Here is a 57,671-nt window from a genome sequence, read left to right on the forward strand (position 1 = left end):
CTACAGCGATAGAAAGGCAAAACCAATGTCGCAAGCAGAACTCAACAGTATTCAAGACACCATCAACACTTTTGTCAGTTCACCTATCCCAAACGCAACGTTGTACTTTACTGACATCGAAACGATCACGGCAACCTTGCAAACGTTTGGTACAACGATGTATATGCAAACGCCGAAACGGTGGACGCCTGAAGCCTTTGAAACATTGTTGGCTGATATCCAGTCCACGTTGCCTGCATTAGGATTTCAACGCTATAAACAGGTTATGAAACTGGCAGTGACCACGCTAGCTGATGAAGAAAAGTTGTCGCGAAAACAAGCGATGGCCTTACTGCAAGTGCTATAACTCCTGCCCAAACGAACCTATTAAAAAGATCGGGTCCACGACATCATGCCGATTTCAGCACAGTGCCGGTTAATGGCAATTCTGTCCCTTTTTTGTCCTGAAATGCTCCAAAATCGATTTTTGTGCAGACGAAACGTACAATAAGCACTGGAGGTGAAAGCGTGACCAACAAAAATAAAACCGTTCGTGTCTTTGCCGAAGTGAACCCAGAAATCAAAGAACCGGCGCAACAAGTGCTATCCGACATGGGATTGGATATGAGCACGGCTGCTTTATTTGGTTTGCAAATGATCGTCTATCATACAGGTCTTAGAGAAAGTATTCATTTTCTCTAAGGCCTTTTCAGTTCGTCAAAGTTTCCTCCGTGCACTTCATAGCGTAGAATAACCTTGTTGGAGTTTTTGCATGCTGCATAACGCGCGTCCCGACTTCTATTTTCGTCGTCGCGCGCTCAGAATGGAGAATTAGAAATGAAAAAAACGACCCTCACCATCATTGGCGGCGTCATCGCTGCCGTGGTCATTATTGGCGGCGGTTTTGGCTTTTATCACTGGTATCAAGCCAAGTCTGAAGCTGATGCGGTTCAGGCCACCGCGCAAGCCTATACACAGGCGTTCGCCAAGCGCCAATATACCAAGGCGGTCAAGCAGGTAGACACTGAACACCTTACTGGCCCAGGCTGGAAGTATACGCCTAAAACGTTGGTCGCCCGCAATCAGGCCGTTTTCGATCGGGTTGGAGCTAGCAACATCAAAATCAGCAAGTTAACCACTAAGAAACAGGACGCCAAGACCTACGAAATGACGTTTGATGCGACCATGAACACCAAAATCGGCAAACTCAACACGCAACATTACGGGGCACCCATCGTTAAAAGTGGCAACAAATGGTTGATACGCTGGACGCCAAGCCTGCTGTTTCCTTCGATGGATGGTAAGGATACGGTTCAACTTGATGTCACCGCCGCAACCCGTGGCCAGATTCTCGATCGTAACAACCAACCGCTTGCTAAAAACGGTGATGTGACGCAGGCAGGACTGGTACCGGGCAAGCTTGGTACCGGCGATGAACGCACCGCTAATCTTGAAAAAATCGCGGCAGCATGGAACGTGAAGGTTGCCAGCCTCGAAACGTTACTTAAGCAGTCCTGGGTCACCGACGACACCTTTGTTCCCGTCAAAATCGTCACCGACTCTCCGACACTGACCGGCGCCGCTTACCAAACCATCGGCTCACGCACCTATCCGCTCGGCGAAGCAGCCGCCCAACTCATCGGCTACGTTGGCACCGCAACGGCCGACGACATTCGCAAAGATCCAACTCTAACCGCCAACAGCAAAATCGGCAAAGCGGGACTGGAACAGGTTTATGACAAGCAACTGCGCGGAACCGATGGGGGGACCATTTCAATTCAAAATGGCAGCAACGTCCACCCACTTTTAAGCAAAAAAGCTGTCAACGGCAAAAACTTAAAACTGACGATTGATGCCAACCAGCAAAAAACGGCTTACGCGCAACTTGGCGACAAGGCCGGCAGTGTTGTAACGATGAACCCGAAAAATGGTGAACTGCTGACGCTGGCAAGTGCACCTAGTTACGACCCGAACGCATTCGTCAACGGCATCAGTCAAACAGATTATGACAAGTATGCCAACAACAAATCCCTGCCGTTCCTCAGTCGCTTCGCCCAGCGTTACGCGCCAGGCTCAACTTTCAAGATGCTGACGGCAGCCATCGCCTTGCAAAACAAAACAATCACCCTAGACACAACCAAATCCATCTCCGGCCTCAAATGGCAGAAAAATTCGTCTTGGGGCGACTACAAGATCACGCGGACAGTCGATGCTTCGCCGGAAAATATGACGCAAGCCTTGGTCAACTCCGACAACATCTGGTTTGCCCAAGTCGCCTTGAAAATGGGAGCTTCGGCTTATCTCAAAGGGCTGGACCCATTTTTCAAGACGCAGGCCGATTTGCCATTGACCATGAAAAAACCTCAGATTTCCAACTCTGGCAAGCTCGCGTCTGACACCCTTTTGGCCGACACCGCGTATGGCCAAGGGCAGTTACTTTTGTCACCCATCGAGCAGGCGGCCATGTACAGCGCCATCGCAAACGGCGGTACCATGCAACAGCCTACGCTGATCCAAGACACCAAAGGCAAACGAACCAGCGTCTTGCAAACCAACAGTGCAAATACCGTTAAAACCGCGTTAACCCACGTCGTTTCCGATCCGACTGGTACCGCACACGGACTCGCCATCGACGGCCACACCATCGCCGCCAAAACCGGCACCGCCGAACTCAAGCAGAAGCAAGATACTGATGGCAAAGAGAACGGCTTCCTGGTTGCCATGGATGCTGATAAGAACAGTTATCTGACTGTGGCTTTGATCGAAGGCACTGGCAGCGGCGAAGTTGTGACTGCCATGAAACCTTATGTTGCTAGTCTGTATTAAATGAACGTTTGTTTCACCCACTTAAAAATCGCGCCGATTTCTCACCAGTAATGAGAGATCGGCGCGATTTTTCGAATAGACTATCTTGAAAGCCTGCGTCATGTTATGTTTTTACAAAGAAAGGGTGATCAACTTGGATACAATTAGCGCCAAGAACTTCCAGCAGAACTTTGACGTTTACATGCGACAGGTCGCTGAAAAAACGAAGCCATTAGTGGTCACTGCCCAAAATCCAGATCATTCTGTTGTGCTGATGAGCAAACGTGATTTTGATGCTAACGAAGAAACGATGTATTTGCTCAGCAATTCTGAGCTCATGGCAAGAATCAAGCATGGGGATGCACAGGTAGCTGCCGGAAAAACAAAACGTCATCAGCTGCGAAATTTAGGCATTGATGCGGATATGTGATCGCGACAACAACAAATAAAGTGTCATGTTTTGCTCTTATCCAACGCGGCCCTAACATCATCCCCATTCGGAATCGACGGGAACGCTTCCAACTTCTAAACCATAAACGAGCCGCCCGAGTTCATAGATTCCTTTGTTCAGCACCAGGTATCGTAATAAAGCAAATCCCAACGCAGCTAGCCCGCCGGCTAAATACAATGCCATTTTTTTGGTCATGACGTTAGCGATTTTTGGTGGGATTGTTGGCAAGCACCGTAACCACGCCGGCGGGAGATACAAACCGTTTTATGAATTCGTGATTTTAAAATTTTCCAGGAAGTTTTAAAATTCTTAATATTAACGCATTGCGGCCGCATAAATTCGAGTCCTTCTTTAAAGCTAAGGTTGGAATGTTGGTTGGTGAAGAAACCTATACTTCTAGACGATTTTCAAAATTTGTTTTGAGCAATTATCGGAAGCAGCTTCGATCAGCTTGAATTGATGTGCAGAATGACTTAGCCGGTGGTTTTTAAATGTTTTAAAAATTTCCAGGCACCAACATATTGAATGCAAAACTTCTTTTGAATTTGATCTTTTTGCAAAATTCAACACATGTTTGACAGACAAAACGACAACACGGAGGTAATCTTATCATGCAAGCCATTCCAATCTCAGAGGCAATCAAACGATTTAGAAAAACTCGACGTGTTACTCAAGAACAATTTGCTGAGGCAATCAATGTCACTCGGCAAACAGTTTCTAACTGGGAGACAGGAAAGAGCATTCCCGATGTCGAGATGATCTTATCGATATGCAGGCATTACAAAATTGACTTTTCTACTTTTGTCTCAGTCGACACAAAAGACGAACCCGAATCTATGGACAATCAGGTTACAAAGAAAATTAATGAAATCAACTTAGATGTTGCAATCTTGATAATCTCGATTGTTGCCATGCTACTACTTCTTTCCCTCACGCGATCAGCTGGAATGATTTCTCTTATTTTCGCAATGTTGCTACTGATTCCAATTACGTTTGCCAGTGTGCGACTTGAGGATTTTAAGCGTAGAGAAAAGCTAAGGGCGTATGAGGAAATACGGAGTTACTTGAAGAAAAAAAGTTGAAGGTAGGTAATGGATATGATTTATAAGGAGAATTTGGGACTTGCACTGACTATCAAGGAAAGATCTCAGTTCTTCCTTGTAAAAGATGGTCTACTATACCGTTCCCTTCATTCATATACAAACCATAAGTGAGATTCAAAGGATCCGTATGCTGCCAGCTGAGAAATTTTGGCCTTTTAAGAAAGAAGGAGATTTTTATGAAAAAAAAGGACATTGCTGCTTTTTTAATTATATCAGGATATATTTTGTTTTTCGGAAGTATTATTATGTTTAAATCGTACGGTGCTGGAACTTTGGTAGTTGCAGCAGTTGGGGTAAGTCTCATAGCGGTATCAAGTAAATTTATAGAAAAAAGTGAAACGCGCAAAGTTCTCAATTTCGTCCATTCGGTCAAGCCTGCGCAGATAGAGAGAAAGGCAATGTACCTCCGCTCGATAATCATGATTGCGGGGGGGGACTATTTTCTTAATTGGTTTAACAAATGTAAAAGAGCATGGCGGGGCGGCTCTGGGGGTATCAAGTCTGGGTGCCACAATTTTATTATTAGGTTCATTATTGCTCGACGTACAAAAAAGCAACCTAAAGCTTAATCGTTGGTGTGACATCTATAAGTTTTTGAAAGGTTCCAAACAGTAGCCTGATGATGGAGTCTCAAGTAATAGATGTATTAGTCGGCCCTGATCGTCCTATTTGGTGGAGGACACTTAAATACCAGACATATTGCTATGAGGTTTACGCTTCCATTACCGTACTATAATAAATGTATGCCAATTCCAGCATTTCCAGGTTTTCCTTTGAAGTTATGGTTGCTCTAATGGGAGGAAATCATAGTTTGTCGTTTACAGAAGCCACTTCAGCTATCAATTGAGTCATTTGGTCCTGGCTTAGGAACGCATCTCAGACCAGATAACGACTGGGTTCGTTCGGCCAGCCAACTAATTGGCCTGACTTAGAAAAGGTATATCAGTACGTCTTTCCATCTAACTCGCGCTGAGCCCCCCTTCCCTTGGCGAGCGGTTCCGACCACTACGATCTGTCATAGAATTTCACCCCTAGTTAACGTCCATTTCGGGAACACCAAGAATGCCCACTGGCAAGCGTTGTTGGTGGGCATCACTAGTACTTTGTCTTTATCCTGCATATTGTTGATCCAAAAGCTGTTTTCGAAGATCACCGCTAATGATTCATTTCCTGCTTTTACTCAGTGCCGCCCGAACCTCATCCCCAATCGGAATCGACGGGAACGCCCCCAACTTTTGAACCGTAAACGAACTGGCCATGCTGGCATAGGTGGCGGCTTCGACGATATTTTTGAGATCAGTCTGCAACACGCTGGCCAAGGCACCGATAAATGTGTCGCCTGCCGCCGTGGTATCAACGGCCTTCACCTTAAAGGCTGGCACAATGGTTGCTTGACCATCAAGCGAAATGAACGCACCTTTCGAGCCCAACGTGATGATCACGCCGCGAATACCAAGCTCGTGATAATATGCTACTGATGCTCGCATGCCACTCTCGTCTGTGACCGGAATACCCGTGATCAACTCGCTTTCGGTTTCATTTGGCGTGATGAGGTCGACATTTTTTAGCAACGACAAAGGTAAGTCTTTTTGCGCCGGTGCCGGATTTAAAATTGTCACCTTGCTGGCCGCTTTGGCGATCTTGAAGGCTTCTGTCGTTGCGGCTAACGGCGTTTCTAACTCTGCCACTACAAAATCAGCGCTTTGAATCAGGTTAGCCGCCTGTTGCACATCGTCTGCCTTCAGCGCAAAATTAGCGCCATGCTGAATGATAATGGAATTCTGCCCGGATGCCTGTAGCAAAATATAAGCTTGCCCCGTTTGCGTGCCGATTGTCGTGGTCACATATTCCGTGTCAATCTGATTTTTGGCCAGCTCACCGCGCATGAACGCGGCATTGGCATCATCACCGACCCGACCGATAAAACTGGTTTTGGCACCGGATCGCGCCGCCGCCACGGCTTGGTTCGCGCCTTTTCCACCAGCCGCCTGTGAAAAGGCGTCCATCTCCATCGTTTCGCCAGGCTTCGGCAGCCGCTGAATGTGCAAAATAGCATCGACATTGATACTGCCGATAACAACAACATGATTAGGCATCATTATTCCTCCAATATCCAATAAGTAAAAAGGACCTTGCACTGGCCCTTTTTTTAGTGTGTGCGTGAACTGGCGCGGTTAGAAGCCGGAGTGTAAGTGGCCTTGGATGTAATGGCGCCTCTTGACCATTGCGACCAAGGCCCTTACACGCAGGCTTCTGCGCCAGTGAACGCGTTATTGTGACTGCTTACGTTAGTGATTAACGCCAAGCATAGCACGACGCTTACTTATTCGCATCCTCTGTTGTGACAAGGGACAGTGGTGATTCGATGTTCTTCTTGACCGTCTTGCCATTGAAGTGGTCATAAGCTGCCTGCAGTGCCAGTCGACCCATTTCTTCTGGCTTCTGGGCAACGGTTGCGGCCATGTCACCGGCTTTAACTGCCTTGATGCCATCTGCTTCGCCGTCAAACCCGACAATAGTGATCTTCTTGCCAGCTGCTTTAACTGCCTGCACCGCACCTAAAGCCATTTCATCGTTTTGCGAGAAAATGCCGACAATATCGCCATTACCTTGCAGAATATTTTCCGTTACGGTCAATCCTTTAGCACGATCAAAGCCGGCTGTTTGCTTGGAAACAATATCAAGCTGTCCCTTTGCCGCAGCATCAAACCCTTTACCACGTTCACGGGTTGCTGAGGCGCCCGGAATACCTTGCAATTCAGCAATCTTTGCATTCTTGCCTAACTTGTCAATCAAATACTTCGCGGCCATCTGACCACCTTTGATGGAGTTAGAAGCCACCAGCGTCAAGACCTTCCCGCCATCACTGGAGCGATCAACGGTGATGACCGGAATGCCGGCATCGTTGGCGTCTTTAACAGCCGGTGTAATCGCACTCGAGTCTACTGGGTTGATAATCAGAACATCAACCTTCTTTTGAATCATATCTTCAACGTTATTATTCTGCTTAGCCGTATCGTTTTGGGCATCGGAAATCTGGACATTGGTTTTATTCTTTTTAGCTAGATCTTGAATCCCATTTTGAACTGAAACAAAGAACGGATTGGACAAGGTTGAAAGTGACACACCGACCTTCAGATCCTTTGGCGCTTTTTTGGTTACTTTACTGCCACTGTCGGAACTGGATCCCAGACCGGTGTTGCCACATGCCGTTAACGTGAAAATAGCGGCGGCAGCAATAACTGCGACCATCAAAAAGCGTTTGAACGATTGTTTCATGTCTTTCTCCTCCTAAAGTTAATATATGAGCGTTTTTGCTTTTCACGGGGATTTTCACCCACAACTTGTTACCCATTGTTAGAAGAACGCCGATCCAACAGCACCGCGATTAGGATCACAATTCCTTTGACAATCTGCTGATAAAAACTGGAAATACCCAGCAAGTTCATCCCGTTGTTCAGTGTGCCGATAATCAACGCACCGATCAGCGTTCCAAAAATACGGCCTTTACCGCCAGCCAGTGAAGTTCCGCCTAGCACGACCGCCGCGATAGCATCCATTTCATAAGTTGTGCCTGCATCCGGTTGCGCCGAACTGAGTCGCGATGTGAGAATGATTCCGGCGATAGCGGCCATTAACCCGGAAATCGTGTAGATAAGCATGGTCACTACTTTCGTCCGCACACCGGCAATCCGCGCCGCCGTTTCGTTACCGCCCAAGGCATAAGTCTTCCGACCAAAAGCAGTTTTGTGCAACAATACGAACAAAATGCCATAGACTACAATCATGATAATGATCGGGAACGGAATGCCGAACAAGTACCCGCGACCCATGAACTGAAACAGAAAACTATTGTTCATTTTGGCGCCGGTGATCGGGTTCCCATTGGTGAAGACATACGTGGCGCCGCGGAAAATCGTCATGGTCGCCAAAGTAGCAATAAACGGCGCCGCTTTTCCGTAAGCGATGAGGATGCCATTGAATAAACCGAAAATCGCCCCTAAAATCAGTCCGACCGCCAAAGCTAACGGTGCGGCAAATCCGCTTGTCAACATAGAGGCAGTTACCGCGCCTGACAGTGCCAAAATCGAGCCAACAGATAAGTCAATGCCACCAGTCAGAATTACGAAGGTCATCCCAAAAGCAATGACCGCGTTAATCGATACCTGCCGCAGTAAATTCAAAAGGTTCGCCGGTGACACAAATGTCGGGCTCATGATGGTAACGAGAATCACTAACACGACCAATGCCAACAACGGTCCCAAGCGACTGAAAATCTTCCTGACATCCAGTTTGTTGGCGGCTTTGGTTTTAGATTGCGCCTGCATGTTCTTCCACTCCTCCTGTAGCAAGCGTCATGATCGACTCTTGCGTTGCCGTTTTACCATCCAAAATACCGGTGATGCGTCCTTCATAGACCACTGCAATCCGATCGCTCATTCCTAAAATCTCCGGTAAGTCGCTGGAAATCATCACGATCGCAACGTTTCGATCGGTCAACTCATTCATCAAGTCATAAATTTCTCGTTTGGCGCCGACATCCACACCGCGCGTCGGTTCATCAAGAATCAAGACTTTAGACCCGGAACCGATCCATTTGGCCAAAACCACTTTTTGCTGATTCCCGCCACTGAGGCTGCCAGCAGTGACTTCAGGACCCATTGCTTTGACTGTAAGCCTTTTCATTAGCATCCGTACAAAGTCGTCGGTGGCTTTTTCATCCACCAAACCATGTTTAACGAAGCCGTCAATTGAAGGCAACACGATATTGTCGTGTAATGAATCGTCCAGAATGAGTCCTTCATCCTTGCGATTCTCCGTCAAGAAGCCGAGATTATGGCGAATGGCATCTTGCGGGTCGCGAATTTTAACCGGTTGGCCGTCTAACAGGATCTCACCGGATTGATACTTGTCGATCCCAAAAATCGCCCGCATAATTTCCGTTCGCCCTGCCCCCATCAGGCCGGAGAATCCCAGAATCTCACCTTGCCGCACGCTGAAGCTCACATCGCTGAACACGCCTTTTTCGGTCAAGTGTTTGACTTCCATTGCCACTGGACCAAAGTTTGGCGTACGGTCCGGATAAAAGTCGTCAATCTCACGGCCTACCATGTCTTTTACCAGCTGTTTCATGGTCACTTGTTTGGTTGCGTATTCAGTGATGGACAACCCATCCCGCATGACCGTCACCTTGTCGGCAATCTCAAAAATTTCTTCCATGCGGTGGGAAATGTAAATGAATCCCACCCCGTCAGCTTTGAGTCGCCGCACGACACTGAAAAGTTGGGCGATTTCTGCTTCGGTCAGTGCGGCAGTCGGTTCGTCCATGATGATGATCTTGGCATCGGTCATCAGCGATTTTGCGATTTCCACCATTTGCTGACGACCAACGCTTAAGTTGCCAATCGGCTGATCGACATCAAATTTGGCACCAAGCTGGCTTAGATAATGAACCGCCTGATCGTGCATCGTTTTGCTATCCATCAAGCCGAATTTGTTACGCAATTCCTTATTCAAAAACATATTGTCTACCACAGGCATCTCCAGAAAATTATTCATTTCCTGATGAATAAAACTAATGCCATGCTGTTCGGCTTCCATTGGTCCGGCGTAAGTGGTGGGCTGTCCATCCACGAGAATTTCGCCGCTGTTCGCAGGATACAACCCAGTCAAAATATTCATTAACGTTGACTTACCGGCGCCATTTTCGCCCATCAGCGCATGCACCTCGCCGGATTCGACAGTAAAATTTACCCCTTTCAAAACTTGATTGGCACCAAAGCTCTTGGTGATCTTCTTCATTTCGATCTTCATTGTGTTTTCCCCCAAGTACTGAATGTTTGGTGATGTAAAAAGGATGATTTCAAATTTTCGAAACGCGTTCACTGGCGCATGAGCCTGCGTGTAATGACCTCGGTCGCAATAGCCAAAACCCTGGCCATCACGCCCAAGGCCGCTTACACTCCGCCTCCTGACCGCGCCAGTTCACGCTCTTTAAAATGTGACGCCACTTTCCAACAAAATATTCGAGTAAGGCGTCATTTCCCCTGTGCGAATGAATGCTTTCGTTTTACTGAGATCTTTTTTCATCTGATCATGAGGGATGAAGACAATGGGCGCATTGATACGTTGCTGAATTTGTGCCAGTTGTGTCGGATTTTGGCTTTTGATTTCCCCTGCCAGATACACTTTTTGGATCTGCAGTTCGGTCAAAATATTTTCTAAAACATCGATGAAACTTGGCAGATTTTTGCTGACGGCTAGATCGATTTTCCAGACATCATCCGGCACCGGCATGCCAGCGTCGCCAATGCCAAGTAAGTCAAAATGCCCCATGTCCGCGATCACTTGTGCCAGTTGCGTATTGATGACAGATCCTTTTTTCAATGTGAATGACCTCCTCCATTTTTTGGACTAAATCGGTCGCGTAGACCCGCGCTTAACCAACTTCACCGGCAGCTCGATCGTGTTGCGTGTGTTAGGTTCACCACTCATTTGCGCCACCAGTAATTCCACCGCTTGCTGGCCAAGTTGGTCGATCGGTTGCGCCAATGTTGTCAAACCCGGGGTCATGAAACGGGCTTGCGTGACATCATCGAAACCGACCACGGCATAATCTTCCGGAATCCGTTTGTGTTGTTCGTACAAGCCGCGGTAAACGCCGCTGGCAACATCATCATTGATGGCGATAATGGCCGTAGCGTCGGTTTTCACAATCCGCGCGACGGCTTGCCGCCCGCCTTCCGGATCAAAACTGCTAGGAAAAACCATCCCGGGATCAAACGTGACGCCATGTTTGGCAAAAGCTTCTTGATAACCGGCGAAGCGATCTTGCAGGTTAATCGTCAAGCGTTTTGGCAACACCAGCGCAATCCGCCGATGCCCCAATTGCAGCAAATGATCCGCCACCAGAAAACCTGCATGCCGCTCGTCAATCCGAATGCTATCGCCGGTCATCAGTGTGGTCGCCTGGTCGGTAAACACCATCGGCAAGTTGAGTTGGCGGCTGACTTTTTGCACAATTTCCTGTGAAGCTTCCGGAGCGGCCAAAATTAACCCACGTTGGGTACCGCCCAGAAACTGCCGAATAAAATAATCAACATTTTCATGAAACCCATTAATCGAAAAAATCTGCGGGAACAAACCGCGCGGAATCGCCACCTTTTCAACGCTAACCACAAAGCTGGCGAAGAATGGATTCATCATATCCGGAATCACCACGCCAATTGAGTTCCCACGCTTGCCGACTAACCCTCGGGCAAACAAATCCGGCTCATATCCCAGTGACTCTTTAGCGGCCAACACTCGTTTTCGCGAAGCTTCGCTAAACCGCGCACCCTTGCCATTTAAAATTTGCGAAACGGTGGTAACCGAAAGTCCGGTTTCTTTAGCCACATCAGTAATGGACACCTTTTTCTTCATCACAACCACGACCCTGCCTGCATCTTTAGGTAAAACGTTTTACTTAACTTTATAAATTAAGTCTAACGCGATCCTGTAAGCGCTGTCAATTAAAAGCATTCAGATTTTATGAAACAAAAAGGGGGAATTTGAGCATGGTTAACTCGATTGACAGCATTACCTGCTTCAACCGAATGTTAAAAGTGTTTCTGTCTGATACCCTGTCAAAGTAGCAAGTCCGATCATTAATGTTAACCAAGTGTCTCGTCTATTTCTGAAAACTGTTGCATAACAGATGACGCGTCAAGATCGTGATTTTTAAGCAAAGTGTGTGAAACTTTTTTCTGAATCTCGGACAAATTTTTCTGCACGACAAAAACGCTGATCCGATATCCTTAGTTTCATGGATAGCGAACCAACGTTGTCAATCTCAAACTACCTAGTCTGGCTCACCTGCACCTCATCGCTTAACTTCGCCCAATGATTGGTTGGTCCATGACCATGGCCAACAAAAATGCCTTGGCTGATCGCACCTTGCAGAAAAGCTTTCGCCGTGACAATGGCACTTTTCAGCGGCTGCCCTTTTGCCAACTCGGCGGCGATGCACGCAGAAAACGTGTCGCCGGTGCCATGCGTATTGCCGGTTGCAATCCGCGGCGCGCTGAGCCAAAAGCTGCTGCCGTCTGCCATCAGAATAAAATCTGCTGCTTGCTCGTCTTCGCTGCGATGACCGCCCTTGATAATGACGTTTTTAACACCGAGTTGCTGAATGGTCTGCGCAGCGGCCATCATGTCGGCGTCTGTTTTGATCGGCTTCCCGACGATGATTTCGGCTTCCGGTAAATTAGGTGTGACCACATCAGCAAGCGGCAGTAGCTTACTTTTAATCGTCGCCACGGCCTCTGGTTCAAGCAAAGTCGCGCCACCCTTGGCTACCATGACAGGGTCGACGATTAACGGACCAAAGTCGACTTGCTGCAGATTACGGACAACTGCTTCCACGTGTTCGCGATCAGCCAACATCCCGGTTTTGGCGGCTTTAATTGCGAAATCATCAGCGAGCGACTGAAACTGCGCGTCGATAAAGTAAGTCGGAATTGGCAAACTGGCCTGAACGCCATAGGTATTCTGCGCCGTGAGTGCCACGACAATGTTCATCCCAAAAACATGGCGCGCCTGAAAGGTCTTCAAGTCAGCCTGCATTCCGGCACCACCGCCAGAATCCGATCCGGCAATGGTAACCACTTGCGGTGTGCGATTGACCGCCATGTTACAACACCTCTTTTAGCTTTGCGTTAATGGCGCGAACTTTTTGAGCCGTGTCCGGCGCCTGCATGATGTCACTGACCATCGCCACGCCGGCAATGCCTGTGTTTTTGAAAATGTCGAGGTTGCTTTCCTTGACCCCGCCAATTGCCACAACAGGAATCGGCACCGATTCGGCAATGTTTTTGAGTGCCTCAAGACTGAGTACCGGCGAATCCGGCTTGGTTGGCGTTGGGAAAATGGCGCCGACACCGAGATAATCTGCTCCGGCTGCCGCGGCCGCTGTTGCCGCAGCAAGCGTTTTGGTCGAAACCCCCAATAGTTTGTCCGGCCCAATCAGTTGACGCGTGACCGCTACCGGCAACTCATCATCACCAATATGCACACCGGCAGCATCAACTGCGAGACAGATATCCACGCGGTCATCAATCATCAGCGGAATCTGATATTGATCAGTGATGTATTTGACCTTCTGTGCCAACGTGTAATAATCGCGGGTTTTCAAATGTTTTTCCCGCAACTGCACCATCGTGACCCCGTTCTCACACGCCGCGGTGATTTTGGCCAAAAAGTCAAGCTCCGAATCGTCATAACGGTGCGTGACCAAATAAAGTTTCAAATCTTCAGTTCTCATACCGCTTCTCCTTTCACCATTTCAACCCAGTCCGTCTTGTCTGCCAGCAATGAAAGCTGATTCAATGTTTTTGTCCGGAATGACGCGATGCCGCCTTCTGGATTTTGAGCTGCGGCTACTTCAGCGCAGCAGTTGAAATAGCTCACCGCAACGACAACCGCTTCATCGTTCGTCAAGCCGAGCCCCAGCAGCGCAGCGATCAAGGCGCCGACAATATCGCCGGTTCCGGTGAAACGATCCAGCTGCGGCACGCCATTTTTCAACTGCCACTGACCCTTCGCACTGACAACTAAATCCGTCTCACCGGTTGCCAAAAAGGTGGTGTTCGGGTATTGCTGAGTTAATGATTGTAAAGCAGCTGTTAATTCTGACAATGCATCCGCACTTTGGTCTAACTGACTGCCATCAACGCCGCGGCCGGTACTTTTCAATCCGGCAAACCGGCGTACTTCGGAAATATTCCCCTTGATCACATTCGGATGATTTTGCAACAGCTGCTGGCTGATGTCATACCGCAATTGGGTCGCCGAAACGCCGACAAGGTCAACGACACTGGGCTTATGGGTTTCCGCCGCATAACTACCGGCGGCCAGCAAACTATCCTTGCGCTCGGCAGAAATGTGACCCAAATTTAGCAACAGCGCGTCAATTTGGGTGAAAAGTTCCGGAAATTCTTCTGGAACATCCGCCATGATCGGCTTGGCATTGATATAAAGCAGGGCATTAGCCATCGATTCGATCGTGACGGCATTGGTGATGCAGTCCACCAATGGCGACGATTTCAAAGGAAAAGTCGTTTTAAATGCTTGGGCGAATACTTCAGTAATTTTTTGACTCATAAAAACTCCTCCTGAATTAAATATTAAATTGAAGTTATAGGCAGTTGTTTTAGCTCACCATAACGCGTTCGCTGGCGCAGGAGCCTGCGTATAAGGACCTTGGTCGCAATGGCAAAACCCGCCATCACGCCCAAGGCCACTTATACTCCGGCTCCTAAACGCGCCCGCTCACGCTCAAAAAATTTTTTGCAGCCGTTTCATAAAACCGTTGTGCTCCAGCTCATATAGGACGAACAGTGCAATCAATGAACCGACAATGGATGCGCCGAGAAACCGTGGCGTATAGACAAACCAGTACAATGACTGGCTACTGCCGGTGAACCATACCATTACCGGATACGACAGCAGTGAGCCGATCAATCCGGTGCCGATGATTTCACCAACTGCGGCCCACCAATTTTGGCGAACCAAGCGATAGCCAATGCCTGCCAACAGTGCGCCAAAAACTGCGCCAGTCAAAGCAAGTGGCGGAATGCCAAGCAGTGTCATACGTAAAATTGCGCAGGCAACCGCCATGACCGTCGCATACAGCGGTCCCATCACAACAGCCACGATCACGTTGATCACGCTCGACATCGGCGCCATCCCTTCTACCCGAAATAACGGTGACAATACGACATCCAATGCAATCATCATGGCTAACATGGCCAGCCGTTTAACGTGGTTTTGCCCCATCGGCGATCCTCCCTTTCGGCCACACTTCCAAGCGATAGGCCATTTCCCAAAAGCTATATTCCATTTGTGTACTAATCCGAAAAGCGGCGATCATCTGCTGCTGTTCAGTTGGTGTGCTTTCCTCGTACAGCCGATTTACCAGCGCCACCGCTGCCTGCTGGTCGTCGGCATTTTCATCGCCGCTATAGGTTTCAATCCAGCGTTGGTAAATCGGTACCGGTGACTGGCGCTGCGCCAAATATTGCCCGACTTCCTGATAAAGCCACGGACACGGCAGCATTCCCGCAATCGCCACATGCGGCGTGCCTTCAACCAATTGCCGATACATGTGGGATACGTAATGGTACGCGGTCGGCGCAATGGCCGTCGCCGCCACTTCATCATCCGTGATCGCCAGGGTTTCAAAAAAATCTTCACGTACCGCCAACTCCCCAGCCGCTAAACCTGCTGCCGACTGCTCGGCATAAGCTTTTAGCTCAGGTTCTTGCGCCTGTTTGGCAATTAACGTGTACAAATGGCTAAAGTGTTTCAAATAATACGCATCCTGAATCAGGTAAAACCGGAAAATTGTCGGATCAAGCGTCCCATCCTGTAATTCAGTCAGAAAAGGATGCGACAGGCTCCCTTCCCAATAAGGCACGACTTGTTGCCGAGCTATTTTTGAAAATTTCATTTCTCGTCCTCTCATTGACGTCAGTATCTCGTTTTGGGTTGATGAACCCTTTTACTGGCAAACTACCGAACCAACACATTCAAAAGCAGAAACAGTGCCGCGGCCGCCATCAAGCCGCACCGAGAGCTGACAATGGCGCGCGGAACTGATCGTGCGGCGCCCTCGGTATACCCATGAGCGTACATAGCTTTGACGTACTGGTCCTGCCACGACATGGCGACGAAAATTACTTTGACGTAAATCATCGGCGACCAGGGATGCAGTTTTTGTCCGCGCAACAGACTGGCTTCGCGGATCGCCGCAACTTCGTGTATGATTTGCGGCAAGGCGTGGATGACCACTAACAACCCGTAGACAAAATTGGGGGACAGCTTGTGTTGTTCCAGCCACAGTAGCAACGCTTCCAGATCCACGCCGACCAGAAATACCAAGCCCAGTGCGGTGAAGGCATACGTCCGCACAAACAGCAGCAACGCATATGTCGTATCCGTGCCATGTAACGTGATCGCCCAGTAAGTGCTCGCTGCCGGAATCAACGGCAGCAGCGCTAAGACGACAAGACTTTTAAACGCCCGCCGCCACAACAGAAAAGCAGCGGCCAGTCCGATAAGTGCCAAGTCGAGTTTCACCGAATGACTAAACGATATTTCCAGGGTCAACACCAGAATCAACAAGCTCAAATTCAAGGCATTGGTCTTTTTTGACACCATCATCTCATCCTCCAACCACCTGCAAGTGTTGATCCGCCAACTGAACATGCTGCTGACTCACACCGGCCAACGGAGCAAGGCGATGGGTCACAATCAAAAAAGATTCTTCGACGGCTTTTTCCTGAATCCATTTAGTGAAAAAAGCACATGCCCGCTCGTCCAACCCGCTGAAAGGCTCGTCTAACAGTAAAAATGATCGGTCCAGACTCAGCATTGCGATGAGTTGAATCATTTTCTTTTGGCCATCGCTCAGGTGATACAGGCTACCATTTTGCTTGTCTGCCAACCCCAGATACTCAAGCGCGTTTTGTTGGCGTTCACGTACTTCTGCCGTAAGTGGTGATCCAAATTTCAACTCGTCAGCCGGCGTCAAGGTCACAAATTGTTTGGTGGCGTCCTGCACTGCCAACGTCATCGTTTGAAACAGTCGCTGCCTGCGTCGTAAGCGGCGATCGCCAAGAAGCATGCGGCCTTGGTAGGGATGCAGCTGTACCATAGCACGCAACAATGTCGACTTGCCGCTACCATTGGCGCCGGTTAGTGTCGTTATCCCGGTATTAAAATGCCAATCAGCCGCTCGGATCAGGACTTGACGATTCTGGCCACAAATCACGTGATCAAGGTGAAACAAAGGTTTCGTGCCCGCGTTAGTTTGCGTTAATTGAAAATGCGTCGGAATCGTCGTTAGTGTCGATAAAGGCAATCTAGTCAGCCGGCCATTTTTCAACGAGACGAGCTCATCGGCAACGTCAGCGTAATCACTCAAGTCATGTTCCGCGATGACAATGGTTTTCCCGACATCGCGCAAGTGGCCTAACTTGGTGATGAGCTGCTGGCGGCTGGCCGGATCAATGCTTGCAAAAGGCTCGTCAAGCAACAACACCGGCGCATCCATCGCCAGTAAAACTGTCAACGCCGCGCGCTGCTTTTCGCCACCGGACAAGGTTTGTAAGTCGCGATCCAAGAATGCCGTGGTTTCACCCAATGCCACAGCCTGTCTGATTTGCTTCACCATCGCTTCCGCTGGCAAGTTGAGATTTTCTAAGGCAAAGTTGAGTTCGCCGCGCAGTGTTCGCATGGTAAACTGCTGATCGGGATTTTGAAACAGCATGCCAACCTGCCGCGCTTTCGATTGCATAGCGTCATCGCGATTGTCGTGACCATTCACCAAGATTTTGCCTTCATACATCATCGGCGCGAATCCGGCAATCAAGTTGAGTAAGGTGGACTTGCCGCTGCCACTATCGCCGGTCAACACGGTCATCGCACCAGTCGCAAATGCGAAGTCGAGGCCGTCAAAAAGTGGGCCATCCCGCTGAAATCGCAACTTCTTGAGTTCAATCCCCATGGCTCATGACCTGCCCGTCAGTCGTTTGACCCCAGCGGCTTGTTCATAAAGTTTCATCACGAGTTGAACCAACACCACGCCGAAGAAAATAACCGACAACAGCCGCACCGTCACCAATGCCAGAATCATGCCGAGACTATAGGCCCCATAACCTAGTTTGAAATATTCGTAGGCAAAGCTGAAAACGGTGGTACCAACTGCTGCTAACAACAGGCTCACGGTGTCATAGCGGCGATAACGCGTCACAATGAAGCCCGCCTCACTGCCCAATCCTTGAACAAAACCGGAAAGCAACACGGCCGGCCCAAAATAAGATCCATAAAGCATTTCCGCCAGCGCCGCCAAACACTCACCTAAAATCGAACTGCCTTTCTTTTGCAGTAACATGGCGGTCATCGGCGCTGCCATCACCCACATGCCAAACAAAATTTCATTAGCAAACGGCGCATAACCGATTGGCGTCAATGCCGCTGCTAGCAAAGCATAAATGGCATCGGCACCCATAAAGACGCCACCAAATAGAAAGGCCAAAAATGCCAGCAAAACCACATCACGCAACGACCATTTATCCATTAAAATAACCCCCATTTCTTCAAATAAAGACAGACGGGGGCTAAATAGTATCAATCCTTGATTGCGGTGTTTATCCATGCCATTCATGTCCGCCCACTCGTTAATTTGGCAAACGCGGCGGCTCTCCATAACGCGCTCCCTGGCGCAGAAGCCTGCGTGTAAGGATCTCAGACCGCAATGGCTCAGACCGGCGTCCGCGCTCTATAACGCGTTCGCAGTCGCAGAAATCTGCGTGTAAGGACCTCAAGCCTAAATGGCCAAATCCCAGCCATTTAGCTTGAGGCCACTTACACTCCGATTTCTAAGCGCTCCTGCTCACGCTTACAAAAAAAGGGCCCATCACCAAATCATCGGCGGGGTCCATGAACGCACAAATAAGCATCATCAAAAGAATTGATTTTTAACGACATTTCCCTGCGGCAGTCCTAACTGCATCAGGTTCCATGGGTATCATCTCAGCTTCTACAGCACCCCAAATGTTTCTATTCGATTGTAACGGCAGTATATCACTTTTTATTTGGAAGCGCTACAGGAAAGACGCACGTGTATGTGTATGTGTCTTAGTATCGGAGAACGTCAACAGACGGATTCAGTCTTGGCCCCTTACGTGCAAGGTTTAAACTCATGAATGTGTTTTGATACGTTAGCGTAGCAGATTCAAAATCTACATGATATAATAGAAACGAACAAAGAGCCTAGTGAGTGAACACCAAGCTCTTTGGAATGCTATTTAACAGCAGCTCGTTTTGACTACAAAATAGCCGTCAATTCGCTACCGAGGCGTGACGGCTATTTTGTGTTATTCCTGTCAATTAGCACAATGACTAACGCCAGTAGGGCAAGAATGAAACTGCCGAACTGAAACATCAGGTCAAGTGCGTCTTTGACTGGCACAAGGCTACTCCTTTCTTCAGGATTGTGAGGTACTACAGTTCTAAAACCATAGCGATCACCCTCTTTCAGATAGTGTAGCTGCCGTCGCGTAGCATTCTGAATTTATTGTAGCATGGGTTTACTAGAAGGGAAATAGTTTGTTTAAATACCTTTTGTTATTATTAAGCGTTCTCAATAATGTATCATCACTATTGAGGTTTTTCAAACCACCTGCTATTATATCCACATAAAGAGCCTGGTGCAGGAACACCAAGCCCTTTGGAATGCTATTTAACAGCAGCTCATTTAAGGCTACAAAATAGCCGTCAATTCGCTGGCTGTGCGAGACGGCTATTTTGTGTTATTCCGGTCAACTAGCACAATGATTAATGTTAGTATGGAGAGATAGACCTCGCCACACAGAACATCAAATCAAGTACGTCTTTGACTGACACAAGGCTACTCCTTTCTTCAGGATTATGACGTACGACAGTTCTAAAGCCAAAGTTATCACCTTCTTTCGAGGAATGTAGCTGCCGGTTTCATAGCATGCCGGATTATTGGCATAAGACGAGATCCGCTACCATCTACGTCAATGACCACCAATAATCCATCGAACACCAACAGCCCACCATGTGGCACAGTTTCTATGTGCACAGCATGATGGGCTGTTTTTTCAGTTCATTTTCACTTCAGATAAGCCGTCTTGAAATCATATGGTGTTCCATTAGGATTGAACGACAAACCTTTTACATTCGACCGCAACAATTGCAGGTTATCAGCTTGGTAAAGTGGCAAGGTGCCTTGATCCTTCATCAGAATCTTTTCGGCATCTTGCAACATGGTCCAGCGTTTTTGCGGGTCGTTGCCATATTTGGTTTCGGTTTCGCTTAGCAACTGATCCAGCTTGGCGTCTTTGTAGCCTGATGAATTGTAGCTCGAGTCGCTGATCCATACGTCCAGGAAGTTGTACGCGTCAGCAAAGATCGATTGCCATCCGGTGACCACCATGTCGTAATTGCCGGAATTCATCGCTTGCAGGCGTTGTGCTTTCGGAATGCTCTTAATCGTGACTTTAACATGTGGCAAGTCTTCAAACGCACCTTGCAGATATTCGGCGACCTGTTTGGAAACATCCGTATCATCGGCTAGTAATGTTAAGTTCAGTTGACTTTGGCCAGATTCTTTCATGCCTTCTGCAAATAGCTTCTTCGCTTTAGTTTTGTCATAGGCAACCGCACTTTTCACCTGGGTTGTCTTGGCAAAATCCGCACCGGTTTTCTGATTGGTATACAAACCGATCGGAATGAAGCCCAGCGCCGGCTTGGAGCCATCTTTCAAAACGTTCTTGGTCAGGGCCGTTCGATTAACCATCATGGAAAAGGCTTGGCGTACCTTAAGATTCTTGAACGCCGGAACCTGTTTTTGATTCAGGTCAACGCGTGTCATGTTGGAAGACAGCCGTTTAACCGCATCTTTGTCCTTGAGATGGGCGGCGGCTTGTTCACCGGTCAGCACGATCGAGTCCAACTTCTTGGTTTGATAAAGGTTCATGCCGGTTTGAACATCCTTGATCACGGTTTCGTTAACCTTAGCAAGTTTAACGTGTTTTTTATCCCAGTACTGCGGGTTCTTGGCCAGCGTCCAACTGTCTCCGGTTCCATTCCATTTCGTCAACTTAAATGGCCCACTGTAAACCTGCGTCGTTGCGGAAGTGCCATACTTTTTACCATATTTTTCAACCACTTTTTGATTCTGCGGATAATACAGCGGGAACGCCAGCAACTTCTTGAAGTAAGCGGTCGGATTTTCCAGCGTGATCGTTAAGTGATGGCTGTCGGTGGCCTTAATGCCTAGATCAGACGCCGGCTTAGTTCCTTTGATAATCGCGCTGGCATTTTTCACCGGCGCAAAGTAGAACGCATCAGTGGCTTTCGTCTTTGGATCCACGGTGCGCTGCCAACTATACACAAAATCCTGTGCCGTAATCGGATCGCCATTGCTCCATTTTGCATTGCGTAACGTGACATGATACGTCATGCCATCTTTACTGGTCGTGACCTTCTTAGCCAATGCGAGTTGCGGCTTTTGGCCCTTATCAGTTAACCGGTAAATCCCTTCCTGCGTATTATTCATCACTTGAAAAGAAACGGTATCCGTCGATTGTGAAGGATCATTGGTCACAATTGAAGATGATTCCGACCAATTCAGAGTTTGATTGGTACTTGATTGCCCACTGCTGCTTGATGAGCAACCAGCGGCCAAAAGTACGAGCGCCGCGGATGGCAACGCTAAAAGCCATTTTTTCGACCTGAACATATGTATTCCCCCGTCATTCTAAAATTGCGCTATTGACAAAATACTAAGCCAGATTCAAACTGATTGCAATGTAATGTTAATATTTTTCTCATCGAAAAGGCAGGGATTCTCATTGACGATCAACATCGATCTAGCGCAACTACAAGCAGATTTTATCCGGTATGCCAAAATCAACACCCGCTCTTATCCCGGACGTGACACCACGCCATCAACGCCGGGGCAAACGGAATTGGCGAAATTACTGGTGCAGCAATTGCAGGATTTAGGCCTGCAGGATGTCAGTCTGAACGAAAAAAATGGCTTCGTCACCGCAACGTTATCCGCTAACACGGACAAGCCAGCCAAAAGTTTCGGCATTATTGCCCATCTTGACACGGCCGATTACAATGCTAAAAACGTGCAACCGCAAGTTCACCCGCATTATGACGGCAGCCCAATTGAATTTAAAAATGGATTGCGCTTAACCGTCGAGCAGTTCCCAGCGCTGAAGCAGTATTTTGGCCAAACGCTCATTACCGGCGATGGCACGACTTTGCTGGGCGTTGACGATAAGGCCGGGATTGCTGGTGCGGTTGCGACTGCCCGCTACCTGCTCGCCCATCCGGAAATCAAACATGGCCTCATTAAGTTCGGTTTTGGGTCGGATGAAGAAATCGGTGTCGGCGCAGATAAGTTTGATGCAAAAGGTTTCGCGACTGATTTTGCCTACACGCTGGACAATGGTGATCCGGGGCAAATCGAGTATGAAACTTTCAACGCTGCGCAGGCCACGGTAACGATTGAAGGGACGTCGGTGCATCCCGGAGAAGCTAAGGGATTGATGGTCAACGCCAATACGCTCGGCCGTCAACTCGATGCCTCCTTACCTGCTTTTGACCGCCCGGAATTTAGCGCCGGCCACGAAGGTTATTACTTACTCTTGAAGTTTCACGGCGAAATCAGCGAAGCCCAGCTGGTTTACATCATTCGCGACTTTGATCATCAACAGTTTGAAGCTCGTAAAGCCTACTTCCTGAAAGTCGTGGACGAACTCAACGCGCAGTTTGATCACCCCCGCTTGAAAGTGTCCATGTACGACCAGTATTACAACATGGCCGATATCATCAACAAGGATCCTTACCCAATTCGCTTAGCCGAAGCCGGGATCAAAGCGGCTGGCCTCACGCCTAAAACCGTGCCATTCCGTGGCGGGACAGACGGTTCAAAAATTACTTATCAAGGCATCCCGACACCCAACCTATTCAACGGCGGCATCAATTTCCACGGCCCTTACGAAGTGGTCTCCACCGAAGCGATGGGCAAGATTGCTGAAACTTTGATCCATATGGCGCAGTTAAACGTTGAGGGTACGGTGGCTTAGAAATTTTTTAGGGTGAACACTCGAATTTTATGCACCGGTCAGAGCTAAAAAAATAAGCCGACTAGACTTTCACCGATCGCATGCACGTGCAATTCTGTGAGAGTCTGGTCGGTTTTATTTTACAATTGCTAACTACGATTAATCAGAATCTGTTTTGGTAAATCTATCTGTTGCCTGTGGTATACCAGCTTTGTTTGCGAGTGCACGTTGCGTCAACCTGGCAGCCTCTCTTGCTTGGCTAATAACGACAGCAGCTTCAAGTTTGCTCGACTCACAATCGTACGCTTGTTTCACTTTAGGATTGCGGAGCTGTTCTCGCAAGTAATCGTCAAAATCAACGTCTCTTCTCATGAATCTTTTCCCTTTCTTAGCAATTCCTGTCATCGGAAAAGCAATTGCATTTTTTATCACTGTATACAAGAACATCTGCTGCTTTGTTGATCTTATTGGCAATCTTTTGAGGGGATAAGTTGGCGTAATGATCCATCAGTTGAGAACCTCCAACAACTTAAAAATATCACTCTTTGGATAAAGCTGTTCCTTGAGTTTCTTAAGCTTACGATACGACTCAACACTGTTGCCATATTCATACATATAGTTATTAATAGCCTCCTTCCGAGTATAGGGTGCTACATCGGCGCGCTCCCAAAGTTCGAGAATCGTTCTTTCTATCGAATAAACCGGCACAATCCCCATGTTCGGAGTTTCAGCAGTCGTAATGCCCGGAAAATACCGGTCAGAAACATAGTAAATCGGCACAACTCCTTGTTCGGCGAGACGAGGATTTCGGTATCCATGCGGAAAAGCCATGATAAATCGATCAGGGAGTTGATCAGTGAGCCCATGCAAAAATAAGGCCGTATCTAGTGCAAAGATTCCCTTTGTATATCGCTGTGCAAGAACTGCAAAATCATCCCAGGTATAGCCGTCTTCAACGTAAACACCGCGTTCTTCACGTGAGATACGGCCGATATTGACAGCATGTTTAAGCATTGACGAGGAAATGCCGTAACGCCGTGCCGTTCCACTGACAAAGGTGTGGTATTTTTTCAACAACGCATCAAGCTTTTTAGTGTCCGTCATCCATGCCCTCCTTTTGTCCTTATATACGTCAAAAATATTATATGACGTATATATAGGTTGTTCAACTAAAAAGAACTAAGCATCAGTACCTCCCTAAACTTTTGCTCAGTTTTAAATACGCTCAAAACAATTAACCAAACCCCGCCATTTTTGCCATGCCAACTTGCAAAAGTGGGACTTTTGCGGGCCCGGATATTCCGGCATAATGACATTGTTGCGTTATTTTGTCGCAAATGGCGAAGGCTTCGTCCGCCTCAACATCGGCATGCCACGGCCGCTGCTCAAGGAAGCACTGGATCGAATCCTTGCCACTTACGCCAAGTGGCCACTCACAGAAAAAGCTCAAGCAGCACCCACACCAGCCGAAAAATGAGCGCCAAACTAAATTGATCCCAGCAAGACCAAAACACGTCTCCTGGGATCAATTTTTGTATTTTTTTTAAAGAGGCTTAACGCCAGATACCATTTGGCGAGCACTGTCGCACAGATTTGACTACGCTTCGTCACTAACCACCGGCACCTTCGCTTCATTAGGAAAATGCCGCTTGTACCACTGAAGCATGTTGCGTTCATTGGTGTTCTTAGCCATCCAGATCGGCTTGCCAATGCGCTTGGCTTCGTCTTTGGCTGCAAACATCTGGCCGTGGTCGACAAAATCAGTCGGCACAATGACCACATCGGCTTTTTGCACTTTTTTCTTTAACATGGCATTGGAATCTGAACGTGGCGATAAAATTAACTTGCCGCCGCGTTCTTCCACGTTACGTTTGACCTTGCGCGGCATGCCGGAGTTTTCAATGCAAACTAATAATAGTTGTTTGTTGGCGAATACCTGCTGCAAAGCCCGTTGCTTCCGTTTGGCAGGCTTGTTGACCGTGGCTTTGTACTGATTTTGACGACTTGAGGCTGTCTCATGGCTGAGTTCTGCTCCTGTCGTCCTGGCAAACTTCTGCTTCATACGTGTGGCTACTGCGGCTGAATCCGTGTAACGCCAGATAATCTTACCGTCAATTTCCTGACCGCGCCGATACGCATAATCAATGTAATCGCCAGGCCTCAATTTAAACTGCATGACATCATAATCGCCGAGAAGCAACTGCTGCGTGGTTTCGTGTTCCGGTGACTGAAACTCAATATACCAACGTTTAACATCTTGCCGGAAGACGGCCGGCAAAAACTTCAACCGGACAATATCGGTTGGCAGCGGATCGCGCTTCAAAGTTGTGATTTTATAATTCAACGAGTCGCCGTCTTTATACTCATCTGCTCTGACCCAATCACCATTCTCCGGAGCATTCGACATTTTATGTAGCTTACTTTCAGAGATCTTAATTGAACCCACGTGGCCGCCGTTCAAATCAAAGTGGAAGCGGCCAATATATGCTTTGTGATTATTCAGCCAATGTTCTGACAACAGTGGTACTTCGGGAACGTTGCTGACTTTGGGTTGTTCCGGTGCCGATTCGCGCTTGGCGATCTGCGTGGTGGCAACCGGCGTAACAGCAGGACGCTCAATGGTCATTTCTTCCGTACTTGTTGGCATTTCCGTTTCTTGCTTCGTTACTGTTTCAGAAGTGCCCGCGACAAAATCAATGGCGGCAACATCATTCAGAATCTTTAGCAAATCTTGAATATCTTGAGTTGTTTTCTGAATATTCTCAGTGGTCAATTCAGCCGTTTTAGCAGTTACTTGGTGCTTGAGCAGTTCAATGATCTTTAATTTGTCATCCATTCAGATACCCGCCTTCATTTTAAAAGTGACTCCCTCCATTGTACTGTTGTTAAAAAGATTACAAAAGCATTCTCCCTTAATTTTATCAAAAAATTGCCATATATTCCCTAACTGCGGCTCATAAAAGTCACTTCGTTTGGCATACGCGCAAAAAAGCACTTGTCTACTGCCAATTCTGTGTTGACAATCGACATCGTGCCAGAAATTTACTTCGACTCGTCGTCTTTTCGCGGATGAATATTCAGTTCGCGTGCAAGATCATACTCAAATAATTCATAACCACCCATGGCGTCGTGAACCTCGACGCCTTTGGGAAAAAGAGCCGCGTTGGTTTCCTGACGGCTGTCCACTCCTGGAATCCCAGGTGACGTTTGATTAAGTGTATATCGGTATGGAACAAGGTCGGTCAACTCACTCTTGAGCTTTTCTAAATTGCGTTTTTCTGTCGTTCTCACAAAGATACGGGTTGTATCAAGTGGCTTAAACGCGTCAATTGGCAAAGCATCAAAAGACGTAATGGCGTCTAAATCGAGCAAAGCGTCCCAATGTGCAGTGATGCCAGTCGCAATATTAGGGACGACACTAAAGTATATCGACAAATAATCATCCAAAACGAGTACATACGCACCCGCACTTCGAGCAGCGCGTGTTCGGAGCGATGTTATTTGTTGAAAGCCATTGCTCTGACAAAATTCCATGATCTCATCTTCAAACCGCGCACGTTTTCGCCGTTTCACTTTTGGAATGAAAGTATCAAAAAGCTGTTGGGCTTCATCTCGACGCTGAAGCCAGTGGGATTTGTTAATCAGTGGATAATAATCCGGATAACGGCGCTGAAGCTGTTCTAGTGGTAACCGGGAAGTTAAATTAGTCACCTCAAAAGCTTCCTTCTCATTGATCCAGTCTCCCGGACGCCGCAAAAAGCCATTCACTTTAATCCACCGGCGATTTTTCAAAGCATAATTAAATAATAATCGTTTTCTGATCGTCAAGTCGAGCGGCTCAAAAAAATTGTCACGGGTGATATGCGTAGCTTCAGTGGATGCAAGCGTCACACCAAAATATTTCAAACATAAACACCTCCACTTAAAGTAAACGATCACAATGCCCATCTTTCAATAAAAAAAAGAGGGCTATCCCTCTTTTTAATTTCTGAAAGTTCAGATCATTAAAAGCATAACCGTTATGCTTCATTTTCATGTCTGCATAGTGAAACAACACAGTATGATCATACCATGTTTGAGTCGCAATTCAAGACACTGAACTTGCTTACCAGCGGTCCATAAAAATCAATAAAGTTTAGTTTTTGGGTTTCAAGTCAAGTATATCGATCACTTTCTGAACGAGTTGGTCTTCACCTACACCTGTCAAAAATGGCAAGCCATTTAAAACCGGTACACCAATATCTTCTGTGAATTTTGCCGTTGTGATCGCTAAATCGAACTGATCGGCTTTAGAACGCAACTGGGGAATTGAGGTCTGATCCATTGATACTTGAGTGACATCAATTCCTTTTGCCTTTAGTTTTTCCTCTAAGGCATTTCGCGCTACCGTTGACGTCGCAATCCCCGAGCCGCATGCTACAATAATCTTTTTCATTTTGAACGCTCCTTTTCTGTTGAGTCAATTGTTACATCACGAAACACACTTTCGAGTCGAGTGAATAATTCATCATCAGTCTTGGCGTCAAGTAACCCCTGCAAGGTTGACTGGTTCTGAACAATCCCCATCAAGTCCTTCAATAAAGTCACTTCGGCATGCGGCTCGCTAACAGCTAACATGAAAATCAGCCGAACCGCTAAATCTTCTCCCGGATCGCCCATATTTTTGAAAATGATAGGCGTCTTTAGCGTTGCAACAGAAATCGTACCGCGATTAACATTGGTCCAATCAGCATGCGGAATGGCTACCATAATGCCGCCAGTCGGTAAACCGGTTGGAAATTGATGTTCACGATTCACCACCGCATCGATAAATGACGACTTAACGTATTGATTTTCGACCATTGTTGTGGCCATCGACTTCAAAGCGTCATCGGAGTTCGAAAACGTCACATTCCGGTGAATTAGATTCTTATTCAGCAATGCCATGTTGATCACACTCCATCCTCTTGATTGGTTTCAAGAGTCATCATAGTCGCTATTCGCAATTAATGCAATCGCTTACCTTAATATTATTTTCACTAATTATAAGTCCGTTTAAGCGCTTTTATTTGGGTATATACCAGAAAAGTTCAAACAAATGTCTTGCATTTTTCTATAAATTGTTTATCATCATTCGTGTAAGGGCTTTCACTAATCGGCAAAGCTTTTCTTAGCGGTCATGACAATTTCAACGTAAACGACCGGTTATCAAGTTAGCCTTTTAAAATGACGAATTTCTAATTACGAGGAGGTAGCAAAATGCAAGTTATTCAATACATTGTGAACTTGGGGCCGAGCGTCATGATTCCGATTATCATCTTCATTTTGGGTCTTTGCTTGCGTCAAGGCGTTGGTAAATCGCTGCGCGCGGGTATCTCAATTGGCATTGGCTTTGTGGGTATCAATTTGGTCATTACACTTTTGACTGATAACTTGGGCAAGGCCGCCGAAGCAATGGCGAAGAACTTTAATTTAGGCTTGAGCGTTGTTGATATCGGCTGGCCCGGAACGTCACCGATGGCATGGGCGTCAGCGATGGGACTCATCGCCATCCCTATTGCCATTGCCGTTAACGTAGTGATGTTGCTCACACGTATGACCAAAGTCGTCAACGTTGATATCTGGAATATTTGGCATATGGCATTTACTGGCGCGATTGTACAACTGGCCACCGGTAGCTTTACCTGGGGTATTGTCGCCATTTGTGTTCATGCTGCAATCGCCTATAAATTGGGGGATATTTTCAAGCCGGTCACGGATAATTTTTTTGGCTTGGAAGGAATCTCTATTCCACACGGGACTTCTGCATATATGGGCATTTTTGCCAAGCCGATTGATGATTTAATTGAGGCCATCCCAGGGTTGAACAAAATTACCATCACTTCTAAAACTGTCGAAGAACGATTCGGCGTTTTAGGTCAGCCATCCATCATTGGCGCGATTTTGGGTGTACTCATCGGTTTTTTAGCGAAGTTTCCAGTTGGCAAATCACTTCAGCTAGGTATTCAGATGGCGGCTGTTATGGTTTTAATGCCAGTTGTCGTTAAATTCATCATGGAAGGCCTTATTCCAATTTCGCAAGGTGCCAAAGTCATTATGGACAAGCATTTTAAAGGCGGTTTATTCACGATCGGAATGGATCCGGCTTTGTTACTTGGTAATTCAGAGGTCATTGCAGCCGGTCTGTTATTTGTCCCAATTACATTGCTGATTGCTGTTCTTGTTCCTGGAAACCGAGTTCTGCCTTTTGGCGATTTAGCAACCATCGGCTTCTTCATCGCCATTGCAACTGGCGTCCATAAGGGAAACATTTTCCGTACCTTAATTTCCGGCTCTGTGATCATGTTCATTACTATCTGGATCTCAAATCAAATGTATCCACTGGAAATTGCGCTGGGCCACGCTACGAACTTGCTGGCAAAAGGCAAGCAGGTTTCATCACTTGATCAGGCTGGGTCACCGATCACTTATCTATTAACAAAAGGCTTCACAGGACAAGTCGGCATCGGCTTCATTGTGATCGCGATTCTTTTCATTGGTGCATTCGCCTACACGTATATTGCCTATAAACGTCAGCGGCTTTACGTCACAGATGACAAGGCAAAATAAGCTTTTCGTTAAACAGCAAACCATATCTTTCACCGACGCAAAAGCCAGTGAATGATCTTTAAAATTAGGAGGAATTAAATTATGGTTAATGATTGGTTGAATATTGATGGTCGAGTTTTTATCGTAACAGGCGGATCGTCAGGAATTGGTGATGCGATTGTTAAGGATCTACTCAGTAATAATGCTAAAGTTGTCAACGCCGATCTTAAGGAAGGCAACTTTAAAGATGATAATCTGCTGTTTGTTCAGACGGATGTTACTAAGCGGGATCAAATCGAGCTTATGGTCGCAGTCGCAAAAGAAAACTTTGGCAAGATCGATGGCTTAGTTAACAATGCTGGTATTAACATCCCGAGAATTTTAACCGATCCAACCGATCCGGATGGCAAATATGTGATTGACGAGGCTAATTTCGATAAGATGTTCACTATTAATGTCAAAAGTGTCTGGCTTTGCTCTTCCATCATCGTCAAAGAGTTAGTCAAGCAGCATAAAGGTGTCATTGTTAACATGTCATCTGAATCCGGGCTGGAAGGTTCGCAAGGTGCAGGGATTTATTCCGGTACCAAAGGCGCTATCAATGGTTTTACCCGTGCATGGGCTAAAGAACTGGGACAATATAACGTTCGGATGATCGGTGTAGCTCCTGGCGTTTTGGAAGCAACCGGATTGCGGACACTCTCTTATGAAGAAGGTCTGGCTTACTCCCGCCATGAAACCGTTGAACGGCTGCGGGCAGGTTATGCGAAAACATCAACCATTCCACTAGGCCGCAGCGGTAAATTATCCGAAGTTGCAGATTTGGTCACCTACTTCCTCTCCGACCGTTCGAGTTATATGACAGGTCAGACGGTTAATGTTTCCGGTGGTAAATCCCGCGGCTGACAGCAAATAACAACAAGGGAGGGAGGCTATATCATGACAAAAATCATTGATGACAAATATAAACGCCGTAAAAGCGAAGACACCAAAAAAGCCCGCATCCAACCGGACACAGGCCCTCCTCATTTTTTTCAAGCTGATTAGTGCTTCACAATATCATTGATATAAGCCACGCCAGCTTTGCCGTCGCCTACCAGATCAGGTTTCATGTCCAACATCTGGCCATTCAAGTAGCTGATGACCATCGGTAGGTTCATGCCGGCATAGAGATCAAAGTTGCCGCCTTCTGCCAATACACGAGCAGCCACATTGTTTGGAGTGCCGCCTTTGAGATCGGCTAGCACGGTGACATCATCGGCACCTTCGATGGCGGCTTTGAACTTGGCCTGAAAATCTTCAGGGCCTTCGTTCGGCAACAAAGCCACTGTCGCAATGTCGTCTTGTGGTCCCATGATCATTTCGGCACTCTTTTTAAGTTCCTCGCACAATTGACCGTGACTGATTAAAACTAATTTACTCATTTAAGAAAGACTCCTTTAACATGCGCTGGTCCGATCGACCGCTGTTCTGATGATTTAAAATCGCATGACTGTTTAATGATACCTGCAATCAGATATGGTTGAAGCAGCTGATGCTTACAACTAAAAACTTAGCGTACTTGATTAGCCTTTTGCAATGACACCCAAAGCCGACAGTGCGATGGATACGAACAAGACAATGAAGATTGCCCGGGTTGAGGTCATGTGCTTACGGCCAAGCAACCAGTAAATGGCACCCACGATCAAGGCTGGCAATAGCTTAGGAATAATCATATCTGAATACTTCTGGAAATCCAATGGCACATTACCAATCTTTGGTGCAAAGGCGAACTTAACGTTAATCATGGTTGCAACCAACGCGCCAACCATGAAGACCCCCATGATCGTTGCGGCATTGGTCAAAGCTGCCAACCGATGCGACATCGTGGTGACTAAGGAAACCCCTTCTTTATACGCAATCTTCAACTGTTTCCACCGGAAGACCATAATGGCAACCTGGGCTGCAATCCAGATAAACACGCCGACTGGGTTACCTTCCTGCGCCATGTTAGCCGCAATAGCCCCGAAAATCGCAGGAATCAAAGCAGCAAAGATCGAATCCCCAATGGAAGCAAAGGAACCCATTAACCCAGTTTTCAAACCAACGACAGTTTCTTCGCCAGCGATACCTTCTTGTTCTTCGACTGACAAATCAATGCCGGTAATGATGGTATTGAAGAAATTCGATGTGTTGAAGAACTGGGTATGCGTCTTCATCATTTTCTTCAGTTCTGGTGTGCCATCACCATAAATCTTCCGCAGTTGTGGCAGGATCGTGTAAAGGTAGCCAGATGCCTGCATTCGTTCGTAGTTCCAACCCAACTGGAAGCCGAACAAGCTGCGCCGGTTAATTTGCCGGAAATCTTTATCCGTTAATTTGTAAGCGGGTTTTTTAGAGTTCATCATCGGTGATTTCCCCCTCTTCATTGGTATTCTTCTTCGCTGCGGCACCATTTTCACCGTTACCGCCGTTGGTGCTGTCGTGCAGTGCTGTTGACTGCTGATAAGCAATTGCAGCAAAGGCAAAAGCAATAAATGCCATCGCTAACATGGACAGACCGTTGAAGTTTGCCGTAAACTTCTTGGTTACTTCAGTCATGGCTGTTCCAAGCGTTTGGACGCTGCCAAACAAAGTTGTGAAGAGCATGGTGAAAGTAAATCCAAGAAACAGATAAGCAAAGTGCTTCTTAACTGGCAGGTAGTGAAGCAGGATCGCAAACCCGACAGCCGGTAGAACCGCGCCAGCAGTCGTGAGTCCATCCCCCAACCATTTCCAACTCGTATTCAGGACGTGCGCAACGTTGGTAACAAAGCCGCCACCAAAGGCAAGCGCCAGACCAACCGGGATCATCCGTGACAGTGCCCATGGCAGCGCACCGGCAAGGAAGTAACGTTCGATCCCCTTGTAGTTGTATTCGTCAACCATCTTATCAATCCGATGTGCAAAGAAGGTGTTAGCGAAACGTGCCAGGATATCCGTCTGAATCATGATACTTGCAACCGGAACCGCAATCGCAGCAACCGCTGTCGCCGGCTTCATACCGGAACTAACAGAAAATGCCGTTGCTAGAATCGTACCGGAGTTGGCATCAATTTTAGACGCCCCACCGAATGTGCCGACCCCTAAAACCATCAACTGAACGGACGCACCGATCATCAAACCGGCTTTCATATCACCCATCACTAACCCTGTTACCAAACCGGCAAAAACCGGTGAACTCATGGCTGAATAAATTTGCAGTTCATCAAGGATTTGATAACCTGCATATAAAGTTAAAATTGCTATTTGCCACCATGCAATCATTATTGACTCCCCCTATCCTTTTTTAAGCAGTGACATGAAGTCTGCTGCGGGATCCCCCGGAACCATTTGTGCAATCAAGTGAACGCCAGCGGCATCCAGCTTCTTGAAGGTCTCAACGTCGGCGTCGACTACATTGATCGACTTTGTAATGGAACGAGTCTCATCTGTCTGGGACATATTGCCAACATTCAGTTCCTTAATCGGCACACCGGCTTCGACTAATGCCAAAAATGTTTCCGGCCGTTTTGCGACAATGAAAACCTTCTGCGAATCGTACTTGTGGTTCAAAATGTGGTCGGCTGCGGTCTTAACATCCAGAACTGACAAACGAACCGTTTCCGGGGTCGCCATCCGCAACCCGCTTTTATCGATGTCACTCTTGGATGCTGCATCATCGACAACCATAATTCGGGTCGCACCCAGTTTGGTGGTCCAAAGATTGGCAACCTGGCCATGGACCAGACGACCATCAACACGTGCTGCAATAATAGCCATTTTCTACTCCTCCTCTTGTTTGAGCGTGAGCCGGCGCGCTTAGAAACCGAAGTGTAAGTGGCCTTGGGCGCATTGGCCCGGGCTTAGGCCATTGCGACCAAGGTCCTTACATGCAGGTTTCTGCGCCGGTGAACGCGTTATGGTGAGCGTGAGCCGGCGCGCTTAGAAACCGGTGTGTAAGCGGCCTTGGGCGTGATGGCCCGGGCTTTGGCCATTGCGACCGAGGTTCTTACATGCAGGTTTCTGCGCCGGCGAACGCGTTATGGTTCTACAAATATCGGGTGGTCAGCCAATTTCAAGCTTTCGGCGTAGCGGCCTTCCGTTTCAAACACGATGACCTCATTTTGCCCGGTATGCAGGAACCCGACTGGCACATACAGTGACAACGTGGGTCCTTTCTCCCAGAACCTGCCGACATTTACACCATTAACCAGCATCACTCCTTTACCGAATCCGCGACAATCCAAATAGATATCGTGCGGCTCTGTTAGATCAAACGTGTATTTGTAAAATGCCGGTGTCTCAGGCTGCCAATCGTTTGTGAAATCCAGTTTTGGTGCCTGATCCAAGTCCAGCGGGTATTGCTCGTAGCCTTTGATAAAATGCAGATCAACCATGACGCCAGTGCGGATGCCTTTGAACTGAGTAATGGCCTCGATTTTGGCACCATAGTTCACGCGACTCATGTTTTCGACTAACAAGTCAAGTTGGTGATGGCCTTCAACCTCTGGCAACAAAATGTCATCGCCAATGGCTTCTTGGTACTGAGTGGCCAGCCGCTTTTGATCCAAAAAGGCCTGCACCCGATCGCGGGCATCAACCACCCGCAACTTCGCTGGCGTTCCTTTGTCAGTACCGCTGATTAACGGCTGGGTACGATACAACGTGTAGCCAGTGTACTGACCCAAAAACTCCTGCGTTTGCGGATACGCCGCTTCAATCGGCTTGGCAAGCTGATCGAGAACCGAGAACAATGAAACTTTCGCCGTCAGCGGATGCTCAGCCGGTGCCATGATCGGCTTGACCAATGGCTCGGCTTGTTCGACATCCGGCAAGACCTCATGGATCATTTTTTGAATGGCGAAGTACTTCGGCGTCGGATTACCTTGTTCGTTAAGCGGTGCATCGTAATCGTAGGAAGTCACCTGAGGTAAATCATGATCCTTCCGCGCAGAAGTGCCGTTCATGAACCCAAAATTGGTGCCACCATGGAACATGTAGAGATTGACACTACCACGTTTGATCACGGCTCGCAGATCTTCGGCGGTTTCATCAGGATCGCGGCGAATGATCGGCTCGCCCCAGCGATTGAACCAGCCATCCCAAAACTCCATACACATGAGCGGCCAATCCCGCCCATGCACTTGATGGAACGCAGCAAGTCGATCAAAATTCTTGTCGGCTGCCGACCCAAAGTTACCGGTTACCAGAATACCGTCGTTGATCATGCTGCCGGCATTTAGCGTTGCTGGCCACGGTCCGTCTGAGGTGAACAACGGTACATCGGCACCATGCTGCTTCATCAATTCGGCAAGCGCCGCCAGATAATCGTGATCTTCACCGTATGAGCCGTACTCATTTTCCACCTGCATCATGAGGACGTTACCGCCGTGGGTGACTTGATGATCAATCAAATGTGGCATTAACGCTGCGTAATAATGATCAATCGCTTGCAGATAACTGGGATCATCGGTACGCAATCGCATGGATTTGGTTAACAGCCATGCTGGAAATCCACCGAATTCCCACTCTGCACAAATATACGGTGACGGTCGAACAATCGCGTACAGACCAAGATCTTTAGCAATATCCAGAAAATGCTCGATATCGAGGATGCCGCTGAAGTCAAATGTGCCTTCACGATACTCATGCAGATTCCATGGCACATAAGTTTCCACCGTATTGAAACCTAATGCTTTCAGGTTATACAAACTGTGGTACCAGTCGTTTGGATGAACCCGAAAGTAATGAATTGCGCCAGATAAGATCTTGAACGGCTTGCCATCTAACATAAAATCATGTTCGATCGAAAAAGTCGTCATGAAGGTCTGGCCCCCTTTCACTCATAACAGCTGTCGCGTCAACAATACTCAGTGTCACACATTAATCCCGATTTTCACAGGTTTTGTGTCACATAAGCTCTCATGCCTCTGCTTGATAAGCCAATTTGCCGTCTAAATAGGTTGCCTGCAGCGTTAAATCGGCATTTAGTACCAGATAATCAGCCGCCCGCCCCGGCAAAATGCTGCCGCACTGACCGTCAATCTTGCATGAAGCAGCCGGTGTCTGGGTCGCCATCTGAATAATCGCTTCCGGTGTCGCGGCATTCCATGTCAGCAAATTTGTCAATGCATCTTTCAATTCCAACACGGAACCGGCTAAACTATCGCCATCTTCCAACCGCGCCATGCCATCTTTAACATAAACCGGGAATTCACCCAAAACATAATCGCCATCCGGCATCATCCCTGCCCGCATGCAATCAGTGATCAGCGCGATGTGTTCCGCGCCTTTTAGCCGAATGAGCGTTGTAGCGACTTCTGGCCGCACGTGATGGCCGTCGCAGATTAGCTCGTCGTCAACGCCTTGCAGGTACATCGCCGCTCCGACCATGCCAGGTTCCCGATGATTCAACGGGCTCATGCCATTAAACGTGTGGGTGAAGACTGTCGCACCAGCATCAACACAAACCTTTGCCTGCTCAAACGTGGCATCGCTGTGGCCAAGTGCGACCACAGTTCCCTCAGCAGTCGCGTACCGCGTAAAGGCAGCGGCACCATCACGTTCGGGTGCAATAGCAATTTTTTTCAAAAGGCCATTGGCAGAAGTCTGCCAGTCATCGTATTCTTTTTCGCTCGGGTTCTTAAAATACTTAGGATTCTGCGCACCTTTGTGTTTGGTGGTGAAGTATGGCCCTTCAAAATAGATGCCTTGGATCTTGGCGCCGGTTTCTTCGCCGGCATGTGCAGCGATGGTTTTGCAAACATCATTCAACTGATCAAATGAACCGGTTAAAGTCGTTGGCAGCCAGCTTGTGACGCCCGCCTTAACCAAGTTCTGACTCATTGCCTCAATACCATCCCAATCGTTGTCCATCACATCATGACCCAACAGACCGTGAATGTGAGTATCAACCAAACCCGGTGCAATCAGCTTACCGGGTTGTTCCACGATGTCACCATCCGGCTTGGCATTTTCCGGTAGGTATTCGCCGAACTCGCCGTCATCAGTAATTTCAAGATACCCGCCAATTTCAGTCGCGTGTTTGAGGAAAAACTTTGCGGCGTGAATGTAATAACTCATGAACATTTGCCTCCCAGTTTAAACCGTGCCATTCATTTCACTTTTCGAATAACACCTTGACAACGCCAACCTTATTCCTGACCTGAATAATCGTGCAGAATTACGCCTTTAACCACCCGATTAACGGTGCCAGTCGGTGATGGTGTGTCAGGTAAGTTGCCAACCTTGATGGAAGCCAGAAGTGCCAGTGTCTGGGCAAACATCACATCTGGTAATGCTTGATACCCTTCAGGCAGATCTTGTAGGCCATTTTCAAAGTAGAAGCCGTCACCTGAGAAGTTCTGATCTTGCTTCGTGCCAACTGCCATCACTGATGGGGCAATCTTGTCGCCTTTGACTTCTTCAAGTACGTCGATGTCATATTGGCGGGTATAGGCATTGTTGCTGACAAAGTCGAACAGTAAGGTCTTGTCATTCACAAAGCTCTTTGGGCCATGACGGAAGCCCATTGATGTATCAAACATGGTTGCGTATTGGCCGGCCGTCAGTTCCAAAACCTTCAAGCGTGTTTCCCGAGTCAAGCCGCCCAGCGCACCCGATCCCAGATAAACGATCCGTTCGAAGTCGCGGTTGAGGACATTTTGAACTTCGGATTCGCGTTCAACGACTTCCTGGCCCATTGCAGCGATCGCCTTGACCCACTGTTGTTTGTCAGCGTCACTAGCAGTATCAAATACCAGTAATGCGCTCAATGTCATGCAGGAGAAGCTGCCAGTCATCGCAAAGCCTTTGTCGTTAGATCCAGCCGGTTGCAACAGCAGCAAGGTCTTGTCTTCGCTGGCCGATTTCTTAGCCAACTGACCTTCAGGCGCACAGGTAATGCTGATTTGGTAGAGGTTATGCACCACTTGTTCGGCAAGTTCAACGGTTTTCAGGCTTTCCGGCGAATTCCCGCTACGAGCAAATGAAACCAGAATTGTCGGCGTATCAGCTTCTAGAAAATCGTATGGTGCTGATACGATGTCGGTCGATCCGATTGATTCAAACACAAACTTGCTGCGATCGCCATGTGCCCGCAAATACGGGGTTACCGTGTCGCCGACATACTGGGAGCTCCCGGCGCCAGTGAAAATGACCCGAACCTGCTTACCATTGGCGGCATCCGTGACCTGTTTCAAAAATGCGGTGATCTTATCTTTGTCACGAGTGTAGTTATCAAATGCTTCCTGCCACAGCTCTGGCTGCTGTTTAATTTCCGCAGTCGTAATCTCTGCGCCTAATTTGGTTAATTCTTCAGTTGTTTTTTCGAACAAAACTTTCTACCTCCTGCAAAATATAAGTACCGGCTGGCGTTATCAGAAAACGTCTGCTCTAGTGATTAACATGATGAACGTGATAAACAAATTGATCGGCCCGTGCCACGCTCAAGGTATACTCGACGATCTCGCCCGTGTCAGCAAAAGTCGTCCGCTGAATGTTCAAACATGCCGATGCTGGCGCGACTCGGAGCAACTTGGCATCTTCCGCCGAAACCAGACCAGCGAAAAAGGCTTCGTCAACCGAGGCGATATGGATGCCGTAATGTGATTCCAGCCAGTCGTACAACGGCGACTTTTCCAACGCTTCTTTTTCAAGATCCGGCACGGTTAAGGCCGGTAAGTAACTGCGCTCGATCATCATCGGCAATTTGTCGGCAATCCGCAGCCGGTCAAGAACATAAACCGGCGTCTTGGGATCAATACGCATCCGCTTGGCAATGTTTGCCGGTACCGCGATTTTTTCTAGACGCTGAATCTTGGTCACAGGTTGCCGATTCATGGCTAGCATTTGTTTGGTGAAACTGTACGAGCCGCTGACATCGGTTCGCTCATCAAACCGTTCCGCAACAAACGTACCTTTGCCAGTGCTGCGGTATATGAAGCCACGCAGAAACAATTCGTTCAACGCTGCCCGAACCGTGTTACGACTGACATGGTACAGTTCACTAAGATCCCGCTCGGATGGCAACTTGTCATTGGGCTGAAGTTTTTCTTTGATAAATGTCTCCAGCTGATCTACCAACTGTTTAGTCAACGGAATCTTTTCCATATCCTCACCTCCACGTGGTACCAACCACTTGTAGTGTATGCGCTTGCGCTTCTGATTGTCAACGGAAACGAATCAATTCTAATGCGCCGCCTCACACCGCTTATTTGGCGTGATCCATACCACTTGCACGACCGTCTCGCTGACAGAAACACCGTTAACAAGTCTCGTGGCTTTTGACTGTCTTAACCAACTGCTTGATATAAAAATATCTATATGAAAGCGCTCTTATTTTTGGCTAATTTTTTTGGTGTTGACGTATTTAAAAAAGCACTCCTAGAGAAATTCTCTGGAACTGTTTGTGTACAATTGTAGTCCCGTGCCGTGCCAAACGCCGCAATCTCCGGCCAGATGGAGGTGGTGACGCAAAGCTAAAGAAGTGGGCACAAGTCTGAGCCCCGAAACGCTTACGATTGCTCCGCTTTAGCACTAAGGTCTCAAGAATTTTGACAAATTGTCCCTGACGAAACAAAGAACGCACAAAATTCCATCATGGAATCTCGTGCGTTCTTTCTTTGACTGTAAATTATGCCTTGCCTTTCACCCCAAACACTAAGCATCTGCGCCCGGTGTCGAAGTGACAATAGCGAGTTTACCAGTGAACTGCCATGCCTTGATTTGGTTTGGAATCAGGAAGCTATCGCCAGTTTTAATCGGATAATCCTGTCCGTCTGCCGTAAAGGCGCCTTCACCTTCGAGAACGGTTACATTGGTATAAGGTGCTTGCTGGGTAAACGGCATCGTGCCGTCAACATCCAAACGATAAACGGCAAAATGTGGTGACAATGGCGGCTTGACAAATGTCGTGATCTGCCCGCCTTTTACCTGCTCTTTGGTAATGTTTAACTTCGGATCATGGAATGGCACGGTTGTCACGTCAAGGCTTTGCTTAATGTGCAGTTGACGCTTATGGCCTTGATCATCCGTCCGGTCGTAGTCATACAGTCGGTACGTTGTGTCTGAACTTTGCTGGGTTTCCAAGGCAACAATACCTTTGTTCAGCGCATGAATGGTTCCACTTGGCACATAAACGAAGTCTCCTGTTTTAACCGGATATTTGCGCAACAGATGCTCCCAATCACCAGCTTCAATCATTTGCTTAAGTTGTTCACGCGTTTTGGCATGATGGCCATAAATCAGATAAGAACCCGGATCCGCTTGCAAAATGTACCAACATTCGGTCTTTCCCAGTTCACCCTTCGCTTCATGTGCAGCTGCGTAAGCGTCATCGGGATGCACTTGCACACTTAAACTCGCCTCGGCATCCAGAATTTTCACCAAAAGCGGAAATTCCTGACTATGTTGTGGCCCGAAATAAACTGGATCTTCGTGCCAAGCCTCACGTAAGGTCTTGCCTTTAAGTGGTCCATTTTCGATCGTTGCCGGACCATGCGGATGCCCTGAGATGATCCACGCTTCACCGATTTTGCCATCCGGAATATCAAAGCCATATTCGGTTTTAAGCTTCCGGCCACCCCAAATCTTAGGGTTAAAGTAAGGTTTCAAAAATAATGGTTCTGTCAAAAGATCCACTTCCCTTTACATGCGTCTAACACAGTCGATTATGTCATGACTGCGCTTTCCTGTTATCGACTTCCATTATACACGATTGCTCTAGGCCAAACACCTTGAACCCCTATGTGATATGCTAAATTCTTCCTAATTTCAACGTTACTCTGAAGGCATATTTTGACTTTTTAAATCCAGTTTTGAGCTATAGTTCTAACACGCTCGCAAAAATTAGTTTATTTAATCAACTTTTCGTCACATTTTTCCACTAAGATAATTTTTGGTGTTGGAAAACATCGACAGCCCGTTACGCAAAAGATGCGCAGCGGGCTGATTTGTGTTATTCAGCGGATGTCATGCTCTTTTGATGGGCAACGGCGCGCTGTTTGCGAGGCGAACCCTTCCTGACCATGAATGCTTCGCAACAAATGAGCTTTTTGGTCAGCCGGTCCGTCTAAACACGCCCACGTTGCGTTTACGCACCAGTTTGACGGCATATGGCGATAAATCCGCGTCCAGTCGATTTAAGTAATTGCCAACTGTACGCTCGGAAAGTCCGGTTGCTTCGGCGATTTGATCGTAATGAACCGTGCCGTGCTTCAGTAAAAAGTCCAGAATCAATAGTTTCTTATCTTTCAAATTGCCGTTTCCCCCTTTCCAATTAAAAAGTCTAGACCACTAGCAAGCCGCTGCAAACGCTTGCTTTTGCATTTATGAAAGCGCAATTTTTGCACTGCTATGACGTGTTGTTGCCATAAATAGTTGTCGTGACGCATTTAGGGTTTCCTCCTTTTTGATTTGCGAACGCGTTGGTGCTGGCCACTTGATCGGTTTTTGCGCAACCAAAAACCCGTTACGCAATTACGCGCAGCGGGTGTTATTGTCAGTTTGAAAATAACTAATCTGCCATAAGACGGCGCCAGTATAGCAGGCCCATGCTAATGAGTAGGGAAGCGCCTGCGAGCATTAGCGCTGGTGTCGTCGTTTCTGCCGTACTTGGTAACGGCGGTTGCTTGTTTGTCTCTTTTGATGGCGCGGCCGCTGTCGGTTTTGGTGCTGGTGGCGGCGTTGGCGCTCTTGGCGGTGTCGGTTCAAGTGCCAACTCTTTGATGGCTGTTTGAATTGCAGTCGCCATTGCGTCAACCTTACTTTGCTGGGTGATGTCCAAACCGCGTTTTACAGCCGCAATCGCAGCATCAACGGCGGCAAAGTCTTGGTAATGCAGCCGGTCCAATTTTTGGGCGGTCGCAATCGCGGCATCGACTTGACTGTAATCAGCACCACGCAACTGCAGGCCTTTGACGGCAGCGATAATTGCTTGGGCATAGCCATTAACGATTGCCTGCTCATTGGCCTTTTTCCCGCGAATCACCGCATTAAGTGCTGCTTCCAATTTGGCTAACGAAGCATCCGTATACTGACTCAGTTGCCGCGGCACAGTGGCCATCGCGGCGTCAACCTTGCTGTAATCCGCCGGTCGCGGCATGTAAGGGGTATAAGCCGTGGAAAATTGATCCATCAATTTCAACAACGCTGGCATATCCAGCTTTGCACTCGGATTATCGGCCCAAACTGCCTGAACACTGCCGATAATCGGCACCGTACTGCTGGCGCCTGGCACATCCGTAAATTTCTTGCTCTTTAAGCTGGCAACTGCTGTCTCATAACTATACAGATTGCCGGTCATGCGCCCTAAAACCCAGTACCAGCCATCGTTGGTGTTCATGATCTTTAAGCCTTTATTCGCCAGGAATTCCGGCTTGGCAACGTCATAGCCAAACCACCCTGCCGTCCAGTAAGACACAATGAGATTCTGGTCAAACGTGCCAAAATCCGTGCGATCGTTATAATAAATCCCATCGTTAAACACCATTGGCTTCAGTCCGGCATTTTGCGCCATCTGAGCCAAGTCATTTACATACGCCACAAACTTGCGATAGGTGCCACTTTGTTGCAATTTCGCCCAGCCACCGGTATCGACATCGTTGGCATACTCGTCGCTGCCGAAATTAAAAATCGTGGCGTGGTCTTTAAAATAGCTAACGTATTTTTGTAACAAAGCCTTGGTAAACGCAATGGCTGTGTCGTTGTTCAAATCGACCGTGCGCTTGGAGCCATTAAATGCCGGATTTTTGATGCCAAGCTTCGTCATCGCCGTCAAAATAGCGTCCATATGCCCAGGACTATTGATCACCGGAATGATGTTGATGTCACGTGCGGCGGCATATTTTAAAACCGTGTCCATATCGACCTGCGTCAAGGCATTGCCGTTTGGATCGTTATAATAGGCCTGGTTTCCGCCAAGAACCGCTTGCTTAACCGCATCACTTGAATAAGTCTTGCCGTCAACGGTCAGACTCATATCATCCAGCATGAAACGCAGAGCATCATTACCCAATAAAATCTGCACATCGGTGTATCCGTCTGTGTGTGCCCAATCAATGATCGTTTCCAACTGGTCAACCGAAAAGTACTTCCGCCCAGCATCAATCGAAAAGACACTTTGCAAGCGATTATCGGCAGCCGCGACCTGCTTCGACGGCTGCTTCAAACCAACGGCAATACCCAGTAGTACCGCAAGTGCCAAGAGCCAAACATGTATCCCCTGCTTTTTCAATAACTCAACCTCCCCTATGACTGGTGTCTGAAACAAAATTGGCCTATTCCACCAACATCACAAGAATAATATGCAATCGTTTTCATTTCAATTCATTCGGCCGTTTTCACATATCATTCTCACGCTCGCCTCAGACAGCGGCTTTGAATTGGCCTCCTGTCGTTATTCATATCAGTGAAGTCAGTTGCTTTTCTGAACATAAAAATAGCCAGCGATCCAACTAAGTATCGCTAGCTATCGGACACAACCTGTATTTGCTTATTTTTTAGTTGTTTTCCGCGTGGCCGTTTTTTTGGCTGTCGTTGTTTTGGTTGCTGCTTTGCTTGCAGCGGTTGTTTTCTTGGTCGTTTTTCGTGTGGTGGTACGCTTTTTGGTCGCGGTGCGGCGGGGTGATGTTTTGGCTGTCGGCTTCCGCTTGTTGGCTGGCACTTCTTTGACGATTTCTTTAGGCTTGTCCATTTCGGTTTGGATGTGATCCAACTTTTCCTGAATCGACACCATCATCTGGTCATTGATGGTTGCAAAATCCTGCAGATAATCGGCGGCGGTGGCAGCTTCATCAATCCGCAAACCGGAAACATTGATAAATGGGGAAGTCACAATTAAATAAACGCGAACAGGCACAATTTCATCCGGCTCAAGAAAATTCGTAATTTTATTAACGTTGGCAAACGGCAGATTAATCACGCCGGTTTCAACTGTGATCGTGGTCGGCTCAGGAAAGTCGATCACCAAATCGGCCTGAATCAGCTGATCCTTTTCGATGCCGCGGCGGACATCCTCGAACACCTTTGCCATAGCAGCATCAACGCCGTCTTTTTTGAAAGCCGCAGCGGTCAGATGCACTTCCGTATGCTCGAAAGTGCCGGCTAAAACGGCTTCTTGAAACTTGTGTACATTGATTTCCATATCGATATCAAGTCTCCTTTAATGCCTAACAATCCTTCGACCATCATAGCCCACTAAGGATAGATGGTGCAAATGATTCAAGGGAACTTTCGAATTCATATAGAAGCAAACAAAAAGAACGAACCCGAATTAGCGATTCGTTCTCTGTTGCGTCATGGAAAATTTATAAGCATTCTTGAATTGTAGGCCAGATGAGTCTCAGTCGTGCCCACCACTCTAGCTTCGCGGTCACCAGGCAGATGGCCGGAGATTGCGGAGTTTGGCGCGGTCCAGAACTAATTAGGCTACAACTACTACTGATTTGCTTTCAAAATCTTCTCAGTCTCTTTCTGCAACTGATCAAAAGCAGTCTCGCCGCTGACATTCTTCGTCAAGGTGCTGTCAACCGCGCTCATAAGGTCGTTGCGGTAATCGGTGTAGCCAGCAAAGACGGTTGACGCAAAGCTTTGCGGTACAGCAGAAACGGCTGCTTTGTATTGTTCGTGTGTCTTCAAGTAATTCTTAAAGCCGGCACTGTTAGATGCGCTCTTGGTCACTGGCACATAACCGGAATCTTCTGCCCACTGCGCTGCGTTTTCCGACTTCAGCAGGAATTTCTGGAATGCCCATGCGCCATCCTGCTGAGCCTTGGATGCGCCTTTGAACAGCACATTGTAGTTCCCGTTCAATGGATTGCTGCGCTTGCCTTCATACTCAGGGATAACTGCGGTGCCCCATTCGAGATTCTTGGGTGCCTGTTGCAGTAAGACCGGAACAGTTGCCGAGGATCCGATGCCAAAGACAGCCTTGCCATTTGCAAACGGCACGCTAAAGTATTGATCTTCGCCCGCCGTCTTCAGCGCGCCACTCTTACGCAGATCAAGAATTTGGTTCACGGCGGCTAACGTCTTCGGTGCGTTCAGGTTTGCCTTCAATTTCGGCGTAATCAGCTGACTGCCTGCACCGTATGCCATTCCTTCTAACGGAACATCATAACTTTGATCCAATTCGACCGCGTTAATATCGGTTCCCTTTAACTTGTCCTGATCAGCGGAAAAATCAGTCCATGTCTTTGGCATACTGATGTTGTATTGTGACATCAGGCGCTTGTTATAAAAGAGCACTGAAGTCGAAACCGAAAATGGCAGGCCATAATACTTGCCTTGATACTTGCCAGCCGCCAAAAAGCTTGGGTAAATATCTTTCAACTGACTGCTGCTTAACTTATCCGAACCATCCAACATTTCCGGATCAAATGGTAATAGCAACTTATTCTTCACATAGTCGCCAATGTTGGTATACGGCGACTGCGCCATGGTCGGCAGGGTTTTGGATTTACCCGCTGCCATGATTTTTTGCTGCAACGCGTTATAGGAACCTTGTGAGGTTGCAACCACCTTGTACTTCTTTTGGCTTTGATTAAACTTCGTGATGAGCTTGTTCAACGCCTTATCATAAGAACCGGTCATGCGGTGCCAGTATGTAATTTTCACTGGTGCACTGGATGACGACGATTTTGCTGCTGAATTCTGCTTGCCGCAAGCTGTCAACAAGACCAAAATCGCACCCATAAAACCTAATAAACGCCAGAAACTTGTCTTTTTCATCCTATGTCCCTCATTTGATGTCGCGGCTTACCGATCGACAGTGTTTGCAAGCCGCCGTATTTGTCATATGTCTTGACACCCCCTATTATGCCTCTAATTGGTATAAAAGCAAAGTAACATCGGAAATTCATTAATAAACATGCGCCGTCCATTCCTTAAACAGAATGTATGTTCTATACTGAAAGCTAGTTATATTGGAACACAGCATTAATGCGTTCACCGGCGCAGGAGCTTGCGTGTAAGGACCTCGGTCGCAATGGCCTAAGCCCGGGCCATCACGTCCAAGGCCACTTACACTCCGATTTCTAACCGCGCCGGTTCACGCTCAGGAGGTTTGATGATGGCGCACAATCGTATCGGTATTCGTGAATTTGTTGAGCTAACCGTTCGTACCGGCGATCTCAATCCGATCACCAGCAATTCAAATAATACCGCCATCATCGGCAGCCAGATTCACCGCAAGCTGCAAGCCGCCCACCAGGAATCTGACTATGAAAAAGAAGTTTATCTAAAAACCACGGTCACTGTTGGAGATGAGGATTATCAGTTGGAAGGTCGGGCCGATGGGGTCTGGACCGATGATGACAAGACGCTGACTGTCGAAGAAATCAAAACCAGCGCCCGGCCATGGGAAGAGTGTACGCCAAACACCAAAGATCGCTACTGGGCCCAGGCGCGCATTTACGGTCATCTGCTTTGTCAGCAACGCCACCTTGACCGCGCAAACATTACGCTAGTGTACGTTCAAGCCAGCACTGACACTATCAGCCGTTTCACTGAAACCAAAACTGCTGCCGAGTTGGCCGTTGACTTCGCCGATTTACTGACCGAATTTACCGATTGGCTCAAGTTGCGCAGTGACATTATCAAGCGGCGCAATATGTCGATTGATAAGCTTGATTTTCCTTTTCCGCAATATCGTGCTGGACAGCATGAATTCGCGGCGGCAGTTTATAAAGCCATTTACAGCAGCGCACGCCTTTTTGTCCAAGCGCCCACCGGTACCGGCAAAACGATTTCGACACTGTTTCCGACCGTTAAAGCCATGGGTAGCGGCTTGATTCAACGGGTGTTCTATTTAACGGCTAAGCAAAGTACCCGGCGTGTGGCCGAGCAAGCGATGGCATTAATGGCGGGGTCCGGACTTAAGGCCAAAAGTATCACGCTAACAGCCAAGGATACGATCACGTTTGCCGATGAACCGGACGATCCCAGTCAAAATCCTTACATGCTGGGCTATTATGACCGTTTGAAACCAGCACTGCATGATCTTTTGGCACATGAAGATCAAATTACGCGTTCCGTCATTGAAACCTACGCGCGAAAACACACCGTCGATCCATTTGAGTTTTCGCTAGACGCCAGCCTGTTTTGTGACGTTATTATTTGTGATTACAATTATTTGTTTGATCCCCTGGTCTTCTTGCAGCGGTTCTTTAGTGATGCCGATGATCGTCAGTTTTTCTTGGTTGATGAAGCTCACAATCTTGTGAGTCGTGCACGAGACATGTACACCGTCAGTATCACCGATCACGACTTCACCAACCTCAAGCAGGCGCTCATCCCCTATAAAGGTGCGGCGCTGACCAAGTTGCGCCGTGCCGTCACCCGGATCATCAACACCATGACAGCCGTGGCCGATCAGCGGTTAGCCAGTCAGCCGCTTGTTTTTGATGAGGCGCCACTTGACGAACTCACCAATGTCCTCGCCAAGTTTACTGAAGTCGTTCATGATTGGCTGGCTGAACCGCCGACCCCATCCCTGCAGCCTGCTGTTGACCTCGTGCTGCCGGTTTTCTTCCTGGCCAACCAATATTTGCGCATCGGTGACTTTTACGATGAGACGTTCAAAACCGAAATTGCCAAGGATCATGGCGTCATCCTAGTCAAAGAACTGTGTCTGGATCCCTCGCATTTCGTCGATGCATCATTGAAAAAAGGCCGCGGTGCCGTGTTGTTTTCTGCCACTTTATCGCCGATGCCGTATTTTCAAAAGTTACTTGGCGGCGTTGACAACAGTCTGACTTACGCCTTACCGTCACCGTTTGATCCGAAAAATCAGGCCGTCATTGTTGATGCCAGTGTCAACACCACATATCGTCGACGCGAGCAGGATCTGCCACAACTGATTGCGAGTCTCACAACCTTAGTTAGCGCCAAAAAGGGTCATTATCTTTTCTTTTTCCCGTCCTATGCCTATTTGAAAATGGCTTACGATGCGTTTACCGCTGCCAACCCCACGCTCAAAACCTGCGTCCAGGAAAATGCCATGACCGAAGCGGATCGCCAGGCGTTTCTGGATCATTTTAAAGCAGGAGAAGACTCGGTCATTGGCTTTGCCGTGCTCGGCGGTATTTTTGCGGAAGGCATCGATCTACGCGGTGCTCAGCTGATCGGTGTTGCCATTGTTTCGGTTGGCTTACCGGGACTCAATGCGGAAACCGATCAGTTGCGGGATTATTTTGACCACAGCGCTGGTCAGGGATTTGCCTACGCGTATCAACTGCCAGGGTTTAACAATGTCTTGCAAGCGGGTGGCCGTGTGATTCGCGGTGCCAATGATGTTGGGGTGATTTTGCTCATCGATGAACGGTTCGTGACGCCACGTTATGCCCGACTATTTCCGGATCACTGGACTCATGCGCAAGTTAGCTACAACACCAACCAACTCGCTCAGTTACTCACTCACTTTTGGGAGGCGCATCATGAAGACCCAGCTCACACGTGATCTTGAAAAAACGCTATATGCATACTGGCAGGAGCAAGGCGCTACAGCTGTTGAAGAAGTGACGATGCCTGATGATTTCGGCATTGTCGATACCCTTGTGCGGCAAAAGCAGGGAACCGAGACAATTTGGCGCTGCTTTGAACTAAAAGTGACAAAGGCGGACTTTCACAGTCAGGCGCGGTTAAGCTTCATCGGTCATTACAATTATTTCGTGTTGCCGCAGCGACTTTATCACGCGGTCGCATCTGAAATTCCGACTGGTATCGGCGTGTTTGTCTACCAACCATTTTCCAAAGCTGCCATTGCCGCCAGTGCTGTTCCGGTGATCACGCCGGGTACACTGACCATTGCAAAAATGGCGCGGCGCCAAGACTTACAAGTACCTGAAGACCAGTTAACCGATCACTTCATCGCCAGCCTCAATCGTGAAGTGCTCAAAGCCAAGCAGGTCGCCAAAGGACTCGGACAATTTTCGACTGCGGAACTGTTCAGCGAGCTACGCAAACGGACCGCTGACTATGACATTTATCATCCCGAAAAGAATCTTTATGACCAGTTTGTCGATGAACTCGACAATACGACCATCACCGCGCTTCAGGAAGAAATCGACGCACTCAATGCAGAAGTGGCAACATTGAAAATGGATCGCTTATCATGAATTATTTCCCAGTCATCCGTGGAAAATTATACGATTTGGCAGCAATCACTGCCTTAGCGAACAGTCAGCGACTACCCACCACAGTCATTCCAGTGCTTGAGCCTGTCAAAGATACCCCCGGTTTGACCAAAGCCACGCAAGCATTAGCAAAAAACGCACATGCAGCCTACGTCATTCAGAATCCACAAGTCGGCACGTATCGTTTATTGGCAACGCCGCGTCACCTACCGATGCTGAGCCCATCAGTGCAGGTCGCGCGAATTTTTGATGCCCGGCCAGCACCGTTGATCATCGCTGCCACCGCCGCCCAAGCCAAGTTGCTGACACGCCGCCAACTCGCTTTAGTGCCTGATGAAGCGCGGGTTCGGCAGTTAGGTCTGCGGCGGGCCGTGTATCTCAATGATCACTTCACTGTCTATTCGCATACGTCAGCGTACGGCTTGTTGCAAGACGAGTTTTATCAATACCCGCCGAACATGTTGCCTGGCGTTGGCTTTGCCGACTATCCGCTGGCAACCTCAGACTATTTTGAGCACGGTTTCCCTCAGCGCGCCTTGGCGATTCACTTAGTCTACCCCGCGATAGACGGCTCCTTACGACTGCATCATTTTGTCTCCGTCAACAATGAAGATTTCACCAACCCGCAAGCCAAGTTTTTTGAAATACTCACGCAACTCGCCGCTTGGCTGCCTCATCATCCCCAAGTGCAAACAGCCGGCGTGACGGCGCTCATGAAAGCCGCTACCGATCACCATTTTCCCGGCTTAGGCGTCATCCGAAAGTTCCAGTTGATGCACCACTTAGAAATGATTGGTCGCTGGCTGCAAGATTAACAGCACATGCTGAAAACGCTTCTTAACTATTTTTTCACAAAAAAGGTACTAAACAATATAGCCGTGCACAATTAATTGTGTTACACTTTCTTTGTGAAATCATTATCAAAAACACAAAGGAGCGATCTAACTATGAAAATTATTGTTATCGGTGCCACCCATGCTGGTACGTTCGCGACCCAACAGATTCTAACTGAGCACCCAGACGCAGACGTCACCGTTTACGAACGCAACAACAACCTGTCGTTCTTATCCTGTGGCATCGCCTTGTGGGTTGGTGATCATGTCAGCGATCCCAACAAAATGTTTTATTCCAGCCCTGAGGCACTTGCCAAGCTTGGCGCCAACATGCAAATGGAACATGACGTCCTCAGCGTTGACCCCGATGCCAAAACCGTTGAAGTCAAGGATCTAAACACTGGCAATATCACCACCGATACTTATGACAAACTGGTTTACACCACCGGTTCCACTCCGATCGTTCCAAATATTCCGGGCATTCATGATACGAGTGTCCACCTGTGCAAGAACTGGCAAGATGCCAAATCCTTGAAAGATCTGGCGCCGAGCATTAAAAGTGCGATTGTCATCGGTGCCGGTTATATCGGCGCTGAACTTGCCGAACAATTTGCCTTAACCGATAAGCAGGTCACATTGATCGACGGCCTACCGCGGGTGTTGGCCAAGAATTTTGACGCCACCATCACTGACCGGGTTGAAAAGCTTTATACCGATCACGGCGTTCATTTAGCGCTCGGTGAAATGGTCAGCGGGTTTGCAAAAAATGATCAAGGTGAGACGGTGGTTAGAACCGACAAAGGTAGCTATACCGCGGATATTGCGATTTTGTGCACCGGCTTCCGGCCGAATACAGATTTGCTAAAGGATCATCTCGACACCCTGCCAAACGGCGCGATCATCACCGATGCGTACATGCAAACCAGTGATCCGGCTATTTTTGCCGCCGGTGATACAGCAGCTGTTCACTATAATCCTACTGGTAAGTCTGATTACATTCCATTAGCCACCAACGCCGTCCGCCAAGGCATTCTGGTCGGTAAAAACATTGTGGCGCCAACCGAGAAATACCTCGGCACGCAAGCAAGCTCAGCAGTTGAACTTTTTGATCATGCCATTGCTGCATCCGGCCTCACAACCGAAGGAGCCAAGGCACGTGGTCTGAAGCTCGATAGTGTCACCATTGAGCAAGACTATCGCCCAGACTTCATGCTCACCACTACGCCGGTTCTGTGCAGTCTGACCTGGGATCCGCAAACCCACGAAGTCAAAGGTGGTGCATTCTACTCCAAGCATGACATCAGCCAAAGTGCCAACGTCATCTCTCTAGCCATCCAAACTCACATGACCATCGAAACCCTAGCGATGGTCGACATGCTATTTCAGCCAAACTTCGACCAGCCGATCAACTGGGTCAATGCTGTGGCGATGGCGGCGGTTGAAAAAGCCGACGCAGCTGAGAAGGCGCCAGTGGCCGAAACTAACTAAAACTTGCACTTCCCGTTTATCTATCTTTTCATAGACGCATTAAAGCCCTCAGGAATATCCCGAGGGCTTTTCTGTGCCGAACATGTGCCAACTGTGCGATTGTAAAAAAAGAACGCCTTATTAAAAGACGCCCTTCTCCGAAAAAACCGATCCAATTAAGTTTACAGATTCGGACGAACCGCGAAGTCAGGCATGAAGTAGTTCACTGCCGTGTACTTAACGTTTTCACCAGGTTGTGGTGCCTGAATCATGGTACCACCACCGATGTAGAGTGCAACGTGATATGTTGCACCATGACCACCCCAGAAGAGCAAATCGCCTGGTTGAAGCGCACTCAGAGAAACTTGTTGACCTGAAGACTCTTGTGGCACAGTCCAACCACCGATATTAACCCCTGCACCATGCAGGAATGCATAGTACATTAAGCCTGAGCAATCAAAGCTGTTAGGACCCTTGCCACCCCAAACATATGGCTTGCCGATCTGCTGTTCAGCAATCGAGATAACAGCTTGAACCTTAGCCTGCCGTGAAGTACTTGTTACAGTAGGTGTTTGGGTTTGAGTTTGAGTTTGGGTTTGAGTTTGAGTTTGAGCAACAGGTGCCGTGTAAGCAGCCTCTGCAACATTATTATTTTGCTGTTGACTTAACTGTGTTGTTTGTACCGTGGTTGATGAAGCCGGAGCAGGTGTCGCGCTTGCTTCAGACTCCGGTGCGGCTGAACTTGCAGCTGGTGCCGGTGTCGGTGCTGCTGGTGCTTGACTTGGCTGTGCTGCTGAGCTTGAAGCAGGTGCTTGTGATGCCTGACTCGCTTGTGACGACGGTGCAGCGCTAGAAACCGGTGCCGGTGATGAAGGTGCCTGGCTTGGCTGTGCTGCCGAGCTTGAAGCAGGTGCTTGCGGTGCCGCAGATGATGCCGGCGCCGCTACGCTGGATGCCGTCGACTGTGGTGCGGTTGACTGCGGCGCAGCTGCTACCGGTGTCGTGCTGACAAAGCGTGAAGGTACGTAACCGCCATTAGCCAGTTGGTACCATGTTTCACCATTTGCTTGCTGTTGAGCCGCAGCAGTTACTGATTGACGACCTTCAAGATATTGGCCGGTTGCATGACCATACGCAGGCGTTGCCCAAACCGTCACAGCCGAACCAACATTCTTAACATAAAGTTGAATGTTAGCGCTTTGTGTGGTTGCTGGCGATGTTGCAGTCGTTGCCTGGCTGGCAGGTGCTTGGCTTGCCGGTGCCTGGCTAGCATGCGCCTGACTTGAGCTAGCTGTCGATGCTGGTGCTTGAACTTGGGCTGACTTCCCGTCAACGTTCAAATAGATTTCTGGAATCCACTGATTGTCCCCGATTTTGTACCAGGTTGCACCATTATGATCGACTGTTTTACCTAATAGTTGCACCGTGTCGCCAAACGTCACGTAGCGTTTTACGTGGTTCCATGATGGACTATTCCATACGGTGGTCGCACCGGTCTTGTAATTAACTGTTCCCGTTGTTGATGCGGAAACAGTATTTGCACCGGTAGCTAAAGCCGCCAGACCGGCAGCACCAACAAATCCTGCCGTTACTGACCATACTTTTTTAGATTTTACCATGTATGTACTCCTCCATTCCTAGACTGTGAATAATTGCATGAGACTGAATTTTTAAAATTCAATTGGCATTTACCTTTTCTTAAGAAACCATATACAGAATAACACGTTTTCCAGTCGTTCGCATATTAAATTGTTGTTACAGCCAAAAAACAATTAGTTAATGCTCATTGGTATAATTAAAACTTATACGTTATTTAACGTACACGAACCTTTTTAGCGACGCCAAGTGCTATTCCGATCATGTCATTGAAGCTGGTCTGACGCTCTTGAGCAGTGGTTTCTTCACCTGTGATCAAATGGTTTGAGACGGTGAGGATCGATAACGCCTGAACATGGAACTTCGCCGCGAGTAGATAAAGCGCTGGTGTCTCCATTTCGGTTGCCAGCACCCCATAATCAATCAGCTTTTGGCGGTCCATTTCGTCGTTGTAAAAGCGGTCTTCGCCGAGAACGTTACCAACATGATAGCGGATTTCACTTTCATCTGCCAAGTTTGCTGCTTCACGCAACAGCTGGAAATCTGCCAGCGGCGCAAAATACATGCCCGCTCCAAAAGTATTCAAAATAATACTGCTATCTGTCGACGAGCCTTGCGCCAGCACCACATCACGAATCTTGACATCCTTACCCATGCCGCCAGCCGTGCCAACGCGAATCAGTGTCTTGACGCCATATTCCTGAATCAGCTCATTGACGTAAATCGAAATCGATGGTATGCCCATCCCCGTTGCCTGAACCGACACGCGCCGGCCTTCAAACGTACCAGTGTAGCCAAAAGCGTTGCGAACCGTATTGTAACGCGTCACATTTTCCAAAAAGTTCTCGGCAATGTACTGGGCGCGCAATGGATCGCCTGGCAACAACACCACATCTGCAATGGCACCTTTTGAAGCTGCAATATGTGTACTCATGATTGATCCCCTTTCACTGGGTCGTGTTATTTTAACAATCTCAGAAATGATTGGCCGACCTGATTGCCACGGACACCAAAATTATCGAGAATCGTGGCGCCTAAATCAGCAAATGGCGACCGAACACCCAAATCACCATTGCCAACGAATTGCTTGCTGTAAGCCAACAATGGCACATATTCACGCGTATGATCCGTCCCGCGGAAAGTCGGGTCGTTCCCGTGGTCTGCTGTGATCATAAGTAAATCGTCACGACGCAAAGCCGTCAGTAAATCGCCTAACTGTCGATCAAACGTCATTAACGCCTCGCCATCACCTTGGACATTGCGCCGGTGGCCATACATGGCATCGAAGTCGACCAGATTCGTGAAGATAAAACCTTTACGGTCGGATTTCGCTGCCTCAATCGTTTTATCCATGCCATCTGTGTTGCTGACGGTGTGCACGCCGTCATCTAAACCTTGTCCTGAGAAAATATCATTGATTTTCCCGATGCCGTAAGTCGGCACGCCAGCTCCTTGCAGGCGATCAAGGTCAGTTGGCTTGTCTGGCTGCAACGTGTAATCGTGGCGATCACTGGTGCGGGTGAAAGTCGTCGGATCGGTGCCGACATACGGACGGGCAATGACGCGCCCGATCCGGTATGGGGCGTCAATCGTGATACTCCGGACATAACGGCAAATCCGATACAACTCATCAAGCGGGATCACATCGGTTTGCGCCGCGATTTGCAACACGGAATCGCCAGACGTATAAACGATGAGATCGCCGGTTTTAATCTGCCGCTCGCCATAATCCTTAATGGCTTCAGTGCCGGAATATGGTTTATTAAGAATAACTTTGCGTCCGGAAAAATCTTCAATTTGCTTAATCAAATCGGCCGGAAAGCCCTCAGGAAAATAGCCAAGAGGTTCCGTCACCGGCAGCCCCATCATCTCCCAATGACCATCCATACTATCTTTACCGGCAGAAATTTCCGCCATTTTACCAAAATAACCGCCGGGACTCCCTAGTGGGCCAACACCAGCGATGGGAGTTTTACGATCGATATTGCCCAGTCCGATCGCCTGCAGGTTCGGCAATGCTAATTTTCCGCCAAAATAGTCGCCAATGTGGCCTAATGTATCGGCACCTTCATCATGAAACTTGGCCGCATCCGGTGCTTCGCCAATGCCGATTGAGTCTAAAACAATGGTAATGATTCGTGCAAATGCCATATTATGCCTCACCCGCTTCTTTCAAAATCTGTACACCAGCGCTTGCCCCTAGCCGATCAGCGCCGGCTTCAATCAAAGCCTTGGCCTCGGCATAGGAATGAATGCCGCCAGCCGCTTTAACACCGAGCTTGTCGCCGACTGTCTGCCGCATCAACGCAACATCATGAACTGTTGCCCCGCCCGCAGCAAAACCGGTTGACGTCTTGACAAAATCAGCGCCGGCAGCAGCTGCCAGCTTGCAGGCCGTCACCTTTTCTTCATCCGTTAACAAAACCGCTTCAATGATGACTTTCAACAAGCCGCTTTTGGCATGGGTCATATCCGCAACTGCCTGAATATCAGCGCGAACATGGTCATCATGGCCTGCTTTTAGCTCGCCGATGTTCAAGACCATGTCAATTTCCTTTGCGCCTTTATCAAGCGACTGACCCGCTTCAAAGACCTTCGTTTGCGTGGTGTTGGCACCAAGCGGGAACCCAATCACGGTGCAAACATTGACATCCGTATCGTGTAAGCTGGCCGCAGCCCGAGCGACCCAATAAGGATTGATGCAAACCGAGGCAAAATCATACTGCTTTGCCTGATCCAAGACGACATCAATCTGGTCTTGGGTTGCATCCGGTTTTAATAAGGTGTGATCAATATACTTTGCCAATGGTTTATTCATTATTTAGCCTCCAAAAGTAAGAGCGTGAGCCGGCGCGCTTAGGAGTCGGAGTGTAAGTGGCCTTGGGCGTGATGGCGGGGTCTTTGCCATTGCGACCGAGGTCCTTACACGCAGGCTCCTGCGCCGGCGAACGCGTTTCCGTTTATTGTCTTAACTTAAGAATACCATGGTAGGGAAGCCCTTGCATGCCAGAAAAAAAGAGCGTGAGCTGACGCGTTTAGGAGCCGGAGTGTAAGTGGCCGATCAAGGTCCTTACATGCAGCTCCTGCGCCAGCGAATGCGTTTCAGTTCTCATTGCGAGCGTGCTTAGTAATTCGTTAAGCCCGTGGTGATTCCGACTTAAAGCTACTCGCCTACATTAATATTTGTTAGAATAACCTTAATAGTACTTCATCAAATAAAAATTAAGGGAGATGGCAGCAATGAGCAATCTCATGAAAAGATTGCTTCCCATGCTCGTAACAAACAGTGTTCGACTGCGGCATAACCGCATTTATCGTGCACTTCAACAAACCTTTGCCGTCATTTTCCCGTTTGTCATTGTCGGTGCGTGGGCGCAGATGCTCGAACAAAGCGTCTTTTCGCGTAACGGCTTTTTTGCGGTTATCTACAATCTCGACAACGTCATCCCGCACTACAACCAGATTCGCACGCTCTTGCTCATTGTCGAGACCGTAACTATCAACATGATGTCTGTCATGGCTGCCTTCTTTGTGGCAAAGTATATGGCCCGATCGTATAAAAAAGATGATTCGTTGGCAGGGCTTACTAGTGTAGGGGCTTTTTTGATTCTAAATTTTAATGCGCAGCGCAATGCCCAGTCGTCATTTCAGACGAATAATTTCGGCTATCGTGGGTTATTTATCGCGATTGTTTTCGGCTTGCTTATAGGTTGGGTGTTCCGTTTCACCCATGCTGATTTTGAGGAACCTTCGCACCACTATACTATCGCCGGTTTAATCAGTCGCGGGTTGCGTGGCACCTGGTTAACTATATTGATTCTCATTGGCAGTGTTGCGATTACATACGGTCTCAGCCGAGTATCAACGGAAGGATTTATCGGCCTTTTTTATGTGGTTTTCCAAATGCCCGCCACCAACATCCCCCATGTATCGCTTCGACTCGCTTTGGTCACGACGATCAACGCGCTGATGTGGTGGACAGGGATTGAAGGCCCAATTAATCCGCTGATGGTACAAGCAGGAAGCACTACCAGCACAGCCAATTTGAATTACGCACTGGAACACGCTAACTTGTTCAACGTGCCCAATCCGATTACTATAAATACGATTTATCATCCTTTTGCCAGTTTTGGCGGTGTCGGCATGACACTGGCGTTGATCATCGCCACGCTGTGGGTAGGCAGATCCAAACCGTTGCGCCGGATTGCCGGGCTCTCGCTTCTCCCGGGTCTGGTCAATATCAGTTTACCGGTCATGATCGGGTGGCCGGTGACGCTTAACCCGATTTTGCTCGTGCCATTTTTGACTACGCCTTTGGTGAACATGGCTATTGCCTGGACTGCCATCCGCTTGCGCCTTATGCCACCCTCGGTTTACACGATTCCGACGACCACGCCGGGACCTTTGGCAGCGTTTCTGGGGACAAATGGTAATTTGGTCGCCTTAATTGTGGCCGTCATTTGCCTAATCGTCTCGGTTCTCATTTATGCACCGTTTATCCGATTGGCAGAAACCATTAATCTTGAATCTGCGAAAGTCGGTGATCATCATGATTAAACATTGGCGCAGATGGCTGCTTATTCTTTTCAGCATTCTAGCCATCGGAGCGGTTGTGTTTCCTGCAACCAAATGGATGGCCCAAAACGTCAAATCGGCGCGGGTTGTTCATAATTCCCGCATGCAACCGATCATTTTAATTCCTGGAAGCTCGGCTACCGAAGATCGGTTCAACAGCTTAATCACACAACTCAATCATCAGACAAGCGGTCATAGTCTTCTGAAGATTACGGTGAAAACAAATGGTAAGCTAACATATAGTGGCAAAATTGCTGCGCGCGATACTGAACCTTACATCGTTGTGGCGTTTGAAGACAACAAAGATGGTTATAACAACATCAAAAAACAGGCGGCGTGGTTTAACATTGCCTTCAAGCAGCTGACCAAAACTTATAGCTTTAATCGTTTCCGCGGCATTGGGCACAGTAACGGCGGTCTCATTTTCACTCTTTTTTTAGAAAAATATTACAGTGAGTATGACGTGCAAATGACTAGACTCATGACAATCGGGACACCATACAACCTTGAAG

At 48.0% G+C, this 57,671-nt stretch carries 56 protein-coding genes and 1 riboswitch (1 of these 57 running past the window's edge); of the genes, 16 read left to right on the forward strand and 40 right to left on the reverse strand.

The features are described from left to right. From BVJ53_RS04710 to BVJ53_RS04720, 4 genes are all read left to right on the forward strand, one after another. Positions 1-346, forward strand: a 346-nt coding sequence (locus BVJ53_RS04710) for a hypothetical protein (protein ID WP_331250555.1), incomplete at its 5' end; no start/stop codon positions are given. Between the two features lie 161 nt (positions 347-507). Then, the gene (locus BVJ53_RS14940) at positions 508-681 is read left to right on the forward strand and encodes a hypothetical protein (protein WP_158280539.1); all 174 of its coding nucleotides are present in this window, start codon (positions 508-510) and stop codon (positions 679-681) included. A gap of 135 nt (positions 682-816) precedes the next feature. Further along, positions 817-2,805, forward strand: a complete 1,989-nt coding sequence (gene pbp4 / locus BVJ53_RS04715) for a penicillin-binding protein PBP4(5) (protein ID WP_129301385.1) — start codon at positions 817-819, stop codon at positions 2,803-2,805. 133 nt (positions 2,806-2,938) lie between these two features. Next, entirely contained in the window at positions 2,939-3,214 is a 276-nt protein-coding gene (locus tag BVJ53_RS04720) for a type II toxin-antitoxin system Phd/YefM family antitoxin (RefSeq protein WP_191983428.1), read from the forward strand. Between the two features lie 57 nt (positions 3,215-3,271). Here the strand turns inward: BVJ53_RS04720 and BVJ53_RS04725 are convergent, their stop codons facing one another. Beyond that, a complete protein-coding gene (locus BVJ53_RS04725) occupies positions 3,272-3,463 on the reverse strand; it encodes a hypothetical protein (RefSeq protein ID WP_129301387.1) in 192 nt (63 codons plus the stop codon). A 383-nt stretch (positions 3,464-3,846) separates the two neighbouring features. Here BVJ53_RS04725 and BVJ53_RS04730 point away from each other — a divergent pair, with 383 nt between their 5' ends. Then, on the forward strand, positions 3,847-4,317 hold the full coding sequence (locus BVJ53_RS04730) for a helix-turn-helix transcriptional regulator (protein WP_129301388.1): 471 nt from the start codon (positions 3,847-3,849) through the stop codon (positions 4,315-4,317). Positions 4,318-4,514: 197 nt separating this feature from the next. Then, positions 4,515-4,907 carry a hypothetical protein gene (locus tag BVJ53_RS04735; RefSeq protein WP_129301389.1) on the forward strand — a complete coding sequence of 131 codons (393 nt, stop codon included), beginning with the start codon at positions 4,515-4,517 and terminating at the stop codon, positions 4,905-4,907. A gap of 594 nt (positions 4,908-5,501) precedes the next feature. Here the strand turns inward: BVJ53_RS04735 and rbsK are convergent. The 16 genes from rbsK to BVJ53_RS04825 all read right to left on the reverse strand — a co-directional run bounded on the left by rbsK (position 5,502) and on the right by BVJ53_RS04825 (position 21,649). Continuing rightward, entirely contained in the window at positions 5,502-6,434 is a 933-nt protein-coding gene (gene rbsK / locus BVJ53_RS04740; protein WP_129301439.1) for a ribokinase, read from the reverse strand. Positions 6,435-6,657: 223 nt separating this feature from the next. Continuing rightward, on the reverse strand, positions 6,658-7,617 hold the full coding sequence (locus BVJ53_RS04750; RefSeq protein WP_129301390.1) for a D-ribose ABC transporter substrate-binding protein: 960 nt from the start codon (positions 7,615-7,617) through the stop codon (positions 6,658-6,660). A 68-nt stretch (positions 7,618-7,685) separates the two neighbouring features. Further along, entirely contained in the window at positions 7,686-8,666 is a 981-nt protein-coding gene (locus tag BVJ53_RS04755; protein WP_129301391.1) for an ABC transporter permease subunit, read from the reverse strand. After that, the gene (locus tag BVJ53_RS04760) at positions 8,650-10,152 is read right to left on the reverse strand and encodes a sugar ABC transporter ATP-binding protein (RefSeq protein ID WP_129301392.1); all 1,503 of its coding nucleotides are present in this window, start codon (positions 10,150-10,152) and stop codon (positions 8,650-8,652) included. Before BVJ53_RS04760 ends, BVJ53_RS04755 begins: the two co-directional genes overlap by 17 nt. A 180-nt stretch (positions 10,153-10,332) precedes the next feature. Further along, complete coding sequence (gene rbsD, locus BVJ53_RS04765; RefSeq protein ID WP_129301393.1) at positions 10,333-10,725, reverse strand: D-ribose pyranase; 393 nt, start codon at positions 10,723-10,725, stop codon at positions 10,333-10,335. Between the two features lie 27 nt (positions 10,726-10,752). Beyond that, positions 10,753-11,760: a ribose utilization transcriptional repressor RbsR gene (gene rbsR / locus BVJ53_RS04770; protein ID WP_129301440.1), complete on the reverse strand. Its 1,008-nt coding sequence runs from the start codon at positions 11,758-11,760 to the stop codon at positions 10,753-10,755. Positions 11,761-12,174: 414 nt separating this feature from the next. Then, positions 12,175-13,008 (reverse strand): bifunctional hydroxymethylpyrimidine kinase/phosphomethylpyrimidine kinase, encoded by an 834-nt coding sequence (gene thiD, locus BVJ53_RS04775; protein WP_129301394.1) that lies wholly within the window; start codon positions 13,006-13,008, stop codon positions 12,175-12,177. A 1-nt stretch (position 13,009) separates the two neighbouring features. Next, positions 13,010-13,639 carry a thiamine phosphate synthase gene (gene thiE / locus BVJ53_RS04780; RefSeq protein WP_129301395.1) on the reverse strand — a complete coding sequence of 210 codons (630 nt, stop codon included), beginning with the start codon at positions 13,637-13,639 and terminating at the stop codon, positions 13,010-13,012. Continuing rightward, a complete protein-coding gene (thiM, locus tag BVJ53_RS04785) occupies positions 13,636-14,478 on the reverse strand; it encodes a hydroxyethylthiazole kinase (protein WP_129301396.1) in 843 nt (280 codons plus the stop codon). Before thiM ends, thiE begins: the two co-directional genes overlap by 4 nt. Positions 14,479-14,652: 174 nt before the next feature. Then, the gene (gene thiW, locus BVJ53_RS04790; RefSeq protein WP_129301397.1) at positions 14,653-15,153 is read right to left on the reverse strand and encodes an energy coupling factor transporter S component ThiW; all 501 of its coding nucleotides are present in this window, start codon (positions 15,151-15,153) and stop codon (positions 14,653-14,655) included. After that, positions 15,134-15,826 (reverse strand): thiaminase II, encoded by a 693-nt coding sequence (gene tenA, locus BVJ53_RS04795; RefSeq protein WP_129301398.1) that lies wholly within the window; start codon positions 15,824-15,826, stop codon positions 15,134-15,136. The genes thiW and tenA overlap by 20 nt, the downstream gene beginning before the upstream one ends. 62 nt (positions 15,827-15,888) lie before the next feature. Beyond that, positions 15,889-16,536 carry an energy-coupling factor transporter transmembrane component T gene (locus BVJ53_RS04800; RefSeq protein ID WP_129301441.1) on the reverse strand — a complete coding sequence of 216 codons (648 nt, stop codon included), beginning with the start codon at positions 16,534-16,536 and terminating at the stop codon, positions 15,889-15,891. Between the two features lie 4 nt (positions 16,537-16,540). After that, a complete protein-coding gene (locus BVJ53_RS04805) occupies positions 16,541-17,884 on the reverse strand; it encodes an ABC transporter ATP-binding protein (RefSeq protein ID WP_129301399.1) in 1,344 nt (447 codons plus the stop codon). Between the two features lie 3 nt (positions 17,885-17,887). Then, entirely contained in the window at positions 17,888-18,457 is a 570-nt protein-coding gene (locus tag BVJ53_RS04810) for an ECF transporter S component (RefSeq protein ID WP_129301400.1), read from the reverse strand. Positions 18,458-18,851: 394 nt separating this feature from the next. After that, a riboswitch (TPP riboswitch) is annotated at positions 18,852-18,942 on the reverse strand. Positions 18,943-19,246: 304 nt separating this feature from the next. After that, complete coding sequence (locus BVJ53_RS15570) at positions 19,247-19,351, reverse strand: putative holin-like toxin (protein ID WP_414467423.1); 105 nt, start codon at positions 19,349-19,351, stop codon at positions 19,247-19,249. A gap of 666 nt (positions 19,352-20,017) precedes the next feature. Then, on the reverse strand, positions 20,018-21,649 hold the full coding sequence (locus tag BVJ53_RS04825; protein ID WP_129301401.1) for a peptide ABC transporter substrate-binding protein: 1,632 nt from the start codon (positions 21,647-21,649) through the stop codon (positions 20,018-20,020). Positions 21,650-21,761: 112 nt separating this feature from the next. On the opposite strand from BVJ53_RS04825, the gene pepT reads away from it, so the two are divergent. After that, on the forward strand, positions 21,762-23,009 hold the full coding sequence (gene pepT / locus BVJ53_RS04830; RefSeq protein WP_129301402.1) for a peptidase T: 1,248 nt from the start codon (positions 21,762-21,764) through the stop codon (positions 23,007-23,009). 138 nt (positions 23,010-23,147) lie between these two features. On the opposite strand, the gene BVJ53_RS04835 is transcribed toward pepT, so the two are convergent. Beyond that, on the reverse strand, positions 23,148-23,429 hold the full coding sequence (locus BVJ53_RS04835; RefSeq protein WP_129301403.1) for a helix-turn-helix domain-containing protein: 282 nt from the start codon (positions 23,427-23,429) through the stop codon (positions 23,148-23,150). Between the two features lie 66 nt (positions 23,430-23,495). After that, positions 23,496-24,092: a type IV toxin-antitoxin system AbiEi family antitoxin domain-containing protein gene (locus BVJ53_RS04840; RefSeq protein WP_129301404.1), complete on the reverse strand. Its 597-nt coding sequence runs from the start codon at positions 24,090-24,092 to the stop codon at positions 23,496-23,498. Positions 24,093-24,297: 205 nt separating this feature from the next. On the opposite strand from BVJ53_RS04840, the gene BVJ53_RS14945 reads away from it, so the two are divergent. Next, on the forward strand, positions 24,298-24,465 hold the full coding sequence (locus tag BVJ53_RS14945; protein ID WP_158280565.1) for a hypothetical protein: 168 nt from the start codon (positions 24,298-24,300) through the stop codon (positions 24,463-24,465). Between the two features lie 120 nt (positions 24,466-24,585). On the opposite strand, the gene BVJ53_RS04845 is transcribed toward BVJ53_RS14945, so the two are convergent. The 4 genes from BVJ53_RS04845 to BVJ53_RS04860 all read right to left on the reverse strand — a co-directional run bounded on the left by BVJ53_RS04845 (position 24,586) and on the right by BVJ53_RS04860 (position 27,914). Then, positions 24,586-25,824 carry a DUF2325 domain-containing protein gene (locus BVJ53_RS04845; protein WP_129301405.1) on the reverse strand — a complete coding sequence of 413 codons (1,239 nt, stop codon included), beginning with the start codon at positions 25,822-25,824 and terminating at the stop codon, positions 24,586-24,588. A gap of 206 nt (positions 25,825-26,030) precedes the next feature. Continuing rightward, on the reverse strand, positions 26,031-26,894 hold the full coding sequence (locus tag BVJ53_RS04850; RefSeq protein WP_129301406.1) for a hypothetical protein: 864 nt from the start codon (positions 26,892-26,894) through the stop codon (positions 26,031-26,033). Positions 26,895-27,123: 229 nt separating this feature from the next. Then, positions 27,124-27,423 carry a PTS sugar transporter subunit IIB gene (locus BVJ53_RS04855; protein ID WP_129301407.1) on the reverse strand — a complete coding sequence of 100 codons (300 nt, stop codon included), beginning with the start codon at positions 27,421-27,423 and terminating at the stop codon, positions 27,124-27,126. Beyond that, positions 27,420-27,914, reverse strand: a complete 495-nt coding sequence (locus BVJ53_RS04860) for a PTS sugar transporter subunit IIA (RefSeq protein ID WP_129301443.1) — start codon at positions 27,912-27,914, stop codon at positions 27,420-27,422. Before BVJ53_RS04860 ends, BVJ53_RS04855 begins: the two co-directional genes overlap by 4 nt. Before the next feature lie 312 nt (positions 27,915-28,226). On the opposite strand from BVJ53_RS04860, the gene BVJ53_RS04865 reads away from it, so the two are divergent. Further along, positions 28,227-29,576, forward strand: a complete 1,350-nt coding sequence (locus tag BVJ53_RS04865) for a PTS galactitol transporter subunit IIC (protein WP_129301408.1) — start codon at positions 28,227-28,229, stop codon at positions 29,574-29,576. Between the two features lie 81 nt (positions 29,577-29,657). Then, entirely contained in the window at positions 29,658-30,461 is an 804-nt protein-coding gene (locus tag BVJ53_RS04870; protein WP_129301409.1) for an SDR family oxidoreductase, read from the forward strand. A 137-nt stretch (positions 30,462-30,598) separates the two neighbouring features. Here BVJ53_RS04870 and BVJ53_RS04875 read toward each other — a convergent pair whose 3' ends face one another. The 13 genes from BVJ53_RS04875 to BVJ53_RS04940 form a co-directional block, all read right to left on the reverse strand. Then, positions 30,599-30,979 (reverse strand): PTS sugar transporter subunit IIA, encoded by a 381-nt coding sequence (locus BVJ53_RS04875; RefSeq protein WP_129301410.1) that lies wholly within the window; start codon positions 30,977-30,979, stop codon positions 30,599-30,601. A gap of 141 nt (positions 30,980-31,120) precedes the next feature. Further along, entirely contained in the window at positions 31,121-31,942 is an 822-nt protein-coding gene (locus tag BVJ53_RS04880; protein ID WP_129301411.1) for a PTS system mannose/fructose/sorbose family transporter subunit IID, read from the reverse strand. After that, a complete protein-coding gene (locus tag BVJ53_RS04885; RefSeq protein ID WP_129301412.1) occupies positions 31,929-32,840 on the reverse strand; it encodes a PTS mannose/fructose/sorbose/N-acetylgalactosamine transporter subunit IIC in 912 nt (303 codons plus the stop codon). The genes BVJ53_RS04880 and BVJ53_RS04885 overlap by 14 nt, the downstream gene beginning before the upstream one ends. A gap of 12 nt (positions 32,841-32,852) precedes the next feature. Then, on the reverse strand, positions 32,853-33,335 hold the full coding sequence (locus tag BVJ53_RS04890; RefSeq protein WP_129301413.1) for a PTS system mannose/fructose/N-acetylgalactosamine-transporter subunit IIB: 483 nt from the start codon (positions 33,333-33,335) through the stop codon (positions 32,853-32,855). A 260-nt stretch (positions 33,336-33,595) separates the two neighbouring features. Further along, positions 33,596-35,377, reverse strand: a complete 1,782-nt coding sequence (locus tag BVJ53_RS04900; RefSeq protein ID WP_129301414.1) for a glycoside hydrolase family 35 protein — start codon at positions 35,375-35,377, stop codon at positions 33,596-33,598. A 100-nt stretch (positions 35,378-35,477) separates the two neighbouring features. Further along, a complete protein-coding gene (nagA, locus tag BVJ53_RS04905) occupies positions 35,478-36,638 on the reverse strand; it encodes an N-acetylglucosamine-6-phosphate deacetylase (protein WP_129301415.1) in 1,161 nt (386 codons plus the stop codon). Positions 36,639-36,709: 71 nt separating this feature from the next. Beyond that, complete coding sequence (locus BVJ53_RS04910; protein ID WP_129301416.1) at positions 36,710-37,891, reverse strand: SIS domain-containing protein; 1,182 nt, start codon at positions 37,889-37,891, stop codon at positions 36,710-36,712. A 58-nt stretch (positions 37,892-37,949) separates the two neighbouring features. Further along, a complete protein-coding gene (locus BVJ53_RS04915; RefSeq protein ID WP_129301417.1) occupies positions 37,950-38,666 on the reverse strand; it encodes a GntR family transcriptional regulator in 717 nt (238 codons plus the stop codon). 549 nt (positions 38,667-39,215) lie between these two features. Then, positions 39,216-40,187, reverse strand: coding sequence for a mannose-6-phosphate isomerase, class I (manA, locus tag BVJ53_RS04920; protein WP_167470165.1), 972 nt, complete (start codon positions 40,185-40,187; stop codon positions 39,216-39,218). Between the two features lie 426 nt (positions 40,188-40,613). Continuing rightward, positions 40,614-40,811, reverse strand: a complete 198-nt coding sequence (locus tag BVJ53_RS04925) for a winged helix-turn-helix transcriptional regulator (protein WP_238150140.1) — start codon at positions 40,809-40,811, stop codon at positions 40,614-40,616. A 259-nt stretch (positions 40,812-41,070) separates the two neighbouring features. Further along, the gene (locus BVJ53_RS04930; RefSeq protein WP_129301419.1) at positions 41,071-42,789 is read right to left on the reverse strand and encodes a family 20 glycosylhydrolase; all 1,719 of its coding nucleotides are present in this window, start codon (positions 42,787-42,789) and stop codon (positions 41,071-41,073) included. 258 nt (positions 42,790-43,047) lie between these two features. Beyond that, positions 43,048-43,698, reverse strand: a complete 651-nt coding sequence (locus tag BVJ53_RS04935) for a hypothetical protein (RefSeq protein WP_129301420.1) — start codon at positions 43,696-43,698, stop codon at positions 43,048-43,050. A gap of 293 nt (positions 43,699-43,991) precedes the next feature. Beyond that, positions 43,992-45,284: an ABC transporter substrate-binding protein gene (locus BVJ53_RS04940; RefSeq protein WP_129301421.1), complete on the reverse strand. Its 1,293-nt coding sequence runs from the start codon at positions 45,282-45,284 to the stop codon at positions 43,992-43,994. Between the two features lie 340 nt (positions 45,285-45,624). Between BVJ53_RS04940 and BVJ53_RS04945 the strand changes: the two genes are divergently transcribed. The 4 genes from BVJ53_RS04945 (at position 45,625) to BVJ53_RS04960 (ending at position 51,009) form a co-directional block, all read left to right on the forward strand. Further along, positions 45,625-48,012 carry a helicase C-terminal domain-containing protein gene (locus tag BVJ53_RS04945; RefSeq protein WP_129301444.1) on the forward strand — a complete coding sequence of 796 codons (2,388 nt, stop codon included), beginning with the start codon at positions 45,625-45,627 and terminating at the stop codon, positions 48,010-48,012. Next, positions 47,990-48,670, forward strand: coding sequence for a hypothetical protein (locus tag BVJ53_RS04950; protein WP_129301422.1), 681 nt, complete (start codon positions 47,990-47,992; stop codon positions 48,668-48,670). The genes BVJ53_RS04945 and BVJ53_RS04950 overlap by 23 nt, the downstream gene beginning before the upstream one ends. After that, the gene (locus tag BVJ53_RS04955) at positions 48,667-49,503 is read left to right on the forward strand and encodes a sce7725 family protein (protein WP_129301423.1); all 837 of its coding nucleotides are present in this window, start codon (positions 48,667-48,669) and stop codon (positions 49,501-49,503) included. Before BVJ53_RS04950 ends, BVJ53_RS04955 begins: the two co-directional genes overlap by 4 nt. 132 nt (positions 49,504-49,635) lie before the next feature. Beyond that, positions 49,636-51,009 carry an FAD-dependent oxidoreductase gene (locus BVJ53_RS04960; protein WP_129301424.1) on the forward strand — a complete coding sequence of 458 codons (1,374 nt, stop codon included), beginning with the start codon at positions 49,636-49,638 and terminating at the stop codon, positions 51,007-51,009. Positions 51,010-51,170: 161 nt separating this feature from the next. On the opposite strand, the gene msp1 is transcribed toward BVJ53_RS04960, so the two are convergent. The 4 genes from msp1 to deoC form a co-directional block, all read right to left on the reverse strand. Further along, positions 51,171-52,607 carry a cell wall hydrolase P75 gene (gene msp1, locus BVJ53_RS04965; protein ID WP_129301425.1) on the reverse strand — a complete coding sequence of 479 codons (1,437 nt, stop codon included), beginning with the start codon at positions 52,605-52,607 and terminating at the stop codon, positions 51,171-51,173. Positions 52,608-52,801: 194 nt separating this feature from the next. After that, a complete protein-coding gene (gene deoD, locus BVJ53_RS04970) occupies positions 52,802-53,518 on the reverse strand; it encodes a purine-nucleoside phosphorylase (protein WP_129301426.1) in 717 nt (238 codons plus the stop codon). A gap of 26 nt (positions 53,519-53,544) precedes the next feature. Beyond that, a complete protein-coding gene (locus tag BVJ53_RS04975) occupies positions 53,545-54,735 on the reverse strand; it encodes a phosphopentomutase (protein ID WP_129301427.1) in 1,191 nt (396 codons plus the stop codon). A gap of 1 nt (position 54,736) precedes the next feature. Continuing rightward, the gene (gene deoC, locus BVJ53_RS04980) at positions 54,737-55,402 is read right to left on the reverse strand and encodes a deoxyribose-phosphate aldolase (RefSeq protein ID WP_129301428.1); all 666 of its coding nucleotides are present in this window, start codon (positions 55,400-55,402) and stop codon (positions 54,737-54,739) included. A 422-nt stretch (positions 55,403-55,824) separates the two neighbouring features. On the opposite strand from deoC, the gene BVJ53_RS04990 reads away from it, so the two are divergent. Next, positions 55,825-57,141, forward strand: coding sequence for a PTS sugar transporter subunit IIC (locus BVJ53_RS04990; protein ID WP_129301429.1), 1,317 nt, complete (start codon positions 55,825-55,827; stop codon positions 57,139-57,141). Further along, positions 57,134-57,671: the 5' portion of an alpha/beta hydrolase gene (locus tag BVJ53_RS04995; protein WP_129301430.1), read on the forward strand. Its footprint extends 365 nt past the window's final position; 538 of the gene's 903 nt are visible here — the first part of the coding sequence; the start codon lies at positions 57,134-57,136; the stop codon falls past the right edge of the window. Before BVJ53_RS04990 ends, BVJ53_RS04995 begins: the two co-directional genes overlap by 8 nt.

The sequence above is a fragment of the Lacticaseibacillus chiayiensis genome (genome assembly GCF_004123795.1).
Classification (GTDB): Bacteria; Bacillota; Bacilli; order Lactobacillales; family Lactobacillaceae; genus Lacticaseibacillus; species Lacticaseibacillus chiayiensis.

Excerpts from the sequence above, each read along its gene's own strand:
- deoC (WP_129301428.1), bottom strand. The coding sequence starts at position 55,402 with ATGAATAAACCATTGGCAAAGTATATTGATCACACCTTATTAAAACCG.
- thiE (WP_129301395.1), bottom strand. The coding sequence starts at position 13,639 with ATGAGAACTGAAGATTTGAAACTTTATTTGGTCACGCACCGTTATGAC.
- rbsR (WP_129301440.1), bottom strand. The coding sequence starts at position 11,760 with ATGAAGAAAAAGGTGTCCATTACTGATGTGGCTAAAGAAACCGGACTT.
- BVJ53_RS04890 (WP_129301413.1), bottom strand. The coding sequence starts at position 33,335 with ATGGCTATTATTGCAGCACGTGTTGATGGTCGTCTGGTCCATGGCCAG.
- deoD (WP_129301426.1), bottom strand. The coding sequence starts at position 53,518 with ATGAGTACACATATTGCAGCTTCAAAAGGTGCCATTGCAGATGTGGTG.
- BVJ53_RS04955 (WP_129301423.1), top strand. The coding sequence starts at position 48,667 with ATGAATTATTTCCCAGTCATCCGTGGAAAATTATACGATTTGGCAGCA.
- BVJ53_RS14945 (WP_158280565.1), top strand. The coding sequence starts at position 24,298 with ATGACATTGTTGCGTTATTTTGTCGCAAATGGCGAAGGCTTCGTCCGC.
- BVJ53_RS04975 (WP_129301427.1), bottom strand. The coding sequence starts at position 54,735 with ATGGCATTTGCACGAATCATTACCATTGTTTTAGACTCAATCGGCATT.
- nagA (WP_129301415.1), bottom strand. The coding sequence starts at position 36,638 with ATGAGTTATTACATTCACGCCGCAAAGTTTTTCCTCAAACACGCGACT.
- BVJ53_RS04940 (WP_129301421.1), bottom strand. The coding sequence starts at position 45,284 with ATGAAAAAGACAAGTTTCTGGCGTTTATTAGGTTTTATGGGTGCGATT.
- pbp4 (WP_129301385.1), top strand. The coding sequence starts at position 817 with ATGAAAAAAACGACCCTCACCATCATTGGCGGCGTCATCGCTGCCGTG.
- BVJ53_RS04805 (WP_129301399.1), bottom strand. The coding sequence starts at position 17,884 with ATGGGGATTGAACTCAAGAAGTTGCGATTTCAGCGGGATGGCCCACTT.
- BVJ53_RS04735 (WP_129301389.1), top strand. The coding sequence starts at position 4,515 with ATGAAAAAAAAGGACATTGCTGCTTTTTTAATTATATCAGGATATATT.
- BVJ53_RS04900 (WP_129301414.1), bottom strand. The coding sequence starts at position 35,377 with ATGACGACTTTTTCGATCGAACATGATTTTATGTTAGATGGCAAGCCG.
- BVJ53_RS04865 (WP_129301408.1), top strand. The coding sequence starts at position 28,227 with ATGCAAGTTATTCAATACATTGTGAACTTGGGGCCGAGCGTCATGATT.
- BVJ53_RS04730 (WP_129301388.1), top strand. The coding sequence starts at position 3,847 with ATGCAAGCCATTCCAATCTCAGAGGCAATCAAACGATTTAGAAAAACT.
- BVJ53_RS04855 (WP_129301407.1), bottom strand. The coding sequence starts at position 27,423 with ATGAAAAAGATTATTGTAGCATGCGGCTCGGGGATTGCGACGTCAACG.
- BVJ53_RS04880 (WP_129301411.1), bottom strand. The coding sequence starts at position 31,942 with ATGATGAACTCTAAAAAACCCGCTTACAAATTAACGGATAAAGATTTC.
- BVJ53_RS04960 (WP_129301424.1), top strand. The coding sequence starts at position 49,636 with ATGAAAATTATTGTTATCGGTGCCACCCATGCTGGTACGTTCGCGACC.
- BVJ53_RS04760 (WP_129301392.1), bottom strand. The coding sequence starts at position 10,152 with ATGAAGATCGAAATGAAGAAGATCACCAAGAGCTTTGGTGCCAATCAA.
- thiM (WP_129301396.1), bottom strand. The coding sequence starts at position 14,478 with ATGAGTCAAAAAATTACTGAAGTATTCGCCCAAGCATTTAAAACGACT.
- BVJ53_RS04810 (WP_129301400.1), bottom strand. The coding sequence starts at position 18,457 with ATGGATAAATGGTCGTTGCGTGATGTGGTTTTGCTGGCATTTTTGGCC.
- thiD (WP_129301394.1), bottom strand. The coding sequence starts at position 13,008 with ATGGCGGTCAATCGCACACCGCAAGTGGTTACCATTGCCGGATCGGAT.
- BVJ53_RS04845 (WP_129301405.1), bottom strand. The coding sequence starts at position 25,824 with ATGGATGACAAATTAAAGATCATTGAACTGCTCAAGCACCAAGTAACT.
- BVJ53_RS04875 (WP_129301410.1), bottom strand. The coding sequence starts at position 30,979 with ATGAGTAAATTAGTTTTAATCAGTCACGGTCAATTGTGCGAGGAACTT.
- tenA (WP_129301398.1), bottom strand. The coding sequence starts at position 15,826 with ATGAAATTTTCAAAAATAGCTCGGCAACAAGTCGTGCCTTATTGGGAA.
- BVJ53_RS04935 (WP_129301420.1), bottom strand. The coding sequence starts at position 43,698 with ATGGAAATCAATGTACACAAGTTTCAAGAAGCCGTTTTAGCCGGCACT.
- BVJ53_RS04885 (WP_129301412.1), bottom strand. The coding sequence starts at position 32,840 with ATGATTGCATGGTGGCAAATAGCAATTTTAACTTTATATGCAGGTTAT.
- BVJ53_RS04915 (WP_129301417.1), bottom strand. The coding sequence starts at position 38,666 with ATGGAAAAGATTCCGTTGACTAAACAGTTGGTAGATCAGCTGGAGACA.
- BVJ53_RS04825 (WP_129301401.1), bottom strand. The coding sequence starts at position 21,649 with ATGTTCAGGTCGAAAAAATGGCTTTTAGCGTTGCCATCCGCGGCGCTC.
- BVJ53_RS04990 (WP_129301429.1), top strand. The coding sequence starts at position 55,825 with ATGAGCAATCTCATGAAAAGATTGCTTCCCATGCTCGTAACAAACAGT.
- BVJ53_RS04750 (WP_129301390.1), bottom strand. The coding sequence starts at position 7,617 with ATGAAACAATCGTTCAAACGCTTTTTGATGGTCGCAGTTATTGCTGCC.
- BVJ53_RS04860 (WP_129301443.1), bottom strand. The coding sequence starts at position 27,914 with ATGGCATTGCTGAATAAGAATCTAATTCACCGGAATGTGACGTTTTCG.
- BVJ53_RS04945 (WP_129301444.1), top strand. The coding sequence starts at position 45,625 with ATGGCGCACAATCGTATCGGTATTCGTGAATTTGTTGAGCTAACCGTT.
- BVJ53_RS04755 (WP_129301391.1), bottom strand. The coding sequence starts at position 8,666 with ATGCAGGCGCAATCTAAAACCAAAGCCGCCAACAAACTGGATGTCAGG.
- BVJ53_RS04800 (WP_129301441.1), bottom strand. The coding sequence starts at position 16,536 with ATGGTGTCAAAAAAGACCAATGCCTTGAATTTGAGCTTGTTGATTCTG.
- BVJ53_RS04870 (WP_129301409.1), top strand. The coding sequence starts at position 29,658 with ATGGTTAATGATTGGTTGAATATTGATGGTCGAGTTTTTATCGTAACA.
- thiW (WP_129301397.1), bottom strand. The coding sequence starts at position 15,153 with ATGGGGCAAAACCACGTTAAACGGCTGGCCATGTTAGCCATGATGATT.
- rbsK (WP_129301439.1), bottom strand. The coding sequence starts at position 6,434 with ATGCCTAATCATGTTGTTGTTATCGGCAGTATCAATGTCGATGCTATT.
- BVJ53_RS04950 (WP_129301422.1), top strand. The coding sequence starts at position 47,990 with ATGAAGACCCAGCTCACACGTGATCTTGAAAAAACGCTATATGCATAC.
- BVJ53_RS04840 (WP_129301404.1), bottom strand. The coding sequence starts at position 24,092 with ATGACGGACACTAAAAAGCTTGATGCGTTGTTGAAAAAATACCACACC.
- msp1 (WP_129301425.1), bottom strand. The coding sequence starts at position 52,607 with ATGGTAAAATCTAAAAAAGTATGGTCAGTAACGGCAGGATTTGTTGGT.